Annotated in this window: 51 protein-coding genes and 6 pseudogenes (2 of these 57 running past the window's edge); 25 read left to right on the plus strand and 32 right to left on the minus strand. The window is 70.2% G+C overall.

Annotation, left to right across the window (positions count from 1 at the left end):
* Window positions 1-1,073, minus strand: the 5' portion of a protein-coding gene (locus Pflav_RS20160; protein ID WP_173037534.1) for an acetamidase/formamidase family protein. The gene continues 175 nt to the left of window position 1, outside the view; 1,073 of the gene's 1,248 nt are visible here — the first part of the coding sequence; the start codon lies at window positions 1,071-1,073; its stop codon lies off the left edge, out of view.
* A gap of 228 nt (window positions 1,074-1,301) precedes the next feature.
* On the opposite strand from Pflav_RS20160, the gene Pflav_RS20165 reads away from it, so the two are divergent.
* Window positions 1,302-2,480, plus strand: a complete 1,179-nt coding sequence (locus Pflav_RS20165) for a DUF418 domain-containing protein (protein WP_197938653.1) — start codon at window positions 1,302-1,304, stop codon at window positions 2,478-2,480.
* Here the strand turns inward: Pflav_RS20165 and Pflav_RS20170 are convergent.
* The 3 genes from Pflav_RS20170 to Pflav_RS43760 all read right to left on the minus strand — a co-directional run bounded on the left by Pflav_RS20170 (window position 2,455) and on the right by Pflav_RS43760 (window position 4,172).
* Window positions 2,455-3,147, minus strand: coding sequence for an alpha/beta hydrolase (locus tag Pflav_RS20170; protein ID WP_197938654.1), 693 nt, complete (start codon window positions 3,145-3,147; stop codon window positions 2,455-2,457). The genes Pflav_RS20165 and Pflav_RS20170 overlap by 26 nt on opposite strands.
* A gap of 84 nt (window positions 3,148-3,231) precedes the next feature.
* Window positions 3,232-3,912, minus strand: a complete 681-nt coding sequence (locus Pflav_RS20175; protein WP_197938655.1) for a zinc-binding dehydrogenase — start codon at window positions 3,910-3,912, stop codon at window positions 3,232-3,234.
* On the minus strand, window positions 3,861-4,172 hold the full coding sequence (locus Pflav_RS43760; RefSeq protein ID WP_197938656.1) for an alcohol dehydrogenase catalytic domain-containing protein: 312 nt from the start codon (window positions 4,170-4,172) through the stop codon (window positions 3,861-3,863). Before Pflav_RS43760 ends, Pflav_RS20175 begins: the two co-directional genes overlap by 52 nt.
* A gap of 122 nt (window positions 4,173-4,294) precedes the next feature.
* Between Pflav_RS43760 and Pflav_RS20180 the strand changes: the two genes are divergently transcribed.
* The 4 genes and pseudogenes from Pflav_RS20180 (at window position 4,295) to Pflav_RS20195 (ending at window position 6,750) form a co-directional block, all read left to right on the plus strand.
* The gene (locus Pflav_RS20180; RefSeq protein ID WP_173037535.1) at window positions 4,295-4,705 is read left to right on the plus strand and encodes a winged helix-turn-helix transcriptional regulator; all 411 of its coding nucleotides are present in this window, start codon (window positions 4,295-4,297) and stop codon (window positions 4,703-4,705) included.
* A gap of 148 nt (window positions 4,706-4,853) precedes the next feature.
* On the plus strand, window positions 4,854-5,891 hold the full coding sequence (locus Pflav_RS20185) for a trypsin-like serine peptidase (RefSeq protein WP_173037536.1): 1,038 nt from the start codon (window positions 4,854-4,856) through the stop codon (window positions 5,889-5,891).
* Window positions 5,892-6,005: 114 nt separating this feature from the next.
* Window positions 6,006-6,143: pseudogene (locus tag Pflav_RS48815) on the plus strand (helix-turn-helix domain-containing protein); the annotation flags it as partial.
* 82 nt (window positions 6,144-6,225) lie between these two features.
* Entirely contained in the window at window positions 6,226-6,750 is a 525-nt protein-coding gene (locus tag Pflav_RS20195) for an AAA family ATPase (RefSeq protein WP_173037537.1), read from the plus strand.
* A gap of 216 nt (window positions 6,751-6,966) precedes the next feature.
* On the opposite strand, the gene Pflav_RS20200 is transcribed toward Pflav_RS20195, so the two are convergent.
* The 4 genes and pseudogenes from Pflav_RS20200 to Pflav_RS48820 form a co-directional block, all read right to left on the minus strand.
* Entirely contained in the window at window positions 6,967-7,842 is an 876-nt protein-coding gene (locus Pflav_RS20200) for a type I glutamate--ammonia ligase (RefSeq protein WP_173037538.1), read from the minus strand.
* A 26-nt stretch (window positions 7,843-7,868) separates the two neighbouring features.
* Window positions 7,869-9,320, minus strand: coding sequence for a hypothetical protein (locus Pflav_RS20205; RefSeq protein ID WP_173037539.1), 1,452 nt, complete (start codon window positions 9,318-9,320; stop codon window positions 7,869-7,871).
* Window positions 9,321-9,344: 24 nt separating this feature from the next.
* Window positions 9,345-10,313, minus strand: a pseudogene (locus Pflav_RS20210) (type IV secretory system conjugative DNA transfer family protein); the annotation flags it as partial.
* 160 nt (window positions 10,314-10,473) lie between these two features.
* Window positions 10,474-10,737 carry a type IV secretory system conjugative DNA transfer family protein gene (locus tag Pflav_RS48820; RefSeq protein ID WP_173037541.1) on the minus strand — a complete coding sequence of 88 codons (264 nt, stop codon included), beginning with the start codon at window positions 10,735-10,737 and terminating at the stop codon, window positions 10,474-10,476.
* Window positions 10,738-10,868: 131 nt separating this feature from the next.
* On the opposite strand from Pflav_RS48820, the gene Pflav_RS20220 reads away from it, so the two are divergent.
* The 10 genes and pseudogenes from Pflav_RS20220 to larA form a co-directional block, all read left to right on the plus strand.
* The gene (locus Pflav_RS20220) at window positions 10,869-11,189 is read left to right on the plus strand and encodes a DUF6458 family protein (protein WP_269474521.1); all 321 of its coding nucleotides are present in this window, start codon (window positions 10,869-10,871) and stop codon (window positions 11,187-11,189) included.
* A 101-nt stretch (window positions 11,190-11,290) separates the two neighbouring features.
* Window positions 11,291-14,107 (plus strand): DUF7948 domain-containing protein, encoded by a 2,817-nt coding sequence (locus Pflav_RS20225; RefSeq protein ID WP_173037543.1) that lies wholly within the window; start codon window positions 11,291-11,293, stop codon window positions 14,105-14,107.
* An 88-nt stretch (window positions 14,108-14,195) separates the two neighbouring features.
* Window positions 14,196-15,107: a hypothetical protein gene (locus Pflav_RS20230; protein ID WP_173037544.1), complete on the plus strand. Its 912-nt coding sequence runs from the start codon at window positions 14,196-14,198 to the stop codon at window positions 15,105-15,107.
* A gap of 134 nt (window positions 15,108-15,241) precedes the next feature.
* Complete coding sequence (locus Pflav_RS20235; protein WP_173042543.1) at window positions 15,242-15,748, plus strand: SigE family RNA polymerase sigma factor; 507 nt, start codon at window positions 15,242-15,244, stop codon at window positions 15,746-15,748.
* Window positions 15,738-15,902: a hypothetical protein gene (locus Pflav_RS20240; RefSeq protein ID WP_173037545.1), complete on the plus strand. Its 165-nt coding sequence runs from the start codon at window positions 15,738-15,740 to the stop codon at window positions 15,900-15,902. Before Pflav_RS20235 ends, Pflav_RS20240 begins: the two co-directional genes overlap by 11 nt.
* Window positions 15,899-16,159: a hypothetical protein gene (locus Pflav_RS20245; protein ID WP_173037546.1), complete on the plus strand. Its 261-nt coding sequence runs from the start codon at window positions 15,899-15,901 to the stop codon at window positions 16,157-16,159. Before Pflav_RS20240 ends, Pflav_RS20245 begins: the two co-directional genes overlap by 4 nt.
* 5 nt (window positions 16,160-16,164) lie before the next feature.
* Window positions 16,165-16,812, plus strand: a complete 648-nt coding sequence (locus Pflav_RS20250) for a hypothetical protein (protein ID WP_173037547.1) — start codon at window positions 16,165-16,167, stop codon at window positions 16,810-16,812.
* A 37-nt stretch (window positions 16,813-16,849) separates the two neighbouring features.
* Window positions 16,850-18,193, plus strand: coding sequence for an acyltransferase family protein (locus tag Pflav_RS20255; protein ID WP_173037548.1), 1,344 nt, complete (start codon window positions 16,850-16,852; stop codon window positions 18,191-18,193).
* A 141-nt stretch (window positions 18,194-18,334) separates the two neighbouring features.
* Entirely contained in the window at window positions 18,335-19,915 is a 1,581-nt protein-coding gene (locus Pflav_RS20260) for a hypothetical protein (protein WP_173037549.1), read from the plus strand.
* Window positions 19,916-20,067: 152 nt separating this feature from the next.
* Window positions 20,068-21,243 (plus strand): annotated as a pseudogene (gene larA, locus Pflav_RS20265) (nickel-dependent lactate racemase); the annotation flags it as partial.
* A gap of 807 nt (window positions 21,244-22,050) precedes the next feature.
* Here the strand turns inward: larA and Pflav_RS20270 are convergent.
* Together Pflav_RS20270 and Pflav_RS20275 are read right to left on the minus strand one after the other, a co-directional pair.
* A complete protein-coding gene (locus tag Pflav_RS20270) occupies window positions 22,051-22,410 on the minus strand; it encodes a hypothetical protein (protein WP_173037550.1) in 360 nt (119 codons plus the stop codon).
* Between the two features lie 5 nt (window positions 22,411-22,415).
* The gene (locus tag Pflav_RS20275; protein WP_173037551.1) at window positions 22,416-23,732 is read right to left on the minus strand and encodes a Rieske 2Fe-2S domain-containing protein; all 1,317 of its coding nucleotides are present in this window, start codon (window positions 23,730-23,732) and stop codon (window positions 22,416-22,418) included.
* Window positions 23,733-23,914: 182 nt separating this feature from the next.
* Here Pflav_RS20275 and Pflav_RS20280 point away from each other — a divergent pair, with 182 nt between their 5' ends.
* Entirely contained in the window at window positions 23,915-24,766 is an 852-nt protein-coding gene (locus tag Pflav_RS20280; RefSeq protein WP_173037552.1) for an alpha/beta fold hydrolase, read from the plus strand.
* Window positions 24,767-25,069: 303 nt separating this feature from the next.
* Here Pflav_RS20280 and Pflav_RS20285 read toward each other — a convergent pair whose 3' ends face one another.
* The 14 genes from Pflav_RS20285 to Pflav_RS20350 form a co-directional block, all read right to left on the minus strand.
* On the minus strand, window positions 25,070-26,413 hold the full coding sequence (locus Pflav_RS20285) for a Rieske 2Fe-2S domain-containing protein (protein WP_173037553.1): 1,344 nt from the start codon (window positions 26,411-26,413) through the stop codon (window positions 25,070-25,072).
* A 71-nt stretch (window positions 26,414-26,484) separates the two neighbouring features.
* Complete coding sequence (locus tag Pflav_RS20290) at window positions 26,485-27,318, minus strand: enoyl-CoA hydratase/isomerase family protein (protein ID WP_173037554.1); 834 nt, start codon at window positions 27,316-27,318, stop codon at window positions 26,485-26,487.
* A 13-nt stretch (window positions 27,319-27,331) separates the two neighbouring features.
* The gene (locus Pflav_RS20295) at window positions 27,332-28,102 is read right to left on the minus strand and encodes an enoyl-CoA hydratase/isomerase family protein (RefSeq protein ID WP_173037555.1); all 771 of its coding nucleotides are present in this window, start codon (window positions 28,100-28,102) and stop codon (window positions 27,332-27,334) included.
* Window positions 28,099-30,201, minus strand: a complete 2,103-nt coding sequence (locus Pflav_RS20300) for an acetate--CoA ligase family protein (protein ID WP_173037556.1) — start codon at window positions 30,199-30,201, stop codon at window positions 28,099-28,101. Before Pflav_RS20300 ends, Pflav_RS20295 begins: the two co-directional genes overlap by 4 nt.
* The gene (locus Pflav_RS20305) at window positions 30,194-30,793 is read right to left on the minus strand and encodes a cupin domain-containing protein (protein WP_173037557.1); all 600 of its coding nucleotides are present in this window, start codon (window positions 30,791-30,793) and stop codon (window positions 30,194-30,196) included. Before Pflav_RS20305 ends, Pflav_RS20300 begins: the two co-directional genes overlap by 8 nt.
* A gap of 10 nt (window positions 30,794-30,803) precedes the next feature.
* Window positions 30,804-31,805: a PDR/VanB family oxidoreductase gene (locus Pflav_RS20310; RefSeq protein ID WP_232071672.1), complete on the minus strand. Its 1,002-nt coding sequence runs from the start codon at window positions 31,803-31,805 to the stop codon at window positions 30,804-30,806.
* Between the two features lie 5 nt (window positions 31,806-31,810).
* Window positions 31,811-32,419 carry a 4-carboxy-4-hydroxy-2-oxoadipate aldolase/oxaloacetate decarboxylase gene (locus Pflav_RS20315; protein WP_173037558.1) on the minus strand — a complete coding sequence of 203 codons (609 nt, stop codon included), beginning with the start codon at window positions 32,417-32,419 and terminating at the stop codon, window positions 31,811-31,813.
* Window positions 32,416-33,057 (minus strand): RraA family protein, encoded by a 642-nt coding sequence (locus Pflav_RS20320; RefSeq protein WP_173037559.1) that lies wholly within the window; start codon window positions 33,055-33,057, stop codon window positions 32,416-32,418. The genes Pflav_RS20315 and Pflav_RS20320 overlap by 4 nt, the downstream gene beginning before the upstream one ends.
* The gene (locus Pflav_RS20325) at window positions 33,054-33,710 is read right to left on the minus strand and encodes an RraA family protein (protein WP_173037560.1); all 657 of its coding nucleotides are present in this window, start codon (window positions 33,708-33,710) and stop codon (window positions 33,054-33,056) included. The genes Pflav_RS20320 and Pflav_RS20325 overlap by 4 nt, the downstream gene beginning before the upstream one ends.
* Entirely contained in the window at window positions 33,703-34,734 is a 1,032-nt protein-coding gene (locus Pflav_RS20330; protein WP_173037561.1) for a DODA-type extradiol aromatic ring-opening family dioxygenase, read from the minus strand. Before Pflav_RS20330 ends, Pflav_RS20325 begins: the two co-directional genes overlap by 8 nt.
* A complete protein-coding gene (locus tag Pflav_RS20335) occupies window positions 34,721-35,749 on the minus strand; it encodes an amidohydrolase family protein (RefSeq protein WP_173037562.1) in 1,029 nt (342 codons plus the stop codon). Before Pflav_RS20335 ends, Pflav_RS20330 begins: the two co-directional genes overlap by 14 nt.
* 73 nt (window positions 35,750-35,822) lie before the next feature.
* Window positions 35,823-36,959, minus strand: coding sequence for an ABC transporter substrate-binding protein (locus Pflav_RS20340; RefSeq protein ID WP_173037563.1), 1,137 nt, complete (start codon window positions 36,957-36,959; stop codon window positions 35,823-35,825).
* 14 nt (window positions 36,960-36,973) lie between these two features.
* On the minus strand, window positions 36,974-38,086 hold the full coding sequence (locus Pflav_RS20345; RefSeq protein ID WP_173037564.1) for an ABC transporter ATP-binding protein: 1,113 nt from the start codon (window positions 38,084-38,086) through the stop codon (window positions 36,974-36,976).
* 1 nt (window position 38,087) lies between these two features.
* Window positions 38,088-39,869 (minus strand): ABC transporter permease, encoded by a 1,782-nt coding sequence (locus tag Pflav_RS20350; protein WP_173037565.1) that lies wholly within the window; start codon window positions 39,867-39,869, stop codon window positions 38,088-38,090.
* A gap of 297 nt (window positions 39,870-40,166) precedes the next feature.
* Between Pflav_RS20350 and Pflav_RS20355 the strand changes: the two genes are divergently transcribed.
* Entirely contained in the window at window positions 40,167-41,846 is a 1,680-nt protein-coding gene (locus tag Pflav_RS20355; protein WP_173037566.1) for a thiamine pyrophosphate-requiring protein, read from the plus strand.
* Window positions 41,847-41,900: 54 nt separating this feature from the next.
* Here Pflav_RS20355 and Pflav_RS20360 read toward each other — a convergent pair whose 3' ends face one another.
* From Pflav_RS20360 to Pflav_RS20370, 3 genes and pseudogenes are all read right to left on the minus strand, one after another.
* A complete protein-coding gene (locus tag Pflav_RS20360; RefSeq protein ID WP_173037567.1) occupies window positions 41,901-42,641 on the minus strand; it encodes a CoA-transferase subunit beta in 741 nt (246 codons plus the stop codon).
* Window positions 42,642-42,840: 199 nt separating this feature from the next.
* Window positions 42,841-43,326 (minus strand): annotated as a pseudogene (locus tag Pflav_RS45935) (CoA transferase subunit A); the annotation flags it as partial.
* 123 nt (window positions 43,327-43,449) lie between these two features.
* Complete coding sequence (locus Pflav_RS20370) at window positions 43,450-44,880, minus strand: aldehyde dehydrogenase family protein (protein WP_173037568.1); 1,431 nt, start codon at window positions 44,878-44,880, stop codon at window positions 43,450-43,452.
* Between the two features lie 183 nt (window positions 44,881-45,063).
* Between Pflav_RS20370 and Pflav_RS20375 the strand changes: the two are divergent.
* From Pflav_RS20375 to Pflav_RS20390, 6 genes and pseudogenes are all read left to right on the plus strand, one after another.
* A pseudogene (locus Pflav_RS20375) lies at window positions 45,064-45,878 on the plus strand (IclR family transcriptional regulator domain-containing protein).
* 330 nt (window positions 45,879-46,208) lie between these two features.
* Window positions 46,209-46,745, plus strand: a pseudogene (locus Pflav_RS48825) (amidohydrolase family protein); the annotation flags it as partial.
* Between the two features lie 122 nt (window positions 46,746-46,867).
* The gene (locus Pflav_RS48830) at window positions 46,868-47,098 is read left to right on the plus strand and encodes an amidohydrolase family protein (protein ID WP_415624390.1); all 231 of its coding nucleotides are present in this window, start codon (window positions 46,868-46,870) and stop codon (window positions 47,096-47,098) included.
* Window positions 47,031-48,644: an aldehyde dehydrogenase family protein gene (locus Pflav_RS48835; RefSeq protein WP_377310602.1), complete on the plus strand. Its 1,614-nt coding sequence runs from the start codon at window positions 47,031-47,033 to the stop codon at window positions 48,642-48,644. Before Pflav_RS48830 ends, Pflav_RS48835 begins: the two co-directional genes overlap by 68 nt.
* Before the next feature lie 4 nt (window positions 48,645-48,648).
* Entirely contained in the window at window positions 48,649-48,852 is a 204-nt protein-coding gene (locus Pflav_RS47530; protein WP_197938659.1) for an MFS transporter, read from the plus strand.
* Entirely contained in the window at window positions 48,849-49,874 is a 1,026-nt protein-coding gene (locus tag Pflav_RS20390; RefSeq protein ID WP_197938660.1) for an MFS transporter, read from the plus strand. The genes Pflav_RS47530 and Pflav_RS20390 overlap by 4 nt, the downstream gene beginning before the upstream one ends.
* On the opposite strand, the gene Pflav_RS20395 is transcribed toward Pflav_RS20390, so the two are convergent.
* The gene (locus Pflav_RS20395) at window positions 49,837-50,733 is read right to left on the minus strand and encodes an IclR family transcriptional regulator domain-containing protein (RefSeq protein ID WP_232071674.1); all 897 of its coding nucleotides are present in this window, start codon (window positions 50,731-50,733) and stop codon (window positions 49,837-49,839) included. The genes Pflav_RS20390 and Pflav_RS20395 overlap by 38 nt on opposite strands.
* A 188-nt stretch (window positions 50,734-50,921) precedes the next feature.
* Between Pflav_RS20395 and Pflav_RS20400 the strand changes: the two genes are divergently transcribed.
* On the plus strand, window positions 50,922-51,242 hold the full coding sequence (locus tag Pflav_RS20400; protein ID WP_173037570.1) for a hypothetical protein: 321 nt from the start codon (window positions 50,922-50,924) through the stop codon (window positions 51,240-51,242).
* Window positions 51,243-51,282: 40 nt separating this feature from the next.
* Window positions 51,283-51,501, plus strand: a complete 219-nt coding sequence (locus Pflav_RS20405; RefSeq protein ID WP_232071676.1) for a hypothetical protein — start codon at window positions 51,283-51,285, stop codon at window positions 51,499-51,501.
* A 14-nt stretch (window positions 51,502-51,515) separates the two neighbouring features.
* On the opposite strand, the gene Pflav_RS20410 is transcribed toward Pflav_RS20405, so the two are convergent.
* The 4 genes from Pflav_RS20410 to Pflav_RS20425 all read right to left on the minus strand — a co-directional run.
* Complete coding sequence (locus Pflav_RS20410) at window positions 51,516-52,256, minus strand: SDR family oxidoreductase (RefSeq protein ID WP_173037572.1); 741 nt, start codon at window positions 52,254-52,256, stop codon at window positions 51,516-51,518.
* A 115-nt stretch (window positions 52,257-52,371) separates the two neighbouring features.
* The gene (locus Pflav_RS20415) at window positions 52,372-52,884 is read right to left on the minus strand and encodes a DUF3267 domain-containing protein (RefSeq protein WP_173037573.1); all 513 of its coding nucleotides are present in this window, start codon (window positions 52,882-52,884) and stop codon (window positions 52,372-52,374) included.
* Window positions 52,885-53,010: 126 nt separating this feature from the next.
* Window positions 53,011-53,850 carry an aldo/keto reductase gene (locus tag Pflav_RS20420; protein WP_232071678.1) on the minus strand — a complete coding sequence of 280 codons (840 nt, stop codon included), beginning with the start codon at window positions 53,848-53,850 and terminating at the stop codon, window positions 53,011-53,013.
* A gap of 115 nt (window positions 53,851-53,965) precedes the next feature.
* Window positions 53,966-57,671 carry the 3' portion of a DUF3616 domain-containing protein gene (locus Pflav_RS20425; protein ID WP_173037574.1) on the minus strand. The gene runs 524 nt beyond the window's last position, so 3,706 of the gene's 4,230 nt are visible here — the last part of the coding sequence; the start codon falls outside the window, past its right edge; its stop codon occupies window positions 53,966-53,968.

Consider the following 57,671-nt stretch of genomic DNA (forward strand, 5'->3'; position numbering starts at 1 on the left):
ATGGCCCGGTCGAGGTCCCAGTGGATGCCCATCATGATCCAGTAGTCGTCGTTCTCGGCCCACGGCAGCTCGGTCACCGTGTTCTTGATCAACGAAATGCGGAAGGTGCCGGAGAGCGAGTGCTCGATGGCGGTACCGCTGACCTCGCCGTCGCCCTGGCAGCTGTGCGGGTCACCCATGAAGATCTGCGCGCCGGGCTGGAAGACCGGCAGGTAGAGCGTCGTACCCGCGATGAGGTCGCGGCAGTCCATGTTGCCGCCGAACTTGCCCGGAGGCGTCGAGTTCTGCACGCCGGTGGCGGGCGGCGGGGCGTCCTCGGTGTTGCCGATGAACTCGCCCGTGGGCGAGGCGACCGCGATGATGCCCATGAACTTGTTGGTCGGGATCTTGATGTCGTCAGAGAAGAAGACGACCTCCTCACCGCGGTACATGCCGGTCCGGTACATGTGGGTACGGACGTCGGGCCAGACACCGGCCGGCATGCCCGGCGGGATCTGGGCGGGGATGTCGAGGCCCACGTCCCCCTCGCGCCAGCCGGGGTAGAAGTTGGCCATGACGCCGCCGGTCGGCGCCGTGCCGTTGAAGCCGTAGGGCACCCGGGTGTCGATGTCGAGGATGTCGATCGCGACGGTGTCGCCCGGCTGGGCGCCCTGGACGTAGATCGGACCGGTCAGGATGTGCCCGCCGTACTGCCGGTTGGTCGCCTGCCGCTCGGGGATGGTGTCCCAGAACGACAGCGCGTCGGGCAGCACCTCGTGCGGCTTGACGCCGAAGGCGCCGAAGTAGTCGCGGGGGTTGACGGACGAGTTGGTGAGGCCCTGCTGGGAGAGGGTGTCGACGCGGACGGTCTCGCCCGATCTCATCGTGAGGGCCGGCTCCCAGCCGATCGGGAAGCCGCCCCAGTGCAGGTGGTCAGGGGTGGACTTGAGGTGGTGCTTCCACTTGGGCTTAGAGCCGCCCTTATGAGCCTGGGCAGGGGCGGCTACGGTGGCGGTACCGGCCGCGACGGTCGCGGCAAGACCCGCGGTCAGTACGCTCCGCCGGCTCGCCGAGCTCCAGTGGTTGGTGGACATGCAGAACCTCCATCGCTACAAGGGCACGGCAGGTCCGAACGCCGCTGATCGGACGCGTCCCTCCGATGATCAAGGTGGGTGGGGTTCACCGTCGCGGTGCGCTGTTTCGGGTGCGTGACGATCTTGCAAATCCGGTGTGCCGCCAATCGAGAAGCACACCAAAGTAGCGGCCCGGATCGCCTTCCGGCCGCAGCGCCGCCAACTCGCCGGCTCGTAGCGTCTGGGCTCGTGACGGTCAGTCTGCACGCGCCATCCGGACCCGTGGCCCCGGCGGAACGGGCGCTCGGTCCGGACCTGGCGCGCGGTTTCATGCTGCTGTTCATCGCGCTGGCCAACTCGCACTACTTTCTGAGCGCCCCGGTGGTGCTGGGCGGGTACCCGCAGGACGGCTCGGCGCTCGACTCGGCCGTCACCTGGCTGATCGCCACCTTTGTGGACGGTCGGGCGTTTCCGATGTTCGGGCTGCTGTTCGGGTACGGCGTCGCGCAGATCGTGCGCCGGCAGGCCGAGCGCAAGCCCAGCGCCGTCCGCCTACTGCTCTGGCGGCGGGCCGCCGTACTCGTGGTCGTGGGCCTGCTGGACGCGCTGCTGTTCTTCGTCGGCGACATCCTGGCCATGTACGGCGTGCTGCTGTTCGTGGGCGCGTGGCTGGTACGCGTACGGGACCGCTGGCTGCTGACGATCGCGCTGGGCTTCATGGTGCTCGTCTCGATGCCCAGCCCGGACTCGATGTCGATCAGCCCGAACGGGCCGGACGCGTCGATGCTCCCGCCGGACGTGATCACGATGATCGTGGAGCGGGTACCGATGGCGCTGTTCGTCGCCGGGCTGGGCCCGTTCGGGTTCATGTGCCCGTTTCTGATCGGCCTGTGGGCGGGCCGCCGGCGCATCCTCGAGCAGCCCGAGCGGCACCGTACGCTGCTGCGCGTCACGGCCGTGGCCGGGATCGGCATCGCGGTGCTCGGTGCCCAGCCTGTCTCGCTGATGCTCGCGGGCGTGGTGGCGCCCCCGGACCAGTCGACGCTGGACCTGCTGGGCCCGCTGCACGACAGCAGCGGCGTCCTGGGCGGTTTCGGGTACGCCGCCGTGCTGGCCCTCATCGCGGCCCGGCTCGGCGCCCGCCGCGGGCCGGTGGTCGACGCGATCGCCGCCACCGGCCAGCGGTCGATGACCTGCTACCTGATGCAGTCGCCGGTTTGGGCGCTCATCTTCACGCCGTTCCTGCTCGACCTGTCCGGCCCGCTCGGCGTCACGAGCATGGCGCTGCTGGCCACCGCCACTTGGGTGCTCACTGTGGTGGCGGCCGACCAGATGCGCCGAGCCGGCCGCCGAGGCCCGTTCGAGCAGCTGGTCCGCCGCGTCACGTACGGCAGGACAGGCCCTAGCGGCCGGCGGCTGCCTGCTTGATCAGGTCGGCGGCCACGGCGGGCTGGGAGACGTAGATGGAGTGACTGCCGGTGGCCTCCACCACGGTCGAGCCGGCCCGCTCGGACATCATCCGTTGGGCCGGCGGCGGGACCATCCGGTCCTCGGTGGAGATCAGGTACCAGCTCGGCTTCGCGCGCCACGCCGGCTCGTTGATCGCCCCGCTCAACGCGTCCACGCCCCACGGGACCTGGGCGTCAGCCATGAACGCGGCCTGCGCGTCCGGGAGGTCCCCGGCGAACGCCTCCTGGAACTTGTCCCGGTCCAGGAACAGGAAGCCGTCGGCCGGAGGCAGGATCGGCGGCGTCGGCGCTCCGGGCGGCGGGTTGGCGATGAGCGTGTTCACCGACTCGCCCTGGTCCGGCACGAACGCCGCGATGTACACGAGGGCGGTCACCTGCGGATGGTTGCCCGCCTCGGTGATCACCGCACCGCCGTACGAGTGCGCGACAAGCACGGTCGGGCCGGTCTGGCGGTCGAGGACCACCCGGGTGGCCTCGACGTCGCCGGCGAGCGACACCGTCGGGTTCTGGACGATGCTCACCTGGTAGCCGTCCTGCCTGAGCAGGTCGTAGACGCCCTGCCAGCCGGATCCGTCCACGAAGCCGCCGTGCACGAGCACGACATTTGACGCCGCTGGTGAAGTCACGAGCTGAGTGTGGACCTGAGCGAGGGTACGGCGGCGGACATCCCGCTCGATTGGGTTAAATGACTCATGAGGTGACTGGTGGCCTCATCCCAGGGATGCGACCTGGACCCCCAGCTTGCCCAGCGTGCCGTTGCTGAACCCGGCCAGGGCGGGCGGCAGCTCCGCGAGCGGCAGCGTCCGCCCGACCGGTACCCGCAGCCGGCCGGCGGCCACCTCCCGGGCCAGGCGGTCGAGCACGTCCCGGCTGGGATCGGCCATGACGGACGTGCCGGTGATGTCGCGGCGGGGCAGTCCCGCCGGGTCGAGGTGCAGCGCGGACACGATCCGGCCACCCGGCCGCAGCAGCTCGGCCAGGGCCACCCCGTCGCCGGCCAGATGGGCGACCGCGTCCACCCCGCCCGGCGCGAGGTCGCGGAGTTGGGCCGCAAGGTCCGCGCCGTGGTCGATGTCATGCGCGGCCCCCAGCCCGCGCACGTGTCCGGCCGATGCCGGCGGCGCGGTCGCGATCACGGTCACGCCACGGTCGGCGAGGAGCTGGACCGCGAACGCGCCCACCCCGCCGGTCGCCCCGCTCACGAGTACCGTCTCGCCCGGCTTCGCGGCCAGACTGTCGACCACCGCGAGTGCGGCCGCGCCGGCAAGCCCGAGGGCGGCCGCCGCCGGCTCGTCGAGACCGGGAGGCACAAGTGCGATACCGCTGCCCGCCGCCGTTGTCAGGTATTCGCCGAAGCCGCCGCCGTCGGTCGGGTTGGCCTTCGCCACCACACCGAAGACCGGATCGCCGGGGGCGAACCCGGAGACCCCTCCCCCACGGCCGCCACCATGCCCGCGAAGTCCTTGCCCAGGACGATCGGGAACCTGTGCTCGAAAATGCCCCGTAGCGCGCCAGCCGCCAACAGGCGGTCGAAGCCGTTCACCGAGGAGGCGGCCACCCGCACCTTCACCTCGCCCGGACCGGGTACCGGCTCGGGAAGCTCACGCAGGCTGGGCGCCAGGCCGAAGTCGTCAATCACCACTGCGTACATGACTCAGATCTTCGCCAATAGGTGCGTGCCGGAAAAGACGGCACATTGCCCGCCGTAACGCACATCTGTGTGCGCTGCTGTGCTTTCCTCACGTGCCCGGCCGATGCGCGATCCTTGGGAGCATGACTGAGCTCCAGACCCGTCCGGACGAACGCTGCGAGCTGCGCGAGGTACTCGACCGGGTGGGCGACCGCTGGAGCGTGCTCGTGATGTCCCTGCTGAGCGAGGGCCCCCGGCGCTACTCCGACCTGCGCAGGAGCAGCCAGGGCATCTCCCAGCGCATGCTGAGCCTGACCCTGCGCGGCCTGGAACGCGACGGCCTGGTCACCCGTACGGTGCGCCCCACCACGCCGCCGCAGGTGAGCTACGAGCTGACGGCCGCCGGGCACGCGCTGCTGGCCGAGGTCACGTCGCTGCTCCGCTGGGCGGAGCTGCACCTCCGCCACGTGGCGGAGAGCCGCCGCCGTTTCGACCAGACCCATGCCGCGCGTGCGCGTTTGTCCTCAGTAGACGTTCCACTCGGGACGGACTGATACGTCGGGAAACCGACTGCTGGACCGGCAACACCCGGCAACTCACCGGAGGTTCCGGGCCGGAGCGGGTCCACCGCGGCGCCATCGACCGCACCGTTACCACGTCCGCATCACGTGGTGCGGGACGGATCGATGGAATGGAGCCAACGTGCGACTCACTCACAAGAGGGGAGCGCTGCTGCTGGCGATCGCCACCGCGGTCGCGGTCGGTGCCTCGGCGGCACCCGCCGCCGCCAGCAGCGAAGCGGCCGACGCCGGCCGACCGGTCGAGGCCGCGCCCGGGCTGACGGAGGACGCCCGGGTGCTCGGGCCGGACCCGGAGAGGGCGCTGCGGGCGTACTGGACCGAGGAGCGGATGGCGTCGGCCGAGCCGGTCGCGCTGCCGGCACTGACCCGGGAGGAGCTCGAGCGCCTGGAGCAGCCGACGGTCGGCGAGCCCGGCCTGGTCACCCCGCAGGACACGCGTCCCGGCAACCGCGTCCCCGAGCAGTCCGCCATCGGCGACATGGCCGCGCCTTGGCCGTTCCGCGGTGACGCGCCGGCCACGACGGTGGGGAAGGTCTTTTTCTACGACGTCACGGAGAAGAAGAACAAGACCTGCTCGGCGGCGGTGGTGGACTCCGAGGGCCGCAACCTGCTGTGGACCGCGGGGCACTGCGTCCACGGCGGTAAGAACAGGACCTGGCACCAGAACTGGGTCTTCAAGCCGCACTACCAGAACGGCACCGACTGGACCTACGGCGTCTGGTACGCGACGTGGATGGGCACCTGGTCGAAGTGGAGCGGCAGCTCCAACTCCAACTTCGACTTCGGTGCTGTACAGGTCGCCCGCAACGGATGGGGCCAGAACATCGTCGACGTGACCGGCGCACAGGGGATCGCCTGGAACTACCCGCCGAACCAGTACGTGCACAACTTCGGCTACCCCGGTGAGTACCCGTTCAACGGTCAGATCCTGCGCTACTGCCACGGATCGCAGTTCGACAACCACCACCCGGGGATCGGCATGATGTGCAACATGAACGGCGGCTCCAGCGGCGGCCCTTGGCTGGGCTGGTTCAACGGCTGGAACGGCTGGATCAACGGCAACAACGCATTCAAGATCACGCTCGACCCCACCCGGATCTACTCGCCGTACTTCGGCAACGAGGTCCTCTCGCTCTACAACACCATGCGCTGGGCCTGATCCTCGCGCGTGCCCGGGGCCTGTCTCCTGAGACCAGGAGGCAGGCCCTCGCGGCGCATCCAGTGATGTCGGGTTGTCGATGTATCACGCGGCTCGCGAGGGGCGCGGCTCGCGGCGGGGCTCGGGCAGCGGGAGCTGGCCAGCCGCTTAGGGCTCAGCGGACGGGCGATCCGCGACCTGGAGCGGGGCGTACGCCTACCCCGACCGCACTCGACCCGCGCGGTCGCCGCCGCGCTCGCGTTGGCCGGCGACGACCTCCGGGCCTTCCTCGCGACGCCACGCCCCGCCCCTGTCTCGGCCCCATCAGGCGCGCCAGGGCCCGCCGAAGGGGGCGGTGCCGCCGGGCGACCTTGTCGGCCGGGACGAGGAGCTGCGCGCGCTCACGGACCTTGCCACGGGCGCGCGGCACCGGCTCGTCACCATGACCGGGCCGTCCGGCGTCGGCAAGTCACGGATCGTGGCCGAGCTGGGCCACCTCCTGACCCACCGCACCGACCTGGTGGTACGGGCGCTGGACCTGTCCTCGGTGCGCGAACCCGAGCTCGTCGGCGAACTCGTGGCCGCGGCGCTGGACTGTGGCGTTTCGCGCCTCCCACCGGTGGAGCGCGTGGCGGCGCACCTGCGGGACCGGCGGGTCGTGCTCATCCTGGACCGGTACGAGCAGCTCGTCGCCGCCGCGCCGGACCTCACCGCCTTCCTGCGCCGGTGCACGGGCCTGACGCTGGTGGTCACCGGCCAACGCCCGCTCCAGGTGCGGGGCGAGCGCGTGGTACCGCTCCCCCCGCTTACGCCGGACGCGGCGACAGCGCTCTTCACCCGCCGGGCGGCAGCGGTAAACCCGCATTTCACGCTGGCGTGACCCGGCCACCGCGGCGGCGCTGCTGGCGCCGGTCACCAGCTACGGCGCCGCCCGTTCCCCGAGCCGACCCTCGCCATAGCCAGCCGCACGGCCGAGGCCGCGCACGCCGCGCTCGGCGCCGACGGGTTCACCCGCGAGCGCACCCGCGGCACGGGACTCGACCGCGACGGCGTGGTCGCGCTTTGCGGCCGAATCGCGACACCACCCGCGTAGCGCTTACACCCCCGCGCTGGACGCGCATTCGGCGTATCGGCGCACCACGTCATCGGCCCTGTGGAACGCGCGTGCCTCGGCCAAACTCCTGGGAAAGGCAGGCAGTTCGTCGCTCCGGTGCGCGGCAATCCCGTACAGCTTGGGCAGGCGAGGTGGCCGCCCGACCCGCAAGCCGTGATGTATCCCGAGCAGCACAGCCGCGAGGACGCTTTCAGGGCACGCGGACGCGCCCGAAACACGATGCTCGAGGCGCCGCGCCGAAGCGTGCGACGTGCTGGCCGGGATACGGATCGCGACGGAACGGTTGTCCCCGCCCCAGGACACGTTGGACGGCGAGAAGAGCCGGCTCTCCGGGTTGTCCGGACGGTACCGCTCATAGCAGTTTTCCGTCGGGGCGAAGAACACCATCAGGCCCACCATGGTCTCGAGTAGGCCATTGACCGCGTGTGCCGTGGTCGGCGATTCACGATTGTCGTCGCAAGGCGCTTTCTGAAAAACGTTTCGCCCGGTTTCGTCGAGCAGGCAGACATTGACATGCAGACCGCTGCCGGGCCTGTCGGCGAACGGCTTGGAGAGTCGGGACACGGCCGTTCCGTTCGCCCTTGAGCGGGCTTCGAGAACTTCCAGCGCGTACCGGCAGTCCGACAGCAGGTCGGCAAGCTCAGTGCGATGCGGGAGTACCAACTCGTACTGTCCACGGCCCGACTCCGGCTGGAGTCTCGGCGGGAGGGGTAGCTGCGCCGCGAGTTGCGCCTGCGCCTGCCGTACGACAGTCTCAGGTGTCCCGCCGAGGAGGTAGAACTCGAGTTCAAGGCCGACCAGGGCGGTCAGTCCAAAGTCGTCGAGGATCCTGCGGGCCAAGTCCAGCGGTGACGGCAAGGACAGGGTCGCGGCGGACCGACCTTTCACTTCGACCTGCCGGGCTCCGCGGCACTCGGCGTCTCGTCCGGGCCACCGGGCTCCTGCTCGGCCTCAGCCTCGTCGGCCGCCGCGCTCTCGTCTGGGCCTGGCGTCCCTTTTTTGCCACCGGTGGCCGGCGCCTCGCCCTGGCTGGCCCCGTTCTTCGTCGCGTCGGGTGTGGTGCCCTCCGCGCGTGCCGGCTCGGGCGTGGGTGGCTCCGGCACCCGACCGTCCGGCTGGCCGCCCTGCGGCTTCCCGGCGGCGCGCTCGGCACCGGTGTCGTGAGTGTTGGACGCGTCGCCATACGACCGCCCGCGGCGCTCGTCGAGGAGAACACGATGGGCGAGTGCCTTTTCATGGGCACCGAGACGCTCGTAGAGCAGGACGATGTCACGGCGGCGGACGATGTTTTCGTCAGGGACGGCGATGCGGTCAAGCATCGCCAGCGCCTTGTCGAACTGAGCGAGGTTCAGCGCTACCTCGGCATCAAACAGCATCTGCTCGTTGGGAAAGAGTCGGGAGTAGCCGCTACCTTGCGCCTCGTTGGCGAAGGTATCCCGTTTTCTATCGTCACCGCAGGCCGCGTGGCTGACGGCCAACGCATTGGCGGCATTCCAACGGAAACGCTCGGATATCGAGACCCGCGGAAACAGGAAGGGCACCCGACGATGCCACCGGTCGCGCCGGAGGAGCCGCTCCAGCTCGTCGGAGCGGGCGGTCGCCGCTGGAAACTGGCCGGCCCGCAGCAGGCGCAGAATGTATTCGGGCATGAGAATGTACCCCGCGTTGCCACTACCCTCGACGTACCGTGCGAGGAACTCAAGGCTCAACGCGTAGTCTTCGAGCCACACCTCACAAAAGCCCGCGATCTCCAAGAAGTCCTCGGCCGTACCGCGAAGCGGGCGTGACGGCCGCGGCGGCTCCTGACTCTTCCTAGGATCGTCAGGCGTCCCCTTACGGGAGCTGTACTCGAGGTACTCGTACAGGTGCAGGTGCTTGCCTTCCTGCAAGAGCGTGTAAGCGGTCCTCAGGATGCCGCGCACACTTTCGGTCTCGACGAGGATGTCACGCTGGGTGATGACCTCTAGCCACGGGTGGGTCTCGGCGATGGCGTTCAGCTTGGCGCTGAGCTTCTCGGCCTTGTCGACGGTCAGCCCGATCGCCAGCTCCGTCTGGTCCGCGGTGGACTTCCTCAGCTCGTTCATCTGAGTCTGCTGATCCGACGAGAGCCGGTCGACCTTGCCCTCGAGCGATCGCCACCGCTCGACGAAGAGCACGCTCAGGATAAGACCTATCGCGACCGCCACGACCTCTGGCTCCCGCAACAGGCTCACGTTGCTGGAATCAGTCACTGATTCGTAGAGAGAGACGACGAGGGTGACGATGATCAGAATAATCGCGGTCACCAGGCCTGCGGTGACCACTCTTCTCGCCGTGGAATTGTTCTGGCCCAGCATGGCGGTCCCTTGATTCTCTCGAGATCAGTAGTGCATCTTGGCGGCATTGCTTGGGAAGGGGTTACCCCGCTTCGTTCCGCCGTGCTGGCCGGCGAAGAGCGGGTTTTCGTCAAAGCGGCCGGCGAAGAGGCCATCGCTGAGATAGTTCATCAGGCGTAGAATGCGAGCATCCTCGGTCGAGAGCGAAATGATCTGCTGCGTCCGATCCAGCTGGACAAGGTCGAGGGGCGCGTCCTTGCCGATTGCCTCGGCGAGAAGGATGGCTGCCGCATTTCTCGGAACGCCGAAAGTCTGGAATACGCCACAGTTGTTCACCATCGTGGCGTAGTCGCTTGGATAGAGCGACCGAATTTGCGAGTAGTCCTGGAAGAACATCCAGACCTGCAGTCCGTAGCCGCGCATCAGGGTGATGGCCTTTTTAAGCTCGTCGAGAGATCCGAGCTGGGCGCACTCGTCGAGCATGAACAGGGTGCGCTTGCGGGGCTTCGTGCGGCGCTGCACGATCGCACTCAACATCGTGGCCACCCACATCCGAAGCAGGATGGAGTGGGAGAGAAGCTTTGACGGCGGGATGACGATGTAGATCGTGTAGTTGTCGCCGTCCGCTATGAGCGACGGAGAGATGGACGACGTGTTGAGATAGTTGTTCAAAGCGTCCGAAATGTACGGAGTGAGGTAGCTGTGCGCCGTGGACAGGACACCGGAGCGCTCCTTGTCGGCTCGCCGCAAGAAGTCGGCGATCGCACGGTAGGCAAACCGCGAGAGGCTCTTTTTTCCCACGGTATCCAGGATGACGGCGAGATCATAAACGACGTCGTCAGAAAAGAGCATGTCGATGAAGCTCTGAAACCGATGCGGCTCGCCCTTGGATCGCGCGACGTCGAGACTCGCCCCGATGACGCCAGCCAACAGCATCTGGGCGCTCTGATCCCAGAAGCGGTGATCGCCTTCACTCTGTGCGGCATCACTGGCTATGAGAGAGGCCATCATCGTAAGGTCCCCTCGGCGTGCGGACCGAAGCTCTGGATCAGGTCGAACGGATTTAGTTTCGCCCTTTCCACGCCGACCCGCTCAAGCGTTGCGTCGTCGACGGCCTCGAAAGGATCGAGCAGATAGATCTCCTGCCCGAGGACCTGCCGGCGGTAGCGCGCGGTTACGGCGAAATTCTCCCCTTGGGGTCGATCGTGATAATCGGCCCGTCGTAATGCAGAAGGTTCGGAATAATTACTCGCACGCCCTTACCGGCTCCGGTAGGCGCGAAGGAAACAAGATGTCCGTCATGGCGATACTGCTCGACCATCGCCAGATCCGAGAACCGATATCTCTTCTGTGCGGAGGAGAACGGTCGAACCGAGGTCCGGGCGCCCTCCAGTGGCCAACCCAAGAGGAGGGTCGATGCGTCAGTCATATTGGCCATTTCACCGTCACGCCGCGAGGATTCCCTGGAGGAAAACGAGACTACCGACTCGCAGGTAGAGAAGCCACGGCTGTCCGCAATCCGACACAGCCCTACGTATTATCTCTGGCGAAACAGGGCATGAGGTGTCAGTGGGCATCAGCGGGGGAATTTTCTTGATCGCGCTCGGCGCGCTGCTGACGTTCGCGGTCAACGTCGCTCCATCGTGGATCGACCTGAAGGCGACCGGCGTCATCATCATGCTCGCCGGCGGCGCGGTCCTGCTGCTCACGCTCTGGTACTGGCAGAACCGCCGGCGCCGGGTCGCCGCGCAGTACCAGTACCGGTACCAACGCCCGCCACCCGCGCCGCAAGGCCCGGAAGCGCTGTTTCCGCCGCGCGACGCGGGGCGGCCCACCAAGGCCTCGCCCGCCGACCCGCCGTCAACCTCACCGCCGACCGACGGCACCTGATCCGCAGGGCGCTATCCCGTCGACCAAGATGAATGAACGCCTGCGTGATCACATGCGTGCTTAGGGTCATGAGGCATTTGTTGAGAGTTGAACGAGGCCGTATGGCCGTCGTTCTGGGCGCACTCGCGGCATTGATCAGCGCTACTGTTCTGGTCCAGGCTGGCGCCCGATTCGGTGCCGGACCTGGTCAGGAGGTCACCGCGCGGGCCGAGTCGGCGCAGGGGGCCGAGCAGGTGGGCGACGCGTACGCTCGCCTGCCCCTGACGTTCGTCGAAAACCGGGGGCAGGCCGACGGGCAGGTGCGGTACCTCGCCCACGGCAGCCGCTACGGGTTCTACTTCACTCCCGATTCGCTCGCGATATCACTGTTGGAGCGGGACAGCAAAACAGGCGTCAACCTCTTTCTGGACTTCGTCGGGGCCAACCCGGACGTCTCGGTAGCCGCCGCGGACCGGGCCGCCAGCACGGTCAGCTACCTCCAGGCGGACCTGCCGAGCGGCTCCCGCAGCGGCCTGCCGACCTACGGTGAAGTCCTCTACCGGCAGCTCTGGCCCGGCGTGGACATGGCCGTCACCGGCAAGGACGGCGTGCTGAAGTACGAGTTCCACGTGGCGCCCGGCGCACGGATCGACGAGATCCAGCTCGCCTACCGAGGCGCTGGCGGCCTGACCACCGACGGTACGGGCGCTCTCCTCGTCGACACCCCGCTCGGGGTGCTGCGGGACACGCCGCCGGTGTCGTACCAGGTGATCGGCGGCCAGCGCGTGCCGGTCGGGAGCCGCTACAAGGTCGCGGGCGACTCGTACGGCTTCGCGGTCGACGGCCACGACCCGGCACACGGGCTCGTCATCGACCCGGGCCTGGAGTACTCCACGTACCTCGGCGGCTTCGGCAACCAGACCGGTGCGGCGATCGCGGTCGACGCGTCGGGCAGCGCCTACGTCACCGGCTACACCCAGTCCCCCACGTTCCCGACCACGCCGGGCGCGTTCGACCGGACCGGGTCGGCCAGCAACGACCTTGACGCGTTCGTGTCCAAGCTCAACCCGTCCGGTACGGCGCTGGTCTACTCCACGTTCCTGGGTGGAAGCAACTTCGACCAGGGTCGGGACCTGGCGGTGGACGCCGCCGGCAACGCCTACGTGGCCGGCCAAACAAGGTCGTCCACCTTCCCGACCACGAGCAACGCGTACGACCGCACGTTCAATGTGGACACCTGCCCGAGGTGCGGCATCGACCAGTACGACGCGTTCGTGGCGAAGGTGAACCCGACCGGCTCCGGGCTTGTCTACTCGACCTTCCTCGGCGGCTTCGACATCGACGACATCCTCGCCATCGCACTGGACGGCAGCGGTCAGGCGTACGTGGCCGGGCAGACGGCGTCGAGCAACTTCCCGACGACCTCGGGTGCGTTCGACACCACCGCCAACGGCGAGTACGACGGGTTCGTGGCGAAGTTCAACGCCTCCGGCTCGCAGCTCGTCTACTCCACGCGCCTCGGCGGTACGGACAACGAGCTGCCCAGCGCGATCGCCGTCGACGCGGCGGGCAATGCGGTCGTCGGTGGTTCGACAAGGTCGGCCGGCTTCCCCACCACGCCCGGAACACTCCAGCCGGTACACGCCGGCGGGGCGTTCATCGACCTGTTCGACGGCTTCGTCACCAAGGTCGACCCGACGGGCTCGGCCCTCGTGTGGTCCACGTTCCTCGGCGGGGACAAGCCGGAGAGCGTCAGCGAAGTCATCCTCGACGCGTCCGGCAATACCTACATCCTCGGCGGGACGCAGTCCCCGACGTTCCCGACCACGCCGGGCACGTTCGACACAACGTTCGACGGCACAAGCCAGTCGTTCGCCGCGAAGCTGGACCCCAGCGCCTCGACCTTGCTCTACTCGACGTTCCTCGGCAAGGCCAGCGGCGGGTCGGGTGCCCTCACCGAGGACGGCAGCCTCTGGTTCGCCGGCGGCGGGGCACCGGACGCCTTCGTCAGCCCAGACGCCTGGGACCCCCAGTTCAGCGGCGGCGCGTCCGATGCCTACGTGGCGAAGCTGAACCCGGCCGCCACCGCGCTCGACTACGCCAGCTTCCTCGGCGGTACCGACTCGGACGGCGCTTTCGACGTGGCGCTCGACCCGGCGGGGAACGTTTACCTCAGCGGTCGTACCTTCTCGGCGGACTTCCCGACCACCGCCGGCGCCTTCGACCGCGTCTACAGCGGCGACTCGTTCATCCTGGGGTCGGAGGCGTGGATCGCGAAGCTCGCGGTCGGTCCGAACGCTCCGACGCCGCCGCCCTCGCCGCCGGCGATACCCACCGCGCCGGAGCTCGCCAGCCCGGCCGATGCCGCCAGCGTCGCCCAGCCGGTCGCGTTCGACTGGAACGACGTGGACAACGCCGCGTCGTACACGATCCAGGTGGACGAGATCTCCGCGTTCGGCGAACCGCTGATCCTCTCCGCCAACGTGACCGCCTCTGCGTTCACCGCCGGCTCGCTTCCCACCGGCAACTGGTTCTGGCGGGTACGGGCGGTGAACTCGGCCGGAACTCCCGGGCCGTGGTCGACGTTCCGCCGGATCACGGTGCAGGCACCGCCGACGCCCAGTCCCTCGCCCACCCCGACGGCCAACCCGACGCAGCCGCTCCCGGCTCCCGCACTGGTGAGCCCCGCCAGTGACGCCCGCATCCGGCCGGGTACGGCGGTCACCTTCGACTGGGGTGACGTGTCCGGCGCCGCGAGCTACACGATCCAGGTCGACAACAGCCAGACCTTCCAGGCACCGTTCACGGTCGAGTCGACAACCGCCACCTCGCAGTACGTCGCGAATGGGCTGCCCACCCAGCGGATGTGGTGGCGGGTGCGCGCCAACAACAGCGACGGCACCCCGGGGCCTGGTCCTCGGCACGCCGGTTCGAGATAAGGAACTAAGCCAGCGAACCCTGTCCCGGTCGGCGGCCAGATTTGGCCTGGTCGCCGACCGGGTGCGCCGGCGCTGCCAGGATGTACCCATGACGAAACGGCTCGGCGGACCCCGACCCGACTCGGACGGGTCGACGCCAGCCGCCCTCCGCGCCGGCGAGCTTGTCGCCGCCGTCCGCGACGATCCGGCGCAGCGGCTGCGGCTGGCGGCCGGCTTCTACGACCAGCGGGTCGGCGGCCACAGCATCCGCGCGTACCGGCGGGCCGAGGTCGCGTTCATGCGCTGGCAGATCCGCTGTGGCGTACTGTCCCCAATGGACGGAGCCCAGCCGGGGAGCCGGTGGTGGCGGGCGGTGAACGAGTCCCTGCTGCGCGAGGCCGTCGAGGCGGACCTGCTCTTCAACGGCGCACCGGGCGAGGCCAGCACGAGCGGCGTCGGACACTGGCTCACCTTCCTGCGCAGCCCCACCCCGAAGGCGTGGTACCGCGCCCACAACGCCAGCGTCGTCGGCGGCTACCTGCGGCACCGCGACCTGGTACCGGAGGAGGGCCCGCTCGAACGGTTCTTCATGGACGTGGCCCTGCTGCGCGTCCTGTACGCGCACTGCCTGCTGATCCAGCCGCGACTCGCGCTCGGCCGGCTCGCGATGTTCGGCCAACTGCTCGGCGATCCCCGCCGCCGGGGAGCCGATCTGTTCCTCTCCCTCCAGGACGTGCTGCCCGACACGTACCCGCTGGCCGAATCCAGCATCGAGAAAGTCCTAGCGGCCGAAAACTACCTCGCCCGGATCATCGACTACGGCGTCATCACGCCGCGCATCCCGCAGCTGTACCGGTACGCCGCCGACGACCTCGACGAGCCGCGCATCGTGGAGCTCTGCACCGACGAGTTCCCGGTCTACGCCTGGCCGTACGAGCACCGGCACGTCTGGCGCACCGACCGCTCCCCCATCGCGATCGCCCTGATCCGCGCCGTCGTCGGGCGCCCGCCGCAGCCCTAACCCGTCACTCGCGACCCCGTCACTCGCGGGCGGCATGCGGGCGAGCCTAGCCGTCCGGCCGCTGGCATGGCACGCCGCCGATACGTTCGCAGGTGCGTGTCAACAAGCCGGAGTGGGAGGTGCGTCTGTCGGGTGTGACGTTCGAGGAGTACGTGCTGACGCGCGGGCCCGCCCTGGTCCGGCTGGCGCGGCTGCTGGTCGGTGACCCGCATCGGGCCGAGGACCTGGTGCAGGACGTTCTGGCCAAGGCGTATCCCCGGTGGGCCCGGATCAGCCGTGCCGACCAGCCGGACCTCTACCTGCGGCGGATGCTTGTCAACGCGCGCAACTCGTGGTGGCGCCGGCCGAGCAACCGGGAGGTGGCCTCGCCGGCCGTCGCGGACCGGGCTCGCCCCGACGCGACAGAGGCGGCCGGCGACCGGGACGCGATGTGGCGGCTGGTGGCGACCCTGCCCGAGCGGCAGCGGGCGGTCTTGGTGCTGCGCTACTACGAGGACCTCGATGACCAGACCATCGCGGAGATCCTGGGCTGCTCGCCCGTCACGGTGCGCACGCACGCCATGCGGGCGCTGGCCAGTCTGCGGGAGCGCGTCGGGGCGGCCGGTTGGGTCGTACAGGAGGAGAGCAGTCATGGGGTATGACGTCGAGGAGTCCCTTGTCGCGACGTTGCGCCGGCGCGCCGAGCACGAGGTCGACATGGTCGCCCTGCTCGACGGCGCGGTCCGCCGGGGGCGGCGCCGGCAGCGCGGGCGGCGCGTGGCTAAGGCCCTGGGGGCGCCGGGGTGGCCGGCGTGACCACCGTCGCCCTGCTGGCCGGGCCGCTGGCGGTGGGCGACCGCGGGCCGGCGGGCCCGCCCTATCCGGTACCCCGTGTGGCCGACCCGACGGCCGGTGGCGCCACCGTCCATCCTGGACAGGTCGGCAAGGACCCGACCATCATCCACTTCGGACTCGACGAGCTGGACCTGCCGGTGCGCCAGGCCACCTGGGGGTTCGGCCCGACGGCCTGGAGCATATGTACCTGGAGTTCGCCGCGGCCCCCGACCGGGTGAGGACCGTGGACCTGCTGCTCGCTCGAGGTACCGTCCCGCTGCCGGAGCGCCAGGGCCTCGACAGCATCTCCGAGAGGCCAGCGCGGGTGGGTGGCCGGCCCGGCACGCACACCCTCCTCGGTCAGGGAGGCACAGCCACCGTCGATGAGCTGCGCTGGTCGCCGGTCGGCGGCGTCGAGGCGGTGCTCGTCTCGGACGGTGTCGGGTGGGAGGACACTCTGGCGATCGCCGAGGCCGTCCGCTTCGACCGGGCGACCCGCTGCGCCACCCCGGCGCAGGTGACGGTGCTGCCGGCGGGAGCCACCCTGCGCGGCTGCCGGATCGGCCCGGCCCTGAGCGGCAGTGCCACCTTCTCGACGGTCGTACTGACGATCGGCGACGGTACCGCCGAGATCGAGGTAGTCGCGGGCAACGACCTGGCCCGGGCGGAAAAGTCGTCGCCTACCCCGGAGCCTGTCGATGGCGGGCGCGCCGGCTGGTACCCAGAGTCTTCGATGCTGGTGATCTACGACCTCGACGGCCTATTCATCCGGATCGTCACGCACCCTGGTTACGGCCGGGCCGAGGCCGAACTCGTCGCGGGTGGTCTGCGCCGGCCGGCCACCGCCGATCCGGACCGCCCGGAAACCTGGTCGACGGCGCTGATCGGCTAGGTCCGTGGGGGTGCATAGACCCGTCATGATGTACGGCATGGCCGACAGATCGCCGACGATTACTGGACTTGTCGAGTCCACCCCGGCGCAGCGCAACCGCTATGTGGACTTCATAAGGGTATTCGCGATCGGCGTCGTGGTCGTCGGGCACTGGCTGCTGGCCCTCACCATCCTCAATGGAGACGGCGGGATCTCGCACATGCTCGGGGTTCAGCTGCTCACCTGGGGGCTACAGGTGATGCCACTGTTCTTCTTCGTCGGCGGGTTCGCGCACGGCCGGACGCTGGCGTCGCTGCACCGCCGCGGCGGTACGTACGGGGAGTTCCTGCGCTCCCGGTCGTCCCGGCTGCTCCCCCCGATCCTCGTGTTCCTCGTGGTCTGGCTGGTGGCCGCCGCCGTGCTGGAGACCGCCGGCTGGGAAAACGGGCCGATCGAGACCGCGACCGACCGGGTCACCACTCCACTGTGGTTCATCGGGGTGTACCTGCTGCTCGTGCTCGCCGCACCGGCGATGTACGACTGGCACCGCCGGCACGGTGGCTGGGTGGTCGTGGTGCTGGCCGTGGCCGCGATCTGCGTCGACCTGGTCAGGTACGGGATGGGCTGGAGCTGGGTCGCCGCGTTCAACCTGTTCCTTGTCTGGGCGGCCGTCCACCAGCTCGGCTACCTCTGGTCCGACGGGCTGCTCGACCGCCCCGGGCTGCCGGCACTGGCCGCCGCCGGCGGGTTGGGGGTCACCGCGCTGCTGACGCTCGGGACCGGCTGGTACCCGGTGCTGATGGTCGGCCTGCCCAGCGAGCCGGTCTCGAACATGGCACCGCCCAACGTCGCGCTGCTCACCCACGGCATCGGGCTGATCGGACTCGCGCTGCTGTTCCGCGCGCCGGTGGAGCGGTGGCTGCGGCAGCCGCGCCCGTGGGGAGCCGTCATCCTCGGCAACAGCGTCATCATGACCCTGTTCTGCTGGCACCTCACCGCCGTGTACCTCGTGCAGGGCGCGCTGTTGCTGTTCGGCCTCCGGCCACCGCCCGCCGGTACGGCCCGCTGGCTGGCGTTCCTGCCGCTGTGGGTGCTGCTGTGCGCGGTACCGCTGGTGCTGCTGGTCCGGCTGTTCCGCTACCCGGAGCAGGCCTCCGCCCGTACCAAGGACACCCAGCCGGTCGGCCAGCGCCGGCGGCTGGCCGCGGTCGCCGGACTGACGCTGGCCGCCCTCGGCATTTTCGTGGTCTCCCAGGTCGGGCTGGACGGCATGCTGTCCGGCCGGACCGAGCAGGTGCTTGTGTTCCACCTGCCGGCCTGGCTCGCCATCCTGGCCATCGGCGCCGGCACGCTGCTGCTCAGGCTCCGCGCCCCGCGCGAGGCACCGGCCGTCCCCAGCTGAGACGAGCGGTCGGAAACCCGACACTCTCGGGACAGATCATGGACGGCGCCGGAGGCCCGCCGCGAGGACCATGGCCGGCACAGCAGCCGCGGTCGGCGCGGCCCTCACGCGCGGCTTGATGATGAAAGGGCCGGCTGGACGATGACAACCGCCATAACCGACGTCGAACGCGACCCGGATACGCCTGACGACGTCGAGATATCCGCGACGCCTCGCGAGCCGCAGTGGGACCCCACGGTCGGCGTACCGGTGCGCCTCGAGCCCGTGGGTGAGCCGCCCCACCGGCTCGTCACCATCGGCGACTCGCTGACGCACGGGGTGCAGAGCGGCGCCGTTTTCAACACCGACCTGTCGTACCCGGCGATCGTCGCGCATGAGCTGGGCTGGTCCGGTTTCCGCTTCCCCACCTACAACGGGTTCGGCGGGCTCCCGCTCAACATCGAGCTTCTGCTGCGGGACCTGGAGCACCGGTACGGCGACCAGCTCGACTGGTGGGAGGTACCGCTGGCGGTCTTCCGGGCCCGGCAGTTCCTGGACGACGTCGACACGTACTGGGAGAACGGTCCCGGCTCGCAGCCCGTGGCGCAGCAGGGGATCGCACACAATCTGTCCGTGTTCGGCTGGGATCTGAACGACGCCCTGACCAAGACCGCGGCCACCTGCGCCCGCGGCCTCACCGGCGAGCGGGACGCGTTCCTGATGCCGCTGGTCAGCCGCAGCGGCGACCGCGCCGCCCTTCGGGTCTACCCGAGCGCATCGGACTGCGCGGACATGACCCTCTTCGACGCCGCCGCGCGACTCGGCGAGCAGAACGACGAGGGCCGGGCCGACAACGGCATCGAGACGCTCGTCATCTTCCTCGGCGCCAACAACGCGCTGGGCGCGGTCACCGGGCTGAACGTCGCGTGGAGCAAAGACGGCTTCGACGACCCCGTGCGCAAGAGGGACTTCAACGTCTGGCGGCCAACGCATTTCGCGACCGAGCTGGGCAGGGTCGCCGGCAAGGTGCGGGGCATCGCGGCACGGCACGTCATCTGGTGCACCGTGCCGCACGTGACGATCGCCCCGATCAGCCGGGGCGTGGGCGCCAAGGTCCACCCCGGCTCGCGGTACTTCCCGTACTACACCCGGCCCTGGATCGGGGACCGCGACTTCAACGCGCGCCAGGACCCCAAAATCACCGCCGCCCAGGCGCTGGCGATCGACTCCGCCATCGACCAGTACAACCAGGAGATCGTCCGGACCGTCCAGGCCGCGCGCCAGGAGGGGAAGGACTGGTACGTCCTCGACCTCGCGGGCGTGCTGGACCGCCTCGCCGCCCGGCGGTACCTCAACGATCCGCTGGCCCGCCCGGCGTGGTGGGATCCCTACCCGCTGCCGCCGGAGCTGCGCGCGCTGACGCCCGAGCCGGACACGCGCTTTCTGACCAGCAGCGGCCAGGGGCGGGCCACCGGCGGCCTGTTCTCTCTGGACGGCATGCACCCGACCACCGTCGGGTACGGCGTCATCGCGCAAGAGCTGATCAACGTCATGCGCCTGGCCGGTGTGGTGTTCAAGCGCGCCGACGGCACCTCGCGACCGGACCCGGTGCTTGTCGACTTCCGGCGGCTCATCCGGCGCGACACGCTGATCAACCAACCGCCCGGCAATGTGACCTCGACGCTCGACCTCATCCGCTGGGCCGACGAGACGCTGGACCTGTTCCGCCGAGTCCTCGTCTGAGCCCTGGTTGCCGCTTTGGGTGTGCGAGATCACTGCGCTCCGCCGGCCCGCTGGCGAGAATGAATCATGCTGGTCGAGCTCGCCTATGGCAGTAACGGACTGGTGGTCGACCTGCCCGACGGACGCACCACGGTCATCACCCCACACCCCGGCCGGCCGCCGCCGACGAGCGGGCTGAGCTGCGCCGGGCGCTGCGGGATCCGGTCGCCGGGCCACCGCTGCGGGAGCGGGTCAGGCGCGGCCAGACGGTGGCGATTTCGGCGTGCGACGGCACCCGGCCGCAGCCGCGGCACCTGATGATTCCGGCCGTCATCGAGGAGCTCGACGGGATAGTCGACCTCGACGACATCGTCATTCTCGTGGCGACCGGCACCCACCGCGGCAACACCGACGCGGAGCTGCGCGCAATGTTTGGCGACGAGGTCGTCGACGGCGTCCGCATCGTCAATCACGACGCGCGGGACGGGTCGACGCTGCGGTGGGTGGGCCGGCTCGGCAAGGACGTACCGGTGTGGCTCAACCGCGAGTGGCTCGACGCCGACGTGCGAATCACCACCGGCTTCGTGGAGCCGCATTTCTTCGCCGGTTTCTCCGGTGGGCCGAAGCTCGTCGCGCCGGGGCTCGCGGCGCTGGAGACGGTGCTCACGCTGCACGACGCGAGCCGCATCGGCGATCCGCGGGCCACGTGGGGCAGCACTGTCGGCAACCCGGTGCACGACGACGTGCGGGCGATCGCGGCCGGCACCGGCGTCGACTTCGCCTTCGACGTGGTGCTCAACCGCGAGCAGCGGGTGGTGTCGGCGTTCGGCGGCGACCTGCTCGCGATGCACGCGGCGGCCATCGAGACGGCACGCGCCGCGGCGATGCGCCCGGTGCCCGCGCCGTTCGACATCGTGGTGACCACCAACGCGGGCTACCCGCTGGACCAGAATCTCTACCAGGCTGTGAAAGGCATGTCCGCGGCGCACCAGGTGGTACGCCCGGGTGGCACCATCATCTGCGCCGCCGAGTGCCGCGACGGCTTTCCCGACCACGGCTCCTACCGCGAGGTACTGTCCTCATCGGAGAGTCCGCGCGCGCTGCTCGACGCGATCGCCGCGCGGCCGGTCACCGTACCGGACCAGTGGCAGGTCCAGATCCAGGCACGCATCCAGAGCACGGCGCGGGTCGTGATGCACACCGGGTACCTGACAGACGCGGAGCTGGCCACCGCCCATCTCGAACAAACCAAGGACATCGCCGCCGCGGTCTCCGCCCACGGCACGGACGCGACCATCTGCGTCCTGCCCGAAGGCCCACAGACAATCCCCTACGTCTCCGCCACCTAGAGCGTCCGTCCACAATGGTGGCCGCAGGCTCAATGCCTGACGAAGATTTGAGCTACCGCGACGTCCGCCGTGGTCCAGGCCGTCGCTCCCGCGGCCTCGCCCTCCGCGGTTGGCAACCACCACGATCGCTGGCCTGCGTCGATCCCGACGCGCTGATCAAGGGAAACCAGGCTTGCGCGGTCGTCGCGGGCCGGTGTCGCCCGGTTCTGGGGCCTGGGCATGCGGACAAACCAGCGAAAGCACCCGACCCAGGCACCACTGTGGACAAGTCCAAGAGATCTCGTCGACTTTCTGCTGCCCTGGCAGCAGAAAGTCGACTAGATCTCTCTTTCCGGGCTAGGGCCGGGCCGCTCTGGGGCCGGAGGCCCAGAGCCGCCTTGACGGGATCGAACCTCCGCGCAAAGACGCCGATCAGTGGCCGATGGCCACGAATTTTCCTTGATCGGCACCAACAGCGCCGATCAAGAAGACGCGCGAGCCGCTCTTTGCGCGGAGGTTCGATCCCGTCAAAGTCGCTCTGGGATCGGAGCACGCCAGCGATCGTGGTAGTTAGCTGTTGCTATAGGCACAGTCAAGTACCACGATCTGCCGGATAGGGCTGGCGAAGCGGCCATCAAGGAACCGGGCTCTCCGCCGGCGATGCCGGCCGGGGTTGTGTATCGCGGAGGGTGAGGCCGCGGGAGCAGCGGTCTGGACCACGGCGGACATCGCGGTAGCTCAAATCCTGATCCTGCGGCCACCAATGTGGACACAGCCGTGCCCGGCCCGTGTTCGAAGCCCCAAGGAACACAGGCCGGGGACGGCGGGTCAGTGCATCGAGGTGGGTACCGCGCCGGGTACGCCTACCTCTTCGAGGTTTTCCATGTCCTTCAGCTGGGCCAGCGCGGTCAGCGCGAGGTTGACGTCACCCTCGCCGACCGCGTCGTGCGCCGTCCACAGCAGTGCCAGCGCGTGGTCGGCGCCGGGCCGACCGGCCCGGACCGCCATGTGCACCAGGCTCCACAGCGCGTCGATCTCGGTCTCCCGGTACGCGAGCTGGTCGAGGCCGGACGAGACCGCGACCTTGCGCATCACCAGGTCCACGGTCTCCGCGTCGAGGCGTTCGACCGAGACGATGTACCACGGGTTGGTGACCTGGAAGTCCGGGTGGTCGTGTGCGTCGTCCACTGTGGTCACTCCTGACGGGCGCCGGCCGAGCTCAGCAGCAGGTAGTCGGCGTGCTCGGCGAGCAGCTGCTCGAAGTCGGCGTGCTGGGAGATGATGTCCATGCCGCGCACGTGGAACGCCTCGCTGTTGTGCGGCAGCGCGGGCTCGACGCCGTTGCGCAGGTCACGGATCATGCGCAGCAGCGCCCGCCGCATCGCCACGATCGCGATGTCGCTGACCCCCAGGTGCTCCTCGGAGCGGTCCAGGATCGGGCCCATCGACTCGGTGACGCAGCGGTCCTCGGCGCCCGTACCGCCGCCGACGCCGACAAACTTGGACGTCTGCTTCGACCGGTCGAGCAGGAAGTCGTTGTCCAAGTTGGACGCCTCGCGGGTGTGGTCGATGACGTGCCCGGTGTTGAGCTTGAAGGGCACGACCGGAGCGGACGCCTTCTTGCGGCGGTAGTCGCTCTGGCTGTTCGACCCGAGCGCGCCCTCACGGCTCCACATCACGCTGAACGGCATGTGGTTGTAGTCGTCGATCGGCACGTTGATCTTCGCGTGGCCGTACTTCTCCGTGGTGGGCAGCTGCGACGCCGAGGGTGCGACCCACGGCGTGAGGCGCCAGTAGTACGAGCCGTCCTCAAGCGTGCGACGGCCGCCGTACAGGAAGCCGTACGGGGTCTGCTTCACGGTCAGCTTCGGCGACTTGTCCTGGATGACGTACTGCCGGTAGTTCTCGTGGAACTGGGGCGGCTGCGGCCCCTTCTCCGGGTCGAAGTAGAGGTGCAGGTACGACACGTGCGCGGTGTCCACGTCACCCTCCAGCCCCTGGAGGTAGTTGCACTCGTTGAGCATCGAGGTGTTGACCCGGTGGGTGTCCGGCAGGTCCATCCACTCGTACGCCGGCAGCGGCGGCATCTGCTCGCGCGGCCCCAGGTACGCCCAGATGAAGCCGCCCTTGTCCACGGCCGGGTACCCGATCGCCTTGAGCTTTTCCTTGTAGTTGCTCGCCGGCGGCTCGGTCGGCATGTCGATGCACTGCCCCGACACGTCGAACTTCCAGCCGTGGTAGGCGCAGCGCAGCCCACCCTCCTCGTTGCGCCCCCAGAAGAGGTTGGCGCGCCGGTGCGGGCAGAACGCCTGGAGCACGCCCACGTCCCCGTTGGTGTCCCGGAAGACGATCAGGTTCTCCCCCAGCACGCGCACCCGCAGCTGCGGGCCGTCCGGGCCACCCAGGCGGGCCGAGGTGGTGACCGGATGCCAGAACCTCCGGAACAACTCACCCGCGGGCGTGCCCGGCCCGACCCGCGTCAACAACTCGTTGTCCTCCCGCGACAGCATCCCGTCTACCCTCCGCAGTCCGCATCACGAACACATCTTCGCTAACCGAACATAGTCACCGCCGCCCTTGACAGTCAATGGGACCAGTGGCCCAGAAAGCTTGACCCACTCTTATCACAGCCATACGTTCGTGGAGCGAATGAGAGTCCGCCTGGCGGACAACGCCTACAAAGGAGGCACACGTGTCACTCTGGTCGCTTCTCAGCACGCGGCCGTTGTCGGTACGGTTCGTCGACGCGGACGGCTGGCGCACGCGCGTGGTGGACACCGAGGCCGGTACGGCAGGCGAGGCCGTCGTCCTGCTGCACGGCACGTCGGGGCACCTCGAGTCGTTCGCCCGCAACATCGGCCCGCTCGCCGAACGCCACCGGGTCGTCGCCTACGACCTGCCCGGCCACGGCTACACGACGCTCGCCACCGAGCCGGTCGAGATCGCCGACTACGTACGCCACCTGCTCGCCCTGCTCGACAGCATCGGCGTGCAGCGGGCGCACCTTGTCGCCGAGTCGATCGGCGCGTGGATCGCGATCCGGTTCGCCATCGCGTATCCCGACCGGGTCGGCCGGCTCGTGCTGAGCATGCCCGGCGGCCTCGACACGCCCCACGACGTGATGGAGCGGATCCGGGTACGCATGCAGGCCACCGCGGACGACCCCACGACCGAGCGGGTCCGGGCGCGCGTGGAGTTCATGCTCGCCGAGCCGGACGCGCTCGCGGCCGAGCTCGTCGAGGTACGCCAGGAGATGTACCGCCAGCCGGGCTTCCCCGAGTCGATGCGCAACTTCCTCTGCCTGCACGACCCCGACCTGCGCGAACGCAACCTGCTCACCCCCGACGACCTCGCCGCGGTCAAGGCGCCCACGCTGGTCGTCTGGACCACCGGCACCCGAGTCGGCGCACCGGAGAAGGGCGAGGCGCTCGCGAAGGGCATCGCCGGGGCCCGCTTCGAGCTGCTCGACGGCGCCGAGCACTGGCCGCAGTGGGACCGCGCCGACCGCTTCAACGAACTCACCGGCGAGTTCCTGAGCGCCTAGAGAATCCAAAAACCCAAGGAGATCTGGGCTACCGCGGCGTCCGCGGTGGTCCAGACCGCCGCTCCCGCGGCCGCACCCTCCGCGTCGCACAACCAAACCCCGCCCGTACACGGCCCGCGCGGACGGCCCGGCCGAGGCCCCGCGGGGTTGATCAGGGACTTGGTCGGGCGTGTCGTCGGCGCGCCGCTCCACCAACTCCCTGATCAACCCGCGCGCCGACGAGCGCGACCCCCGACGTGGGAAGGGTCTTTGGACAAGGATGAGGGCGGCGCCCCCGGGACTAGGGGTGCCGCCCTCTGGGGTTCAGGCGGTCGGGACGCCGTCCGGCTGCAACAGCTCCTTGTGCTCCTGGAGCAGCGCCTCGAACTCGGCGTGCTCTGAAACGATGTCCAGCCCGCGCGGGTGGAACCTGTGCGGGGCGTGCGGCAGGGTCGGCTCGGTGCCGTCCCGCAGCGACTTCACCAGGCGGAGCAGCGACCGGCGTGCCGCGACGACCGCGATGTCGCTGACGCCCAGGTGCTCCTCGCCGCGGTCCATGACCGCGCCCATCGTCTCCATGATGGCCGCGTCCTCGGCGCCGGTGCCGCCCTGGATGCCGGTGAACTTGTGCGCCTGCCGCGCGCGGTCCAGCCCGTAGTCGCCGTCCATGTTGATTTTGTTGCGCGGGTGGTCGATCATCTCGCCGGTCCGCAGCTTCATCGTGCCGGGCAGCGCGTTCGACGCGGTCCGATCGAAGGCCTGCTGGTTTTCACCCGCCGCGGCGCGCCGCGTGCCTTCCGCGCCGCCCTCGCCGAGCGGTCCGTCGGGGTTCCAGATGACCCCCATCGAGAACGTGTACCCGTCGTCGATCGGCACGTTGAGCTTCATCTGGCCGAGCCCGGTGGTCGGCAGGTGCGTGGCGGCGGGCGCGAACCACTGGGTGCACCGCCAGTAGTAGCGGCCGTCGTCGAGCGTGCGGCGGCCGCCGTAGAGCAGCCCGTAGTCGGTCTGCTTCACGGTCAGCTTGGGTGCGCCGTCCTGCCCCACGAAGTACCGGTAGCCCGGGACCATCACCGGCGGCTGCGGTGCGCCTTCCGGCTCCAGCCAGCGGTGCAGGTACGACACGTGCGCGGTGTCCACGTCACCTTCGAGCGACTGGAGGTAGTTGCACTCGATGACCGACGAGAAGTTGAGCCGCTGGTTGTCCGGCAGGTCCATCCACGGGTATTCCGGCAGCGGCGGCAGCTGCTCGCGCGGCCCGAAGTACGCCCACACGAAACCGCCGCGCTCGACCGCCGGGTACCCGATCGCCTTGAGCTTCTCCTTGTAGTTGCTCGCCGGCGGCTCGGTCGGCATGTCCACGCACTGGCCGGTCACGTCGAACTTCCAGCCGTGGTACGCGCAGCGCAGCCCACCCTCCTCGTTGCGCCCCCAGAAGAGGTTGGCGCGGCGGTGCGGGCAGAACGCTTGCAGCACACCGACCTGACCCTCGGTGTCCCGGAAGACGATCAGGGCCTCTCCCAGGATCTTCACCCGGAGCTGGGGACCGTCCGGGCCGCCCAGGCGGGCCGAGGTGGTGACCGGATGCCAGAACCTCCGGAACAACTCACCCGCCGGCGTCCCCGGGCCCACCCGGGTCAGCAACTCGTTGTCCTCCTGCGACAGCATCCGACACCTCCAACAATTGTGTCCGCAATGCGAACATATATTCGTGTACCGAACCTAACATGACCAGAGCGTTACCGCATCGACCAGACCGGCGGCCGCTTCTCGGTGAACGCCCGAGCGCCCTCGGCACCGTCGTCGCTCTCCGCGATCTCCTGGTCCAGGTACCGGGCGTACGAGGTGAGCGACTCCGAGAACGCCCCGGTCAGCCGGTACATGCGCACCGCGCCCTGTGCCGCGAGCGGGGCGCTGCGGCACACCATCTCGGCGAGCTCCTCGGCCGCGGCGAGCACCTTGTCGCGCGGCACGACCTTGTTGACGATGTTCGAGCGAAGGCACTCCTCGGCGTCCAGGCGCCCGTTGCACAGCGTCAGGTACGCCGCGATGGTGCGTGGCAGCGCCGCGTACATCTCGTGCGGCGAGCCGAGCCGCCCGACATTCGTGTGCTGGTCGCCGATCCACGCGTCGTCCGCCATCACCCGCAGCTGGCACTGGAGCGCGAGGTTGAGCCCGACGCCGACCGCGAAGCCGTTGAGCGCGCAGATGAGCGGCTTCTCCAGCTTGATGTCCTGCGGCATGCCGCCGCCGCCCCAGTGGTACACGGGGCTGTTGGGGTCCTCGTGCGGCGTCCGCTTGCCCTCCCGCTGGTGCGCGGCGAGGAATTTCACGTCCCGCCCAGCGCAGAACGCCGGCCCGGTGCCGGTCAGGATCGCCACGTAGATGCCCGGGTCGGCCGCGATGTCCCGCCAGCACGAGCGCAGTTCCAGGTACGCGTACGTGTGCAGGGCGTTGCGCACGTGCGGCCGGTCGATCGTGACGTACGCGACGTGACCCTTCTTCTCGTACCGGATGTGCTCGAGATCCTTGGGCGCGCTCGCCGGATCGTAGGGGGACTCGTACCTGGCCACGTGTGCTCTCTCCTTACTCAGAATTTCCGAAGACAGGGCGGCGCTTCTCGAAGAAGGCCCGGCGGGCCTCCTCCGCGTCGGCCGACTTGTTCAGCTCGGTCGTGTACCGCTGCTCCACCAGGAAGCCGTCGCGGGCTGTCATCGCGTCGACGGCGGAGAATGTCCCGCGGATCTTCGCGACCGCCGTCGGGCTCTTCTCCGCGATGACCGAGGCCAGCGCCACCGCGCGCGGCAGCAGCTCGGCCCCGGGTACGACCTCCAGCACCGCGCCCACCCGGTGCAGCTCGGCCGCGGGCACCCGCTCGCCGGTGAGCAGCATGCGGCGCATCAGCGCGCGCGGCAGCACGTCGCGGAGCAGGCTCGCCCCACCGCCCTGCCCCACGTCGATCTCGGGCATGGCGAAGAACGCGGTGTCGGCGGCGATGATGGCGTCACAGCAGGCCGCCATGACGAAGCCGGCGCCGAGCGCGGCCCCGTTCACCGCGGCGATCACCGGCTTGGTGCTGTCGGTGAGCGCGAAGAACGACTCGCGGGTGAGCCGGTTGGCCGCTTGGCGGTCGCCGTGGCGCGCGCCGAGGGCCTGCTTTTCCTTGATGTCCGCGCCGGCGCAGAAGACCTTGCCCGTGGCGGTCAGCACGATCGCCCGGACGTCCTCGCGCTCCTGTAGCTCGTCGAACGTCGCGATGAACCGCTCCCGGATCTCCCGCCCCATCGCGTTGACGGGCGGGCGGTCCAGGGTCACCACGGCCACGTACGGCGCGGGCAAATCGACGTGTATCGTCACGGTTCCTCGATCGTGAGCAGGCCGTCGACGGCGACGACCGAATCGCCGTTCCACTTGACGGGGTTGATTTCCAGCACGAAGCGGCGCCACGGGACGGTGGCCGCCAGCTCGGAAAACTGGGCCACGAACGCGGCGAGCGCGTCCAGCCCGCTCTTGTCGCGCGCCTTCCGCACCACGCGCAGCGAGCCGAGCAGCTCGGCGGCCGCCGCCGCGTCGAGCGGCGCTGGGGCGAGCGCGACGTCCTCGGCGAGCTCGGTCAGGACGCCGCCGGCGCCGACGGAGACCATGACCCCGAAGGCAGGATCGCGGAACGCCGACACGAGCACTTCCCGCCCACCGCTGACCATCCGTTGCACGTACACGCCGTCGAGGCGGACGCCCGCCATGGAAGCGCGGGTGGTCAGGTCGCGGTACACCTTGAGCGCCCGCGCGCCGTCCGGTACGCCGAGCGCGACAAGCCCGGCCGCGTCCCGGTGCAGCACCTCGGCGGAGATGCCCTTCATCGCCACCGGCGCGCCCACGGCCGCGACCGCGCCGACCACCTCCTCGGCGCTCCGGGCGAGCTGGCCCGGCGCGACCGGGAGCCCGGCCAGAGCCAGGAGGCGGTGGCATTCGTGCTCGGCGACGACGGAGCCCGACACCTGCGCGGCCCAGTCGAACGGCGCGTCCGGTACCGCCGCACCCAGCGGCCACGCCGGCGCCGCGGCACGGGCGGCCAGGTGGCCCAGGGCGCGGATGGCGCGGGCCGGCTCGTCGTAGACGTGTACGCCGGCTTCGCGCAGCCGACCGTCCATACCGGACGGTGGCAGGGTCCAGGCGACGGCGACCGTCTTGCCGGTGGCGGCGCGCAGCTCCAGCACGCCGTCGGCGATCTCGGCCGCGCCCGCGCTCATCGGTCCGAGGTTGAGCAGCATCGCGTCGACCCCGCTGTCGTCCGCGATCGCGTGCAGCATCGCGGCGAACCGGTCCCGGTAGTCCGGGCGCAGGTACACCTCGGGGGTCAGGTCGACCGGGTTGCTCAGCGCGGCGATCGGCGGGGCGATCTCGCGCAGCCGGCCGACGGTCTCCGGGGCGAGTGACGGCGTGGTGAGGCCGGCAGTTGCCGCCTGGTCCGCCGCGAGCACGCCACCGCCGCCACCGAACGTGACGACCGCCGTGCCCGGCCCGGCCGGCAGCTTGTGCCGCTCGGTGGTGGCCAGCAGCGCGACGACGTCGAGCAGCTCCTCCAGCGAGTCGACCTGGATCACGCCGTGGCCGGCCAGCACCGCCCGCCGCGCCCGGCCGCCACCGACGAGCGCGGCCGTGTGCGCGCCCGCTGCCCGCGCACTCGCCGGCGCCGTACCACCCATCAGCACGACGACCGGCTTGCCGGCCGCCCGTGCCTTCTCGAACGCGATCCGCAGCCGGACGCCGTCGCGGACGCCTTCCAGGTACGCCGCGATGACGCTCGTGCCGGGGTCGTCGGCGAACGCGCTGATCAGGTCGGCGGCGGTGAGCCCGACCTCGTTGCCACTGTTGACCATGTACCGGAAGCCGATGCCCATCCGCGCGGCGAGCGCCTGCGTCTGGGTGCCCATCCCGCCGCTCTGGCTCACCATCGACACCGGCCCGGCGGGCAGGTCGTCGGTCTCGGCGAGGAACGACGCGAACGTGGCGGTGAGCCCGGCGCTCGTGTTGATCATGCCGAGGCAGTTGGGGCCGAGCAGCGCGAACCCGGTGTCCTGGCAGGCGTCGGCGAGCTCCCGCTGCCGGGTCGACCCCTCGCCGCCCACCTCGGCGAAGCCGCCCGCCCAGGCGACGCCGTGCCGGATGCCGGCCTCGGCGCAGGAGCGGACGACGCCGGGTACCAGCTCCGCCTTGACCGCGATGACCGCGAGGTCGGCGGTGCCGGGCAGGGCCGAGACGCTGGGGAAGCAGGGCAGCCCGGCGACCGTCTCGCGCCGCGGGTTCACCGGCCAGACGTCGCCGGCGTACTTGAACTTCTGCAAGTAGCGCACCGCGGTACCGCCGAGGTTGCCGGGCTCGTCCGAGGCGCCGACCACGGCCACCGAACGCGGTTCGAGCAGCCGCCTTACGTCCGCGAAGGCAGGCTCATCCATTGGCCGGGCCGGGCCGGTCAAGCGACGAAGGAGCCGGGCTCGGCGCGGCGGAGTCGGGCTGGTCTCGCCGCGCGCCGATCATGATGCCGACCATCGTCGCGTCGACCCCGCTGCGGTTGTGCCACTTGTGCCGGTCGCCGTTGAGCACGACCACGTCGCCGGCCTTGAGCACCTTCTCCGCGCCGTCGTCCAGCTCCAGCACGACCTCGCCCTCGACGATGATCTGGAAGTCGACCGTGTCGGTGGCGTGCATGCCCGGGTTCTTGGAGTTCGGGTTGATGGTCAGCCCGGGGAGCTTGCGCTGGAGGTCGGCCAGCCCTTCCTCGCGGTCGACCTTCTTACGCCCGTCGTACGTCATCGCCGGCGGGACCGTGTACACGTAGAGCCGGTAACCGCCGGGGCCGGGCAGGTAGTTCAGCCCCTCCGGCGGGGTCCCGTCGTGCGGCAGCTCCGGTACGCCGTCGCCGCCCCACAGCTTGTGGATGATCGCGCCCGGCAACATGATCGGTCGTACCGGCTCGATCGTCTCGTCGGAGGCCCACACCGACTTCCCGTCCGGCGTCGCCCCGGTCACGACTCTTCTGGCTGACATCCCCGCCCCCTCACAGGTCCAGGACGAGGCGCTGCGACCGGGCACGGCCGACGCAGACCATCATCGTGGTGTTCGACGCGCGGTCCTGCTCGTCGAGAATCTGGTCGTGGTGCTCCGGTACCCCGTCCAGCACCCGGGTCTCGCAGGCACCGCAGTAGCCCTCCTCGCAGGAGGACGGGACGTCCGGCAGCACGTCCTGGATGACGGCGAGCAGCGTGCGGTCGGCGGGCACCCGCACGGTGACGCCGGTGCGCCGCAGCTCCACCTCGAACTCGGTGGCGTCGACCGGCTCGGCGTCCGCCGGCGCGGGTGCCGCCCCGGTGAACCGCTCGATCGTCAGCGACCGCCCGAGCCGCTTGCAGGTCTCCTCGACCGCGCGGATCATGCCCTCCGGCCCGCAGCAGTACACCTGCGTGGCCGGCGAGGTCGCGCCGACGATCGCGTCGAGGTCGGGGAGCCCCACCTCGTCCTGCGGCAGCAGCCGCACGCGGTCGGCGTCGAGGGCGGTCAGCTCGGCCTGAAACGCCATGTGCGCCCGGTCCCGCCCGCCGTAGTAGAGCATCCAGCCCAGACCGGAGCGGGCCGCCTCGCGCGCCATCGCGAGGATCGGGGTCACGCCGATGCCGCCGGCGAGGAAGAGGTAGTCGTCGGCCGGCTTGAGCGCGAAGTGGTTGCGCGGGCCGCGAATCTCCAGGCTCCGTCCGATGAGGACAGAGTCGTGTACCTCAGCCGAGCCGCCCCGCCCGCGCTGCTCGCGAAGCACCGCGATCCGGTACGCGTGGCGGTCCGCCGGGTCGCCGCAGAGCGAGTACTGGCGGATCAGTCCACTGGGGAGGAACACGTCGATGTGCGCGCCCGGGGTCCACGCCGGCAGCTCCCCGCCGTCCGGCCGGACCAGCTCGATCGAGACCACCGACTGGGCCTCCCAGCGCATCTGTTCCACGCGCAGTGTCTGCCGGTCGAACCGGTCCCTAACATCAGTACCGCCGGGCTCGAGCAATGTCGTGGTCATCGGCGTCACCTGCCTTTCCCGAGGGCGCGCAGCCCGTAGATATCCATCGTCAGCTCGCCGCGCCGGATCCGTTCCAGGTGGTCGGCCTCAGTAGCCTGCCGCGCGCGGGCGGCGGGCAGGACCGAGTCGATCCACTGTGGATCCAGCACGATCACGCCGTCGGCGTCGGCGACGACGATGTCGCCCCGGCGTACCGCGACCCGGCCGAGCGTGATCCGCTCCCCCACCGTGCCCGGGTCGCTCTTGACGGTGCCGGGTACGGCCACGGAGCTGCTGAAGACCGGGAACCGCAGCTCGCCGATCCGCTCGATGTCGCGTACGCCGCCGTCGATGACAAGGCCCGCCACGCCGCGCCGCTGCGCCGCGACCGTGAGCACCTCGCCCCAGTAGCCGTGCGGGGCGTCCTGCCCGTCCACGACAAGCACCTCGCCCGGCATCGCTTCCTCGACCGCGCGGTGCAGCGGCAGGTTGTCGCCGGCCGCGGTGCTGACCGGCAGCGCCGGGCCGACCACCGCGGCACCGGCCCAGACCGGGCGCAGCCGGTGCGGGAGCACGCAGTCCCGCTTGGACGCCTCGTACACGGTCGCCGTGCCGAGCGTGAGCAGCTCGTTCATGCGCCCCGCCGCTGCAACGCGTGGTATCCGTTGCGGGCCCGCGCCTCGGCCAGCGACACACCGCCCAGCACGTCGGCGAGGATGTGCGCCTCGGCGTCGGCGATGGCGTGCGCGACCTCGGCGACGCGCTCGACCTCAGCCGCCGGCACCCGGACCGCGCCGTCGCCGTCGGCCACGATCGTGTCGCCGGCGACCACCTGCACGCCGCCGGCGCTCACCGGTACGCCGGTGCCGGAGACTTCCACGCGGTCCTTGCCGGTACGCATGAAGCGGCCCCGGGAGACGACCGGGTACCCCAGCTCCAGTGCCCGCGCGGTGTCCCGGCAGACACCGTCGATGACCGTGCCGCCGACCCCCTTGTGGTGGGCGAGCGCGGTGAGGATGTCGCCCCACACCGTGCAGTCGAGGCGACCCGCGTTGTCGAGGACCACCACGTGCCCGGGCGGTACGTCGTCCAGGTAGTCGCCGACCGTGCCGGCGGGGCGGCCGGCGGCCACGTACCGGACGGTGAACGCGGGCCCGCAGATCCGCACGTCCGGGGTGAGCGCGCCGAGCCCGAGCATCGAGCCGTCCAGCCCGAGCTTGTCGAGCGCGTCCGAGACGGTAGCGGTGGAGAGACCGTCCAGTGGTTGGTTCATTCGGGCACCGCCGTGGGGAACTTGTCGTCGTGCATGACAGTGGCTACCGCGCCGCCCGCCTGTACGGCCGCGACCATCCGCGCCTCGCGCGCGACGATCCGCTCGGCCAGGTCAAGCACCGCGCCGGTGTGCGCGGCGGGTACGAACACCACACCGTTGGCGTCGGCGATCACCCAGTCTCCTTCGTGGACAGTGACACCGGCGATGTCGACCGGCTCCGCGGCGGCCACCTGTACGATCCGGCCGCGGGCGCTGACCGGTACCGCCGCCCGCCCGAAGACCGGCAGCCCGGCCGCCGCGCTCTCGCCGATGTCCCGGCAGGCGCCGTCCACGACCACGCCGGCGACGCCGTGCCGCAGCGCCGCGGTGGTGAGGATGCCGCCCCAGCAGGAGACGTCGGTACGGCCGTCGTTGGCGATGACGATCACGTCACCGGCCACAGTGGAGTCCACGACCGAGGCGGCGATGTGCCCCGCCGGCCCGGTCGCCTGCTTGGCGCCCGCCCGCACGGTGCGTACCCGGCCCGCGACCACACCGGCCACCGGCCACAGTGGAGGGAGTCCGACCGTGGCGCCGGGCAGGCCGAGCGTGTCCAGGGCGTCCGACACGGCGCAGGCGTCCAGCGCCCGCAGCCGCTCCAGCGCGTCAGTCACCGGGCACCTCCTCCCGTTCCCAGGAGACGAACGCCATCGCGCAGCCGGTACCGGCCTCGGAGCGGTAGCAGGGTTGGTAGTCGATGATGCGAGGGGCCAGGTCGGTGGCCGCGAGCGCGCCCGCGACGACGATCCAGTTGCGCAGCTCGGCCGTACCCGAACGGAGCACCGGGCCGGCCAGCCCCCGCATGAAGTCGGCGTCGTTGGTGAGCAGCGCGTCCAGGAACTGCCAGTCGAGCTCCTCGTCCACCACGAAGTGGCTCAGCCCGCCCGAGGCGACGATGCCGACCCTCAGGTCAGATGCCCAGGAGCCGATCGCGGCGCCGAGCGCGACACCGAAGTCGTAGCAGCGGCTGGCGGTCGGCGGGTTCGGCTCGTAGAACGTGTTGACGAAGACCGGTACGAGCGGGACGTCGGTGGTCCCGCCCAGCAGCTGCTGGTAGACGAAGCCCCAGCCGTGCGGGATGCCCGAGTTTTCGAAGCGGCCCGGCGGCAGCCGGCGGGAGGCGCCCGGGTCGAAGCCGCTGGCGCCGAGCGAGTGGATCAGGTGCAGCGCCAGCTCGGGTTGGCACTCGCGCACGGTGGTGACCTCGGGGACGTTCGCCACCTCGGCGATCGCCAGCCCGGGCGCCATCGCGTCGAGCTGCGCCTGGGTGTAGGGGGCGTGGTCCACGGTGTCGCCCCAGTAGACGGCGAACGGGGGCAGCATCTCGTCGTCGAAGATCTCCTTGTGGTCGCTGCTGACCACGACGAGCACGTCCAGGTCCGCGCCGCGCAGGATCTCGCCGGTACGGTCGATCGCCGCCCGGCTGGCCGCGTGCCGCTTGCGCCGTACCTCCGGGGTGCACTGCGCGGCGAAGCCGCCACCCCGCTCGGCCCGCAGCTCGTCGAAGGTGTACTCGGCGCCTCGGTAGATCAGCTGCGGGTTGCGCCGGTCCGCGGTGGCCCGCTGCCCCCACTCGTCCGGCGGCGTGTTGAGCAGCGGGCCGTGCGACGTACCGATACCAAGGTCAATCCGTGCCATGCGCGGTGCTTTCTTCGAGCTTGAACAGGGTCCGGGCGTTGCTCTCGAAGAGCCGATCCCGGTCCTCGTCGGTGAAGGCCGCGATGTCGCGGATCAGCGAGTGGATGTCGTCCATCCAGCGCCCGGTCTTCGGGTCGCGCACCGAGCCGGTGCCCGGCTTCTCGCTGCCGAACAGGCAGCGGTCCACCCCGACCGCCCGGACCAGGAACTCGATCGCGTCGGCGGTGTAGAGGCAGGTGTCGAAGTACATCTGGCGCAGCCCGTCCTCCAGCCGCTCGCCGCGCCGGATGGCGCTGGCGGCGAACCGGCCGCGCTGGAACGGGATCGCGCCGCCGCCGTGCGACACAAGGATCTTCAGGGTCGGGAAGTCCTTGAAGACGGATGACTGGAGCAGCGCGTCGACGGCGAGCGTCTCCTCCTGGATGAAGTGCATGGAGTAGTTCTCGCGGGCGGGCGGGCGACACCCGGCCGAGTGGATGACGCCCGGCACGTCCAGCTCGCAGAGCGCTTCCCAGAGCGGGTACCAGAATCGGTCCGACAGGCGCGGCGGCTGCTTGGTGCCCTCGTACGGGTCGGGGTTGACCAGCGCGCCGACGAACCCGTGCTCGGTGACGCAGCGGCGCAGCTCGGCCGCCCACGCCTCCGGCCCGGTCTCCATCGTCTGCGGCAGCCCGGCGATCCCGCGGAACCGGCCCGGCTCCAGCGCGCAGACCCGGGCGATCACGTCGTTGGTCTCGGCGGTGAACCAGTCGACCAGGAAACCGGGCGACTCGCTGTGCATCATCTGGAACGGCCGCGGCGAGATCAGCTGAAGGTCGATGCCGGCCTCGTCGAGGTGCGCCAGGTGGGAGACCCCACCGAAGCTCGGGTTGGGCGCGCGCAGGGCCTCCCGCAGCCGGTCGTCGGAGATGCCCGCGCCGGAGTTGCGGTGGCTGCCCCGATGGGACAGGAGCGTGGCCTTGTACGCGTACAGCTCCGGCGGGGCACTGACGTGCCCGTGGACGTCGATGAGCACAGCGGGTCTCCTCGTATTGTGCGTCGGTCTACCCGGGTTCCGGGCCGGCGTCACGGGACGCCGGCCCGGCCGGTCAGCGACCGAACGCGTCCTTGAACTTCTTGATGTACTCCTGGACCGCCTGGAGGTCGCCGACCTTCGGCGGCGTCGGCGGCTTGGCACCCATCTCGGCGAGCGACTGGAGGCCCTGGCCGTTCACCTTGATCGGCGGCGCGGGCGGGATGCCGGTGGTCTGCATGACCGGGTACTTGTTCGCGTCGTTGGTCATGCAGGTCTGTCCTTCGACGCCCATGAACCAGGTCTCGAAGAGCTTGGCCGCGTTGGGGTGCGGGGCGCCGTCGATCATGCCCATCCAGGTCTGCGCGGGGAAGACCGGGCCCTTGATCGGGTAGTAGAAGCCGAGCGTCTTGTTCGTCGTGGCGGTGCGTGGGCCGAGCGAGACGTCGTACGGGCCGATCATGATGGCGTACTCACCCGTGGCGACCGCCTGCGTCGCGGCGGGGATCGCGTTCATCAGGCCGGGCTCGTTGTCCACGAAGCGCTTGAGCCACGCGTCGTCGAACGGGGCGCCGGACATCAGCAGGTTGCGCAGGATCCAGTTGCCCGGGCTGTTGGTCGTGGGGTCGATGATGCCGATCTTCCCCTTGAACTTCGGGTCGGCCAGCTCCTCGTAGCTCGTCGGGATCTGGTCCTCGGTGAGCTGCGTCTTGTTGTACATAAGGCCGTAGCCGGCGGTCTGGTACGCCGCCATGAAGTTGCCGGTCTCCGCCACGAAGCCGGGGTCGATGCCCTGCGTCGTCGAGGGCAGGAACTGCTGCAGGACGCCGATCTGGTCCATCCCCAGCATGATCTCGTCGCTGGTGATGGCGACGTCGCCGACGTTGCGGCCGCTGGAGACCTCCTGCTGGACCTTGATGACACCGTCCGAGGGCAGGTAGCTGTACTCGACCTTGATGCCTGGGTAGCTCTGCTCGAACTTGGCGAAGCACTTGTCGAACGACAGGCTCGCGTAGACGACGACCTTGTCTTCCTTGGCGTCCTTGGCCGCCTGGTACAGCTGGTCCGCGGTCTGGGTGGACGCCGCGGGCGGGGCCTTGCTATCGCCGCCGGCTGAGGCGGGCTCCTCGGAATCCCCACCGCAGGCGGCGAGGCTGGCAATGACGAGTATGGCGAGCGGTGCGGCGAGGCGCCGCGACATTATTGACCTCATCGGCCACTTACTCCTCAAGGTGCGATTCGCAGGATCTTTTCTTCTCCGACCTGGACGTGGACCGAGTCGCCGACCTCGGGGAGGGTGCCCCCGTATGCCGCCCGGCTTTGTGCGTCGGCGGCTCGCACGACCACTCCGACGTCTTCCGCGCGAAGGCGGAACTCCACTTCCTCACCGAGATAGGTGGTCCGTTCGACCACCGCGTCGAACCCGTTGCTACCGTCCGGCCGGTTCGGCAGCAGGCGGAAAGACGACGCCCGTACCGCGACATCGAGCTGGGCGCCGTTGGCGTGCTCGGCGGGAATCGCGGTACGTAGCTGCGGTCCGGCAGCGCCGAGGCGGATGGTGAGGCCGGCAGCGGAACTGCCGGTCACCGTGGCCGGTACGACGTTGTCGAAGCCGATGAAGTCCGCGACGAACCGGTTGGCCGGCGCGGTGTAAATCTCCCGGGGCGTGCCGATCTGTTGGATGACGCCCTTGTTCATGACCACGATGCGGTCGGAGAGGGCGAGCGCCTCGACCTGATCGTGGGTGACGTACACGGTCGTGGTCTTGACCCGGTCGTGCAGCGCCCGGATCTGGCGCCGCATCTGGGTGCGCAGCCCAGCGTCCAAGTTGGACAGTGGCTCGTCGAAGAGCACGACCCGAGGCTCGTTGACGAGTGCCCGGGCCAGTGCGACCCGCTGCTGCTGGCCGCCGCTGAGCTTGCTGGGCAGCCGGTCGCCGCAGTCGGCGAGGCCGACGAGGTCCAGCATGTCCCGTACCCTCTGGTTGATCTTCGAGGAGGGCAGGCGGCTGTTGCGGCGCAGCGGGTAGGCGATGTTGCCGGCCGCGGTCATGTGCGGCCAGAGCGCGTAACTCTGGAACACCATGCCCATCTGCCGCTTCTCCGGCGGCACGAACAGGCGCGAGGCGGGGGCCGCGAGCGGGGTGCCGTCCTGGAGGATCTCGCCGGACGTGGGCATCTCCAGCCCGGCGATGCACCGCAGGGTGGTGGTCTTCCCGCAGCCGCTGGGGCCGAGCAGCGAGATAAACTCGCCGTCCTCGATGGTCAGGTTGATCCGGTCCACCACGTACCGGTGTCCGTCGAAGGACTTGGCAAGATCGTTGAGCTGGATTGTCGCCATTTCAGCGGACTCCTTCCACGCGGCCCGAGCCGACGAGTTCGCGATCGTCCGGCCCGCCCGGGGCGGCCGGCGGTTCGATGGGTGGCTGTACGGCCCCCTCGGCCGCGCGCCGTGGCGAGAGCAGCCAGCCGCCGATGGCCCGGATCAGCGCGGCCAGCGACAGCAGCAGGCCCATCGCCACGAGCATCACGGTGAAGACCGCGGCCGACGTGGCGTTGCTCCCCTCGACGGTCAGCTGGAGTACCAGCGCGGGGATAGTCTGGCTGTTCGGGCCGGAAAGCAGCGCCGGTACCGCGAGGTTGCCGGCCATCACGAGGCCGCAGACGAACCACGCGGTCAGCAGGCTCGGCAGGATCAGCCGGCAGGTGACGGCGAGGACGGCCCGCAGCCGCCCGGCGCCGTGTACCCGCGCGGCCTCCTCCAGCTCGCGGTGGATCTGCGCGATGGCGGCGTTGGCCAGCCGTACCGCGATCGGCATCGCGACCACGATCAGGCCGATCACGACGAACCAGATGGTGCCGTAGAGCTGCTTGAGGCCGGGGATCGGCAGGTACGCCCAGAGCATGCCGAGGCCGAGGATCGTGCCGGGCAGCGCCCAGGGGATCCAGGTGGCGCCCTCCAGGAACCAGCGCAGCCGCAGCTTGGTGCGCTGCACGAGGTACCCGATCATGGTGGCCAGGGCGACCGCGACGATGCCGCCGACGAAGACCACCACGCCGGTGTTAGCCAGCGCCGTACGGAACGCCTCGTCGGCGAAGATCGTGCGGTAGTTGTCGAACGTGAACCCGCCGGAGAAGACGCCGAACTGCGCTTGCAGCGAGCCGGTCACGAGCTGGACGAGCGGGAACGCGAGGGCGACGAGCGCGTACAGCACGATCGAGCCGGTGGCCGCGAACCGCCAGCCGCGGATGTCCATCGGCACGATCCGGCTGCCCTTGCCGCCGACCGTCGTGAAGTCCCGCTTGACCAGGAAGCGCCACATCGCGACGGTGAGCACCGCCATGATCACCATGAGCATGAGGGCGAGCGCGCTGGCGTGTGCGTAGTCCGGCGGGAAGCTGTCGGTCAGCGCCGCGTAGATCTCGGTGGAAAAGACCTGGATGCCGACCGGCGAGCCGATCATCAGCGGCAGGTCGAAGGACTCCAGCCCGGATACGAACCCGAGGAGGGTCAGCGACAGGATCAGCGGTGCGAGCACGGGCAGCTCGATCCGGAAGAACGTACGCATCCGGCCCACGCCCGCCATCAGCGAGGCCTCGCGCAGGGCCGGGTCGAACCGCCGGAACGCGTTGACGATCAGCAGGTACTTGATGGCGGTCACCTTGAGCACGGTGACGACCGTGATGCCGGCCCAGCTCCGGATGTTGATCGGCCCCTCGTCGACCGGGATGACCAGCCGGATGACCTGGTTGAGGAGGCCGACCTGGGAGTTGCCCAGCATCGACCAGCTGAGGCCGAAGAAGAGCAGGGGCAGGCCGACGAGCGCGACCATCATCGGGGTCACGAAGCGCCGGCCCGGCGTGTTGGTCTGGGTCACCAGCCACGCGAAGTAAACCGCGAGCAGCATCGACGCGACGGTGACGACGAGGGCGTAGAGGCTCGTCTTGGCGAGCAGAGTGTAGGTGTCGGCGTCAGTGAAGGCGTCCTCGAACGCGGTGGTCGACCAGGTGCCGGGGAAACCGGGCGGGGCGGTCCGGAACGCGCCGATCACGACCATCACCGCGGGGTACACGAAGAGCACACCGACGACCGCCGCCAGGATCAACAGCGATATCCGGGACATAAGCCGCCTTACAACATGGCGGCCACGAGGCCAAGCAGAACGGACGGTCGTCACGAGGGTGCCACTCCAACCGTGGGGTCCGGGGCGGGGTTCGTGGGTTCGTGGGGCATGTGTCCGGCGTTCGTTGTCCGCACGGACGTTCTCTGGATGAACATTAGGATGCTCGTCACTCGGCAGTCAATGGTTCTTCCAGATGGAGAGCAGCCCAGAAGGATCATTGACGTTACCTCGGCGCCACCCTACCGTCCTTCAAATGAACTCTTGTTCGCAATGCGGACGGCACCTGGTGGGGCGGCTGTGGCAGGGGTGAGCACCGCCGAGGTGTACCTGCGGCATCTGCGAAGGCGCGGCGTCGACCGCCTCTTCGTCAACGCGGGTACGGACTTCGCGACGCTCGTGGAGCTGTACAGCCGGTACGACAAGCCGGACCCGGGACTGCCTGACGTGGTCGTGTGCGCGCACGAGAACCTGGCCGTGTCGATGGCGCACGGGGCGTACCTCGCCACCGGCCGCGCGCAGGCGGTCATGGTGCACACGAGCGTCGGTACGGCCAACGCGGTCTGCGGGCTGTTCAGCGCCAGCCGCGCACGGGTACCGGTGCTGCTGACCGCCGGGCGTACACCGCTCTTCGAGGACGGGGCGCTGGGCGCCCGCAACGCCGGCATCCACTGGGGCCAGGAGCTGTACGACCAGGCAGGCATGGTGCGTGAGCTGGTCAAATGGGACTACGAGCTGCGCGACCCGGTGCACGTGAGCGACGTCGTCGACCGCGCCCTCGACATCGCGCTCGCCGAGCCGCGCGGCCCGGTGTACCTCACTCTTCCCCGCGAGGTCCTGGCTCGGCCGGCCGACACCCTTCCCGCCGACGCCCGGGCACTGTCGCTGCCCACCCCGCCCGCGCCGCACCCGGCCGCCGTGGCGCTGCTGGCCGACCGGCTCGCCGCCGCGCGGTACCCGGTGATCGTCACCAGTGGTACCGGCGCGGACGTGGCCACCGTCCCGCTGCTGGCCGACCTCTGCGACCGCTTCCACATCGGCGTGGCCGAGCGCGAGCCGCGGTACGTCAACGTCCCCGCCGACCACCCCCTGCACCTCGGGCACGACGTGGCGGACGCTGACCTGCTCTGCTTCCTCGACGTGGACGTGCCGTGGATCCCGCGCACGGGTCGGCCGGGCGACGGCACGTTCGTCGCGCAGTGCGGCCCGGACCCGCTCTTCACCGGGTACCCGATCCGTGGCCACCGCGCCGACCTGTCCGTCACCGCCAGCCCCCGCGCGCTGCTGGAGGCGCTTGGCGAGGCGCTGGAGGAGCGGCGCGACCGGGTCGACGCCACCCGCCGGGCACCCTTGGCCGCGGCGGCGGCCGCCCGCCGCGAACGGATCGCGGCGCGGCTCGAGGCGTCGACGTCGGCGAGCGGCCCGATCGACAAGACGTTCCTCAACCTCGCGCTGCGGGAGGTCCGCGACCCCTCGACGGTGGTGGTCGACGAGTACTGGTGCTCCCCCGAGCTGCTCGGTGCCACCGAACCCGGTACCTACTACGGCAGCCCACCGGCCGGCGCGCTCGGCTGGGGCCTGCCGGCCGCGCTCGGCGTGCAGCTGGCCAGCCCGGACCGCACGGTGGTGGCGACGGTGGGCGACGGCGCGTACATGTTCGCCAACCCGGCCGCCTGCCACCACGCGATGGCGAGGCACGGCCTGCCGGTGCTCGTGGTGGTCGCCACAAACAGCGTGTGGGGCGCGGTGGACGGCTCCACGCTGGGCATGTACCCGAAGGGAGAGCTCGCCGCCCGCGGCGGCCCGAGCGTCTTCGCCCAGCTCGACCCGATCCCGGAGTTCGAGCGGTACGCCGAGGCCTCCGGCGGGCTCGGGCTCGTGGTACACGAGCGGCACGAGCTTGTCCCCGCCTTACGCACCGCCCTCCAGGTAGTTCGCGAGGAACGCCGCCACGCCTTGGTCAACGTCCTCTGCGCCTGACGGTTTGTGAACGCTTCCCGTTGCTCTGGCCGCTGCCAGAGCAACAGGAACTGTTCACAAAGCCAAAGACCGCAGCGTCTCCAGCTCGGCTGGGGACGGAGGGTCTAGCGTGCGGACCTCGGCGGCCACGCGGAGGTCCCAACCCGTCGCCTGGCGGGCGGCCGCGACGTCGATGCCGGGTTGCAGTGCGGTTAGCAGTAGCTCGCCCGAGTCGGGGTCCGGCTCGTAGATGCCGAGGTCGGTGACCACCCACCTCGGGCCGGTGCCGCGCAGCCCCAGGTCGGTCCGCGAGCGGGCGCCCAGTGTCGTGACGAAGTCGAGGTCGGCCACGAAGGTGCGCGGGCTCTGGGCGACGATCACCATGATCTCGCGGCAGGCGGCGGAGATCTCCGGGGCGCCGCCGGAGCCGGGCAGGCGCAGGCGGGGGTTGGCGTAGTCGCCGCCGATCAGGGTGCTGTTGATGGCGGCGTGGCGGTCGATCTGGGCGGCGCCCAGCACGCCGACGTCCAGCCTGCCGGGCTGGAGCCAGTAGTTGAAGATCTCGGGTACGCCCACCACGGACAGGGCGGTCCGGGACAGGGCCGGATCGGCGACCGACAGTGGCAGGTAGGACGGGCGGGCGCCGAGGACGCCGGACTCGAAGATGAGGAACAGGTCGGGCGCGGCCGTGCGCTGGGCCAGGATCGCGGCGTCGCTGGGCAGGCCGATGCCGGCGAAGCAGGTGCCGTAGCCAGCGAGGATGCGCGCGGCCGCGGCGGTCATCAGCTCCTGGGGAGTCACAGTCGCCGCGCTCATGCCGCCACCCCCGGAGCCACTGCGTGAAGCGGGTACGGTCGCGGCTGACCGGGTCCCAGGCGGCGTAGAAGTCGTTGTCCCGCTCGCCGTAGCCCTCGGTGTACGACGGGCGGGCACCACCCTCGGCGACGCAGAGCGTGTCCAGCGCCCAGTACGGCAGCAGCGTCGCACCCGGTACCGGCGAAAGCTCCTCGACGACCTCCTCGACCGTGACAAGTGAGCGGCGCGCGGCCAGTACCGCCTCCTTCTGGACGCCGGAGATGCCCCAAAGCTGGACGTTCCCCCGCCGGTCGGCCCGCTGCGCGTGGATGACCGCGACGTCCGGGCGGACCGCGCGCACGGCGGCGAGGGTTTCGTCCGTGAACGGGCAGCGCACGAAGCGGACGCCGTCGGTGTGCGCGGCGAGTGACGTGCCCACGTAGCCGCGCAGGACGGCGAAGGGCAGCCCGGAGGCGCCCGCCACGTACGCGTTGGCGAGGCCGGCGTGCGTGTGCTCTTCGAGCGCGATCGGGTGCGGCCAGCCGTGCTCCACCGCGTCGCGGAAGCGGTGCAGGCTGCCCACGCCCGGGTTGCCCGCCCAGGAGAAGACGAGCTTGGTCACCGCGCCCGCGCCGATCAGCTGGTCGACAAGGATGTCCGGCACCATGCGGGTGACCGTGAGCCCGGTCCGCCCCTGCCGGATGATCTCGTGGGCGGCGGCGAAGGGTACGAGGTGGCTGAACCCTCGATGGCGATGTCGGCGCCGTCCGGTACGAGGTCCGCGACGGCGTCGGCGAGTGGGACGATGCGCACGGCTGGCCTCCGGTTTTCAGGATCCATCGATGACGATGCTCTTGACCTGGGTGCGTTCGAGGATCGTCTCCGCGCCGCCGGTCCGGCCGAAGCCGCTGCCCCGGTAGCCGCCGAACGGGGTGCCGACCGCGCCGGCCGGCCCGTAGGTGTTGACGTACACCTGGCCCGCCTCCAGTCCGCGCGCGAAGCGCACAGCGGTCGACACGTTCGCGGTCCAGACCGAGGCGGCCAGGCCGTAGCGGGTGCCGTTGGCGATCCGCAGCGCCTCGGCCGCGTCGTCGAACGTCACCGCCGACAGCACCGGCCCGAAGATCTCCTCCTGCGCGATCCGCATGCCGGGGTCGACCTGGTCGAAGAGCGTGGGCTCGACGAAGAACCCGGCACCGGGCGGCGCGCCGCCTCCGGTCACGAGCCGGGCCCCCTCGGCAAGGCCGGCCGCGACGTACCCCAGCACCCGCTCCCGTTGCTTGGCGCTGATCAGCGGCCCCATGTCGACGTTCTCGAACCACGGGCCGATCCGTACCGCCCGCATCGCCTCGGCGACCCGGTCCACGACCTCGTCGCGCACCGGGCGCTGGACGAGCAGCCGGGTGCCGGCGAAGCAGACCTGGCCGGCGTTGGTGGTCAGCCACCGCACGATCGTGGGGACGGCCCGGTCCAGGTCGGCGTCAGCCATCACGACCTGTGGCGACTTACCACCAAGTTCAAGATGCAGCGGTACGAGGTTGCGCGCGCACGCCCGCATCACCGCCGAGCCGGTCTCCGGCGACCCGGTGAACGCCATATACCGCACCAGCGGGTGCTCCGGCAGCGCGGCGCCGGCCTCCGGCCCGTACCCGGTCACGACGTTGACGACGCCCGGCGGTATCCCGGCCTCCACGGCGAGGGCGGCCAGCCGCAGGCAGGTCAGCGGGGCGTCCTCGGCGGGCTTGACGACGACCGTGTTGCCCGCGGCGATCGCCGGCGCCACCTCGCCGATCATCAGCGTGGCGGGCGTGTTCCACGGGACGATGCAGCCGCACACCCCGTACGGCTCGCGCAGTGTCAGCCCCAGCATGTCCGTGCGGTTGGTCGGCAGCGTCGTGCCGAGCACCTTGTCCGCGGCGCCGGCCATGTACGTGAGCGTGGCGCCGACCCGTGACGGACCCTTGTACGGCCGGCCGACCTCCATCGACTCGGTCGTGGCGAGCTCGGCGCCAGCGGCGTCGCAGGCGGCCGCCCAGGCGCGCATCAGCTCGCCGCGGCGGGTCGGCCCGAGGTCACGCCACACCGGAAACGCCTCGTGTGCCGCGCGCACCGCGGCGTCGACGTCTTCCGCCGTGCCGCGCGGTACGTGGCGCAGCACCTTTCCGGTCGCGGGGTCGAGGACGGCGATCGTCTCCCCGCCGCGCGCGGCGACCCACTCGCCGCCGACGAACATCCGCCCGTCGGGCACGCTCAGTTCCATCGCGCCGCCCCTCTCGGTTTACCGCAAGATACGTTCGCATGGTAAACAGAAATTCGGAGGGCGGACATAGGCCGGCTGTCCGAGTGCGAGGAGCGCCACTCGGGGGGCCGGTCCGCTAGCCTGACGCAATGGGTCCGCCGCCGGCGGCTCGGTAACGGCACAAGCAGCAGCGACGAGGTAGTCATGGGCGAACCCGACGTGCGGCCCGTCCGCGGGACGGCGACGGCAGAGGACGCGCCCACCGGGGAGTTCGTCCAGTCGCTGGAGCGTGGGCTGGCGGTCATCAAGGCGTTCGACACGCACACCGAGCTGACGCTCAGCGAGGTCGCGCGCGCGACCGGGCTGTCCCGGGGCGTCGCCCGGCGCTTCCTGCACACGCTCGTCTCGCTGGGCTACATGAGCACCGACGGGCGGCAGTTCTCGCTGCGTCCGCGGGTGCTGGAGCTCGGCTACGCGTACATGTCCAACCTCATGCTCCCGGAGATCGCCCGCCCGCACCTGGAGTCCCTCGCCGAGAAGGTCAACGAAGCCTGCTCGATCACGGTGCTCGAGGAGACCGACGTGGTGTACGTCGCCCGTGTCCCGAGCCGGCACCTGATGGGCATCGTCATCAATGTCGGCACGCGGCTCCCGGCGTACGCGACCGCCACCGGCCGGGTGCTGCTGGCCGGGCTGGGCCAGGCGGAGCTGGACGAACAGCTCACCTCGGTACGGCTCAAGCGGCGCACCGAGCGCACGACCGTCGATGCGGGCCAGCTGCGGGCATCGTCGAGGAGGTCCGCCGGGTCGGGTACTGCCTGGTCGACCAGGAGCTCGAAGACGGGGTACGCGCCCTCGCCGTACCGATCCGCAGCTCTCGTGGCTCGATGGCCGGTGCCATCAACATCGCGGCACCGGCCGCCCGGCGCACCGCCCAGGCGATGGTCGCCGACTTCCTGCGCCCGCTGCTCGACGCCGCCGAGGCGATCAGCGAGGACCTGCGCCGCGCTCCGCACTAGGCGCCTCACGGCCCGGGATACCCCGCCGCGCTGAGCGCGCCCCGGAGCGCGCAAACCCACCCATCACAGCACTTCGCCGTCAACGGCCTCCGTTGACGTGATCGCTGGGCGCCCGTTACTGTCCCACCAGAGAACAGGCGTTCGCCCAGCGAACGCACCGGCAAGTCGAAGGGCCACTCCGTGGAGAAGATCGACGCGTTCTGTCACATCATGCCGCCGGACTACTACGCGAGGTTCTTCTCGGTAGCGGACTCCGGGCCGGTGGCCAACCTTCGCAACCGGGTGGCGAAGATCCCCTGCTTGCATGACATGGACGTGCGGTTCCGCGTGATGGACGAGTTCGGCGACTATCGCCAGATCATCAACATCGCGGCACCGCCGGTCGAAGACCTCGGCTCCCCCCAGCTGTCCCGGGAGATGTCCCGGCTGGGCAACGAGTCGATGGCCGAGCTGGTGCGCACGCACCCCGACCGGTTCGCCGGCTTCATGGCCTGCGTGCCGATGGACGATCCCGAGGCGGCCACCGCCGAGCTGGACTACGCGTGCAACGAGCTCGGCGCGCTCGGCGCGCAGATCTACACGAGCGTGCACGGGCACCCGATGGACGAGAGCCGCTTCGACGTCTTCTACGCCCGCGCGGTCGAGCTGGACAAGGTGATCCAGGTACACCCCTGCCGCCACTCCGGTTGGGCGGACTACCCGACCGAGACCACCTCGAAGTTCGAGCTGTGGTGGGCGCTGGGCTGGGAGATGGACCTGTCGCTCTTCATGGGCCGGATGGTCTTCTCCGGCGTGCTGGAGCGGTACCCGACCATCAAGTTCCTGATCCACCACGGCGGCAGCATGATCCCGCACTTCTCCGGCCGGGTCGGCCCCGGGCTGGACCAGCTCGGCGCCCGCACTCCCCGGACCAGCAGGCCGACGTGGAGGGGTACCCGCTCAGCAAGCGCCCGCTCGACTACTTCAAGATGTTCTATGTGGACACCGCGATGTTCGGTGCGGCCCACGCCCTACGGTGCACAGTGGACTTCTTCGGCGTCGACCGGGTGCTCTTCGGCTCCGACTCGCCGTACGACCCGGAGAAGGGCCCGGGCTACATCCGCTCGACGATCCGCAACCTCGACGAGATCGGCCTCGGCGAGGACGAGCAAAGTGCCATCTTCCACGGCAACGCGCGCAAGGTCTTCAACGCGACCTTCCGGGAGGTGGGCGCACTGTGAGCGAGCGAGTTGGCGCGGCGGCGTCTGGACGGAGCCATCCCGCCGACGAAGTCGGGGTTTCGGCGTGGCGGAGGAAGACGTCGCCTTCAGCGCCGCACGAGCGAGCGAACCAGGAGGCGCTGTGAGCTTTGTCGACGGAGAATGGCGGGAGGCGTCCGGCACCCCGATCGCGGTGACCGATCCCGCCTCGGGCGAGGAGATCGCCTCGGTCCCGTCCGCGACCGCCGCCGAGGTGGGTGACGCGCTCGACGCCGCCCGCCGGGCCCAGCGGGAGTGGAGCCGGCTCCCCGCCACCACGCGCGGCGACCACCTGCGCGCGATCGCCGGTGTCTTCGCCGACCACCGCGAGGCCCTCGCTGACTCGCTGGTCAGGGAGGTGGGCAAGCCGAAGGCGCAGGCGCTGGGCGAGGTCGAGTTCGCGATCGGCTTCCTGCGGTACAACGCCGACTGGGACCGCCGCATCGAAGGCGAGATCCTCCCCGGTGACGTACCGGGCGAGGTGATCCACCTGCTCCGCGCCCCGGTCGGCGTCGTCGGCGCCATCTGCCCGTGGAACTTCCCGCTCGCCGTCCTCTGCCGCAAAATCGCCCCGGCCCTGCTGACCGGAAACACCGTCGTGGCGAAGCCGAGCGAGGTCACTCCACTCACGACACTGCACGCGTTCCGCCTCGTCGCCGAGCACGCCCCGCTCCCGCCCGGCGTGCTCAACCTCGTCACCGGCGGCCGGGAGACCGGTGCCGCGCTCGTCGCCGACCCGCGCACGTCGATGGTGTCGTTCACCGGGCACCGGGACACCGGCAAGTCCGTGATGGCCACCGCCGCCGAGCGGCTCACCCGGGTCTCCCTGGAGCTGGGCGGCAAGGCGCCGGCGATCGTGTGGCGGGACGCCGACCTCGACCTCGCGGTGGCGTCCATTGTGGATGCACGGCACTTCAACGCTGGGCAGGTGTGCACCTCCGCCGAGCGGGTGCTCGTGCACGAGTCCATCGTGGACGACTTCACGGGGCGGTACGTCGCCGCCGTCGAGGCGCTGCGGGTCGGGCACCCGTCCGGCGAGGTCGACGTCGGGCCGATGGTGAGCGCCGCCCAGCACCGCAAGACGAGCGCCGCGCTGGAGACCGCGCTGCGCGAGGGTGCGACGGTACTGACGGGCGGCGGCACCGCCACCGTCGACGGGTACGCCGGCGGGTACTGGTTCACACCGACCGTGCTCGGCGGCGTGCGGCCCGGGATGAGCGTGATGACCGAGGAGACGTTCGGCCCGGTCACGCCGATCTACCCGGTGGCCGACCTGGACGAGGCGCTCGCCATCGCCAACGACTCCCGCTACGGGCTGTCCGCGTACATCTTCAGCCGCGACTACGGCACCGTGATGCGCACCGTCGACGACCTCGACTTCGGCGAGATCTACATCAACCGGACGCTCGGCGAGTCGGTCCACGCCCACCACGCCGGCTTCAAGGAGTCCGGCATCGGCGGCGAGGACGGCAAGTGGGGCCTGCTGCGGTACACGCAGATCAAGACCGCGTACCACCACTTCGGGTAGCCGCGTGCGCCGTGTCTTCGCCGCACTGGAGGTGCGCAACTACCGGTACTTCGTCGTCGGGCACACGGTTTCGCTCATCGGCGGCTGGATGCAGATCGTCGCCCAGGGCTGGCTGGTGCTCCAGCTCACCGGCTCGGCGGCGGCGCTGGGGGCGGTCGCCGCGATCCAGACCGTCCCGGTGCTGCTCTTCGCCCCTACGGCGGCGTGATCGCGGACCGGGTCGACAAGCGCAAACTGCTGATCTGGGTACAGCTGGGCAGCGCGCTGCTCGCCGCGGTGCTCGGCGTGCTCGTGCTCACCGACGTGGTGCGGCTGTGGCACGTGTACGTGCTGGCGTTCGGCGTCGGACTGTTGCGCTGCCTGGACTTCCCGGCGCGGCAGTCGTTCGTGCACGAGATCGTCAGCCACAAGCACCTGCACAACGCGGTGACGCTGAACTCGGTACTCCTGAACGCCGCCCGGGTGATCGGGCCGTCGATCGCGGGCGCGACGATCGTGCTCGGCGGCATCGGGCTCTGCTTCCTGCTCAACGCGGTGAGCTTCCTCGCCGTGGTCGCCTCGCTCGCCGTGATGAACGTCGCCGCGCTGACCCGCTCCGCGCCGTCCGAGCGGGCCCGGCTGGTGGACGGCTTCGCCTACGTTCGCCGTACGCCGGCACTGGCCGTACCGCTGGTGATGACCGGCATCATCGGCTGCCTCGCGTACGAGTTCCCGGTCGTGCTGCCGGTCGTCGCGGAGCGGGTGCTGCACGGTGACGCCCGCACGTACGGCTTCCTGACCGCGGCGATGGGCGCCGGCGCGATCCTCGGCGGGCTCTTGGTATCCGCCGCCGGCCGTACCGGGATGCGCATGCTCGTCTGGTCTTCACTGGCGCTGGGCGGGACGATGCTGCTGGCCGCGGTCGCTCCCAACCTCGCCACGATGATGGTCGCGCTGGCCGCGGTCGGCGCCGCCACGATCGCCACCACCGCCACGAGCAACAGCACGCTCCAGCTCGGCTCCGCGCCGCAGATGCGCGGCCGGGTGATGGCGCTCTGGTCGACGGCGATGATGGGCTCGACCGCGATCGGCGCGCCGGTGGTCGGTACCGCGATGGAACACCTCGGCGCCCGCGTCGGTCTGGTGATCGGCGGCGTGAGCTGCCTCGTAGCCGCCCTGCTCGGGATGGTGTCCCGCTACCAGCCCGGCGCGGTCATCCGGCGGCCGATGCCGGACGCTTCCGGTCCTTGACCTTCAGGTCGGCCTCGATCGCCTCGGCGGTGCGGCGCAGCTCCGGCACGAACTCGGCGACGATCTTCTCGGCGCTGCCCCGGCTGACGTGGGTGGAGCAGTTCATGGCCGCGATGACGGTACCGCTCGGGCTGCGCACCGGCACGGCGACCGAGCGGAGCCCTTCCTCGAGCTCCTGGTCGACGAACGCGTACCCATTGCGGTGGACCGCGTCGAGCGCGGTCGCGAGCCGTTGCCGGGTGGTCACCGTGTACCGCGTGTGCGGTCGCAGCGCGACCCGGGCCAGGTAGCCGTCGAGCCAGTCCTTGGGCGAGTGCGCCAGCAGGACGCGGCCCATCGACGTCGCATACGCCGGAAGCCGCGTGCCCACGCTGATCTGCACGGTCATGATGCGCTTCGCCGGCACCCGCGCGACGTAGACCACCATCTCCTCGTCCAGCACCGACAGCGAGGCCGACTCGTGGGTGCGGGAGGCGAGCTCCTCCATGTGCCCCATCGCCAGCTCCGGCACGATCAGGCCGGACAGGTAAGCGTAGCCGAGCTCCAGCACCCGCGGGTTGAGCGAGAACTGCCGCCCGTCGTTGCGCACGTAGCCAAGCTCGGCGAGCGTGTGCAGGAACCGCCGGGCCGCGGCCCGGGTCAGGCCGGCCTTGTGGGCGACGTCGGAGAGGGTCAGCGAGTGGTCGTCGGCGTCGAACGCCCGGATGACGGCCAGCCCGCGCTCCAGCGACTGCACGAACTCGGCGTTTCGCTGGACCTCACCGCCGGCGTCGTCAACGGTCACACCCACACTCCTCGTCGGGTCGCAGATCGCCACGTCCACCGCGACGAGGATCGACCGGCGGGTACGGGACGTCACCACCGTCGCATTGACGATCTCCGCGTTCGCAGCACGAACAAGTGTTACTATAACGGACCCGGCTTCCGGGCGCCTCCCCCACAAATACCGATTCAGCGGTACCACCGGAAGGCCATTGATAAAGAAAGCTTCCTATTTAATACTTGCCGTGGCGCCACTGTCCCGCCCCCATCAGTGGAGGTAGCCCCGTGCTTCGTCGTCTCCTGACCCTCGCCGCCAGCGTCACGCTGGCCTGCGCGGGGGCGCTCGCGATCGCCGCGCCGGCCCAGGCCGCCGTCGTGGACGTTCCGTTCGGACCGCTGTCCATCGGTGACTACTGCCATTCGCGGTACGCGACGGCCTGGATCGGCTTCTACGAGAGCTCCGGGCTCCGCTGCTACGGCGGCACTCCGATGCAGTACGTCGGCTCCGGCGACCCGTACCTCGCCTGCAAGTACCTCACGGTGGACGTGGTCATGAGCGCCTTCCGTGGCAATTCCGACGCGCTCGTCTGCCGGGTGATCCGCTGACGGCAGTTTTGTCCCGATGAGCCTGGGTAGATCGCCGCTCATGACCGACGAAAGCGACCAGCGCCGCCTCTCGGGGCTGCTGGACAGCGTCTTCGCTGGCCAGGAGCGGGTGACCCGGGACGCGATCCTGCGCCACGCCGCCGCGGCGGACCTTCCAGCCGACCTGAGCACCCGCCTCGACGGCCTCCCCGAGGGCGAGTACGCCCTCGACGAGGCCGCGGAGGCACTGAACACCAGCCCCTATCCAGCAGACTCCTAGCGAGGCGCCTCGCGTTACTTGGCTGACCAGTCGGCGTATTTGGTGCCGGTGAGGATGGCGCCGTCCTCCGGCACCAGCGTCCGCTCGGTCAGCTCAGCTCCGAAGTACCGCGCATGCGGGTCGGTGACCACCTCACGCGAATCGCCCATCGCGGCGAGGACGTGACGGAAGAACTCGTCCATCCGCGACTGCTCGGGCCCGGCCACCTCGACCCGACCGTTCAGCGGCTCGCCCACCGCGACCCGGCCGACCGTCTGTGCCACCTCGTCGCCCGCGATGGGCTGGAAGAGCACCGGAGCGATCCGGACCTTGCCGTCCTCCGTGGCGTCGTCGGCGATCCGCGTGACGAACTCGAAGAACTGGGTCGCGTGCACCAGCGAGTACGGGATCGGCGACGCCTGGATCAGCTTCTCCTGAGCGATCTTGGCGCGGAAGTAGTCGATGTCGGGCCGCCGCTCGGTGCCCACCACGGACAGCGCGACGTGGTGGCCAACACCGGCCGCCGCCTCCGCCTCCAGGAGATGGCGGGTGGAGGTCTCGAAGAACTCGCGGGCGGCCTCCGCCTCGAACGACGGCGAGTTCGACACGTCGATCACCACGGACGCACCCTTCACCGCCTCGGCCACGCCCTCGCCGGTCAGGGTGTTGACGCCGGTACTCGGCGCCGCCGCGACCGCGTCGTGGCCGTGCTCGCCGAGCTTCGTCACGAGCTTCGACCCGATCAGTCCGGTACCGCCGACTACCACGATCTTCATGACATGCCCCTTCGGCTCACGGGGGCATCTGCTTGCCACCCGGTCGCCAGCTAAGACAGGGCAGCCCGCCGGCCTGTGACAGCCTCGCAGAAACGCTTCCGGGTCGGGCCGTGTATTACCGGCGGAGCACGTACCAGCTGCCGGCCTCGCCCGGCCGTGCCCCGGGCTCGTCACCGAAGTACATCGGCCCGCGCACCCGCAGCGCGATCCCGATCAGGTACACGTCGCCGATCGCCGCCACGGCGTTGAAGATCAACGCCAGCAGCACCAGGATCGACAGCCCCACCGGCCCGAACGCGACCAACGGCAGGCCGAGCACCGGCAGCACGACAAGCGGCGCGACGAGCACCGCGAGCATCGTCGACCGGGACAGGTACCACCCGGGCGCGTCGGCGTAGGCGTACCAGCCCCTGAAGCCGAACACCGGACGCGCCCGGGTGAACGCCCACAGCAGTACACCGTGCACGGCCTCGTGCACGACGACTGTCAACAGCGGCATGGCGAGCAGCCCGACGAGAAACGCCACGACCGGCACCATCGCGATGTCCGGCCCCAGCTCGAAGGACCAGCCCGCCGGGCGGACCAGCGCACCGAGCGTCCCCACGGCGCACAGCGACACGAGCCCCACGGCAGCGACAGCAGCATCAGCGTCGCCTGAAGCCGCCGATTGCCCTGCAAACGCACCGTCCCGCCCAGCTCGTACCCATCCGGCAGAGATCGACTCGCGCGCATGCCGGGACGGTACCGCAGAGCGTCAGTGCCCGAAGGCGTCGGAGTCGGCGCCGGCGGCGTCGCCCTGGTCGAGCGCGGTGATCGCGACCACCTCGTCGGCGGCCAGGCTGAAGTCGAAGATGTCGATGTTCTGCCGGATGCGGCCCGGGTCGCTGGACTTGGGGATCGTCGTCAGCCCCAGCTCCATGTGCCAGCGGAGCACGATCTGCGCCGGCGTCCGGCCGTAGCGCTCGGCCAGCTCGACCACGATCGGGGCGCGCAGCACGTCGTTGCTCGGGCCGCCGATCGGCGACCACGACTGGGTGACGATCCCGTGCTCGGCGTGGTACGCCCGGGCGGACTCGCGGGTCACGGTCGGGCTGAGCTGGATCTGGTTGAGGTCCGGTACGACGCCGGTCTCGGTGATGATCCGTTCCAGATGGGTGGGCTTGAAGTTCGACGTGCCGATCGCGCGCACCCGGCCGTCCTCCAGGAGCCGGTCCAGACCCTGCCAGGCCTGCACGTACAGGTCCTGGTCCGGGTTTGGCCAGTGGATGAGCAGCAGGTCGATGTAGTCCAGGCCGAGCCGGTCGGCGCTGCGCTCGCACGCCTCGGCGGCCGGCTCGACCCCGTGCCAGCGCCGGTTGAACTTGGTCGTGACGAACAGCTCCTCGCGCGGTACACCAGAAGCCTTGAGCCCGCGACCGACGCCGCGCTCGTTGCCGTAGTTTTCGGCGGTGTCCACGAGCCGGTAGCCCGTCTCGATCGCGGCGACCACGGCCGCCTCGGTGGCTGTGTCGTCCATCGGCGAGGTGCCCAGGCCAAGGCGCGGCAGCTCCGCACCGTGCCGCAGGGTGACTGTGGGAGCGGTAATCGGCGTCACGGCCCAAACCCTACCGACCTTGAGCGATCCGAGGATCGGGGGGCGGAATAAGGAGACCTGGGTGGGCGTGTACGGCGCACGCCCACCCAGGTCCGTTTGTGGTGCTATTTACCCACTAGGAGGCGGGTGCGTACGAGCCGGTGACCACAGTGGTCTGGCCCGGGGTGAGGGTGACCGTCTGCGAAGGCGGAGTGGTCCGACCCGGGATCGGGCCGAAGCTCACCTGCACCTCGCCCGCCGGCAGGTACGTCCAGACGCCCCAGCCGTCGTAGGCCACGCCGTTGACGAAGATCTGCGCCGGGCCGGGCGCGTCGGTCGACACCTGGAGGGCGGCGGCCTGGGTGAACGCCACCTCCACGGTCGTCGTCAGCGCACCGGTCACGGTGACCGTCTTGCACTCCGGCGTGATGAAGCCCACCACGTCGGTGAAGCAGACCTTGTGCTGGCCAGGCGCGATCCGCATCCAGTCCAGGCTCCACGAGGCGCGCGGCTTGCCGTCCACCACGACCGTCGTGTTGACCGGGTTGGCGGTTTGCACGACGCGCAGCATGCCGGTCGGTCCGGTGTAGCCGGACGCGTCCGGGTTGGCGGTGTAGTTGCCGGTGATGCCGTAGGTGACGCCGGGCTCGAAGACCTGGGTCCGGCAGGCCGGCGGGTTGAAGCCGGCCACCGCGCTCCAGCAGATGACCCGCTGGCCAGGCTCGACCCGGGCGTTGACCGGGCCAGTGGTGCCGTCGTTGACCGGTACGCCGTCGACCGTGACGGTCACCGGCTTGTTGCCGATCAGGGTGTTGTTCCAGCGCACCTGGATACCGGAGTTCGGGCTCAGGGCCATGTCGAGCGTGACGCCGGCGGTCGCGCTGGTGGTCACGTTCTGGCAGGCCGGGGCGGTGTACCCGGTCGGCGCGAGCACGCAGACCTTGTGCTTGCCGTCGGCCAGGGCCAGCCCGTCCAGGCCGCCGGTGTCCCGGGCCACGCCGTCGACGGTGACGGTCGCGCCGGAGTTGGCCGGCTGGACGTACACGTTGAGGTGCCCGGGTCGCGGGCCACCGGTCAGGGTGTACATCTTGCCGAACGAGCGGCCGCGGCCGTCCGCGTCACCCGAGTCGGTGAGCAGCTCGATCTGGGCACCGGCCACCATCGGGCTCGGCACCGACGGGATGGTCTCCCAGGTGCCGTACGTGTTCTCTTCGCCCAGCAGCTGGTCGAGGACCGGCTTGCTGTTCGGCTTGCCGTTCCAGGTGAACAGGGCCCAGGTGGTGTTGCCGTTGCCCGGGCCGGCGGAGATGACGTAGTCGTCGTCCGCGTTCTTGCGGATCTCGCGGATCGACCGGCCACCCAGATCAAGGAAGATCGGGGCGCCGAACGTGGCCTGCGCGTCCTCACCGGTCGAGTACTTGTCGATGTTGGTCACCGGCACGATCAGCGCGTGCGGCTTGCCGTTCTTGACGAACGTCGGCGCGCGGAACCCGAGGTACAGCGTGGACGACGAGCCCGGTGCGAGCTCCACGCCCTCGATGTTGAACCCGTTCGGCGGGTTCGGGATGATGCCGGGCTTGGTGCCGGCGACGAAGCCGAGCGCGTCGGCGCCGAGGCCGTGACCGTTGGCGGCGTCCCACGCGAGCAGCTGGGGCTTCAGGTCCGTCGTGCCGCCGACCCGGGTGAACTGGACGTTCCCGCCGGTGCCGGTCATCTTGACGACGTCGAAGCGGGCCCGCTCGGGCTCCGAGCCGCCGCCCTTGTCGTTGCCGTGCGAGGCGAACAGGTAGATCAGGTCACCGACCTTGGCGATGCCCTCGTAGTCGTACTCGCTGCCGCCGATGCCGTCGACGCTGATCGTCCGGTACTGCGAGCCGGCGCCGGTCACGTCGGCCGGCTTCTGCCGCTTCCACAGCCGCAGCGAGTTCTCCTCGTCGGTGACACCGAGCAGGTACCCGTCGCCGACGTCCACGGCCGAGGAGATGTCGTCCACGCCGTAGTAGAAGAAGATCGACGTGTCGGCGAAGGCCGGGTTGGCCGAGTACGACGCGGTCGTCGTGGTCGTGTTCCCCTGCGGGTCGCTCACCTTGATCGTGAGCTGCGCGCTGCCCGAGGCGAGCGGCGCGAAGAAGAGCCGCCGGTACGCGCCGGTGCCGTCGACCGTGATGCCCGCGTCCGGCAGCACCGTCTGGTTCGACGAGGTCACCGTGAGCGTCAGCTGGGCGGCCGGGGTGTCCCGGTCGTTCAGCGAGACGCCGAGCGTGGGGTTACGCGGGTTGAGCGCGGTACCCACCACCTGGTTCGAGGTGGTCAGGATCGACGGCCGCGCGGTCGGCTGGCCGCTCGGAGCGGGCCAGCCACCGACCGGCGGGAACGCCACGCCGCGCAGCACCGTGCCCGGCGTCGCGGTGGCCATCGTGACCGGGGCCGCGATCGCCGGCGCCTCGGTACGGCCGGCGGTGTCGACGAGCTTCACCAGCCGCGAGCCGTCGGACGCGGTGCCGTAGATCTCGACGCCGCCGAGCACCGGCTGCGCGGCGAGGTGCGCGAACGCAGTGCCGGCCGCGAACGTGCCGACGCTCTTCCAGGCACCGTCCACAAGCGCGTACTTGCCCAGCACGCCCTGGAGGGTGGAGAAGTAGACGACGTCCGGGCCGGCGACCTCGTCATCCGCGTCGAGCATTGCGAATTCCTGCACGGACGGGAGGTTCGACACCACGGACGTGCGGACCTCGGCAGCGGTCGGCAGCGCGGACGGGTACCGGTCGATGTTCGCGCTACCGCCGAACGGGTTGCCGCCCACGTAGAGCACACCGTCCACGATGGACAGCGAGGGCGCGCCGAAGCTGTCCACCTGGGTCGAGGCGGAAGCGCCGTGCGCCGCGTAGCGGAGGCTGTTGCCGCTCGCGCCGGACATCCAGTACGCGGAGCCGTCGGTGCTGATCACCTCGTACGGCGCGCCACTCACCGTCGCGTACGCGTCGGGGAGGACGGTGTTGGCGACCTGCGCCTGACCGTCGATCCGGGCGACCACGGTGGGCGACGCGACCTTGGGCCCGACCGGGTTGCTGTTACCGGCGAGCGTCACGTACCGGCCGTCCGCCGAGCGGCGCAGGCCACCCGCGGTGGTGTTGCTGGACGGCAGCGTGAACGTGTCGCCGGGCAGCTGGATCTGGCCACGGTACGCGTTGTTGGCGGTCGCGTACCGCTGGATCGCGACCGAGGCCGACTGGGTGGAGTTGCTGGCGCCGTTGACCTCGACGACCGCGACCTCGTTCGACGGTGCGGGGGGAGCGAGCTTGGGGTTCCAGCCCTCGGGCGCGAAGTCCACGCCGCGGAAGACCTTGCCCGCGGCGGCGGTCTTGAGCACCTGCTCCTCGTACACGGGAACGGCCCCGGACGCCGCGGTGTCGGTCACCCGGACGAGCTGGTTGCCGGCGCGCACGATGAAGAGCTCGGCGTGGCCGTCGACGGCGCGCGCGGTGAACGAGTCGACGCGGCCGAGCTGGCGGGTGGTGCCCTGCCCGGTCCAGTTCGTGCCGTCGAAGCTCAGCTTCATGATGCCGTCGTCCGCGACGTACGCGGTGTCGATGCCGGGCACGTTCGGGTTGAGGTCGAGCAGGGTGAAGTCACCCATGCCCGAGCCGAAGTACCCCGGGACGTTGTTGCCGAAGAACGCGGTGTACGGCGCCGGCGCGGCGGGGATGCCGTCACCGATCTTCGCGATGCCGTACGGGCTGACCCACGTCGTCGCGACGTACAGGTTGCCGCCGAAGATCTTGGCGGTGCTGCCGCTGCGCATCAGCGAGTTGGTCCACGCGTCGGGGGTGTTGCCGCCGAAC

It is taken from the genome of Phytohabitans flavus, assembly GCF_011764545.1.
Classification (GTDB): Bacteria; Actinomycetota; Actinomycetes; order Mycobacteriales; family Micromonosporaceae; genus Phytohabitans; species Phytohabitans flavus.

Excerpts from the sequence above, each read along its gene's own strand:
- Pflav_RS43760 (WP_197938656.1), bottom strand. The coding sequence starts at position 4,172 with ATGTACGCAGTGGTGATTGACGACTTCGGCCTGGCGCCCAGCCTGCGT.
- Pflav_RS20180 (WP_173037535.1), top strand. The coding sequence starts at position 4,295 with ATGACTGAGCTCCAGACCCGTCCGGACGAACGCTGCGAGCTGCGCGAG.
- Pflav_RS20205 (WP_173037539.1), bottom strand. The coding sequence starts at position 9,320 with ATGCTGGGCCAGAACAATTCCACGGCGAGAAGAGTGGTCACCGCAGGC.
- Pflav_RS48820 (WP_173037541.1), bottom strand. The coding sequence starts at position 10,737 with ATGGCCAATATGACTGACGCATCGACCCTCCTCTTGGGTTGGCCACTG.
- Pflav_RS20225 (WP_173037543.1), top strand. The coding sequence starts at position 11,291 with ATGGCCGTCGTTCTGGGCGCACTCGCGGCATTGATCAGCGCTACTGTT.
- Pflav_RS20230 (WP_173037544.1), top strand. The coding sequence starts at position 14,196 with ATGACGAAACGGCTCGGCGGACCCCGACCCGACTCGGACGGGTCGACG.
- Pflav_RS20240 (WP_173037545.1), top strand. The coding sequence starts at position 15,738 with ATGGGGTATGACGTCGAGGAGTCCCTTGTCGCGACGTTGCGCCGGCGC.
- Pflav_RS20255 (WP_173037548.1), top strand. The coding sequence starts at position 16,850 with ATGGCCGACAGATCGCCGACGATTACTGGACTTGTCGAGTCCACCCCG.
- Pflav_RS20260 (WP_173037549.1), top strand. The coding sequence starts at position 18,335 with ATGACAACCGCCATAACCGACGTCGAACGCGACCCGGATACGCCTGAC.
- Pflav_RS20275 (WP_173037551.1), bottom strand. The coding sequence starts at position 23,732 with ATGCTGTCGCGGGAGGACAACGAGTTGTTGACGCGGGTCGGGCCGGGC.
- Pflav_RS20285 (WP_173037553.1), bottom strand. The coding sequence starts at position 26,413 with ATGCTGTCGCAGGAGGACAACGAGTTGCTGACCCGGGTGGGCCCGGGG.
- Pflav_RS20300 (WP_173037556.1), bottom strand. The coding sequence starts at position 30,201 with ATGGATGAGCCTGCCTTCGCGGACGTAAGGCGGCTGCTCGAACCGCGT.
- Pflav_RS20305 (WP_173037557.1), bottom strand. The coding sequence starts at position 30,793 with ATGTCAGCCAGAAGAGTCGTGACCGGGGCGACGCCGGACGGGAAGTCG.
- Pflav_RS20310 (WP_232071672.1), bottom strand. The coding sequence starts at position 31,805 with ATGACCACGACATTGCTCGAGCCCGGCGGTACTGATGTTAGGGACCGG.
- Pflav_RS20315 (WP_173037558.1), bottom strand. The coding sequence starts at position 32,419 with ATGAACGAGCTGCTCACGCTCGGCACGGCGACCGTGTACGAGGCGTCC.
- Pflav_RS20320 (WP_173037559.1), bottom strand. The coding sequence starts at position 33,057 with ATGAACCAACCACTGGACGGTCTCTCCACCGCTACCGTCTCGGACGCG.
- Pflav_RS20330 (WP_173037561.1), bottom strand. The coding sequence starts at position 34,734 with ATGGCACGGATTGACCTTGGTATCGGTACGTCGCACGGCCCGCTGCTC.
- Pflav_RS20340 (WP_173037563.1), bottom strand. The coding sequence starts at position 36,959 with ATGAGGTCAATAATGTCGCGGCGCCTCGCCGCACCGCTCGCCATACTC.
- Pflav_RS20345 (WP_173037564.1), bottom strand. The coding sequence starts at position 38,086 with ATGGCGACAATCCAGCTCAACGATCTTGCCAAGTCCTTCGACGGACAC.
- Pflav_RS20350 (WP_173037565.1), bottom strand. The coding sequence starts at position 39,869 with ATGTCCCGGATATCGCTGTTGATCCTGGCGGCGGTCGTCGGTGTGCTC.
- Pflav_RS20360 (WP_173037567.1), bottom strand. The coding sequence starts at position 42,641 with ATGAGCGCGGCGACTGTGACTCCCCAGGAGCTGATGACCGCCGCGGCC.
- Pflav_RS20370 (WP_173037568.1), bottom strand. The coding sequence starts at position 44,880 with ATGGAACTGAGCGTGCCCGACGGGCGGATGTTCGTCGGCGGCGAGTGG.
- Pflav_RS48830 (WP_415624390.1), top strand. The coding sequence starts at position 46,868 with ATGTTCGGTGCGGCCCACGCCCTACGGTGCACAGTGGACTTCTTCGGC.
- Pflav_RS20405 (WP_232071676.1), top strand. The coding sequence starts at position 51,283 with ATGACCGACGAAAGCGACCAGCGCCGCCTCTCGGGGCTGCTGGACAGC.
- Pflav_RS20410 (WP_173037572.1), bottom strand. The coding sequence starts at position 52,256 with ATGAAGATCGTGGTAGTCGGCGGTACCGGACTGATCGGGTCGAAGCTC.